57 protein-coding genes and 3 tRNA genes (1 of these 60 running past the window's edge) are annotated in these 55577 nt (G+C 64.0%); 28 read left to right on the top strand and 32 right to left on the bottom strand.

The annotated features are described in order from the left end of the window. Positions 1-109 carry the start of a diguanylate cyclase domain-containing protein gene (locus Q8R61_RS13920; protein ID WP_305538302.1) on the bottom strand. 1097 nt of this gene lie to the left of the window's left edge, so only the first 109 of its 1206 coding nucleotides appear in the window; it begins with the start codon at positions 107-109; the stop codon falls past the left edge of the window. Between the two features lie 10 nt (positions 110-119). Next, a complete protein-coding gene (locus tag Q8R61_RS13915; protein ID WP_305538300.1) occupies positions 120-692 on the bottom strand; it encodes a peroxiredoxin in 573 nt (190 codons plus the stop codon). Between the two features lie 86 nt (positions 693-778). Here Q8R61_RS13915 and Q8R61_RS13910 point away from each other — a divergent pair. The 4 genes from Q8R61_RS13910 to Q8R61_RS13895 all read left to right on the top strand — a co-directional run bounded on the left by Q8R61_RS13910 (position 779) and on the right by Q8R61_RS13895 (position 2111). Then, positions 779-854 (top strand) — tRNA-Arg (locus Q8R61_RS13910). A 252-nt stretch (positions 855-1106) separates the two neighbouring features. Further along, positions 1107-1442, top strand: coding sequence for a YqjD family protein (locus Q8R61_RS13905; protein WP_305538298.1), 336 nt, complete (start codon positions 1107-1109; stop codon positions 1440-1442). A 7-nt stretch (positions 1443-1449) separates the two neighbouring features. Continuing rightward, the gene (locus tag Q8R61_RS13900; RefSeq protein ID WP_305538296.1) at positions 1450-1842 is read left to right on the top strand and encodes a phage holin family protein; all 393 of its coding nucleotides are present in this window, start codon (positions 1450-1452) and stop codon (positions 1840-1842) included. Continuing rightward, complete coding sequence (locus Q8R61_RS13895; RefSeq protein WP_305538294.1) at positions 1839-2111, top strand: YqjK-like family protein; 273 nt, start codon at positions 1839-1841, stop codon at positions 2109-2111. Before Q8R61_RS13900 ends, Q8R61_RS13895 begins: the two co-directional genes overlap by 4 nt. A gap of 133 nt (positions 2112-2244) precedes the next feature. Here the strand turns inward: Q8R61_RS13895 and Q8R61_RS13890 are convergent, their stop codons facing one another. The 3 genes from Q8R61_RS13890 to Q8R61_RS13880 all read right to left on the bottom strand — a co-directional run bounded on the left by Q8R61_RS13890 (position 2245) and on the right by Q8R61_RS13880 (position 3998). Next, complete coding sequence (locus Q8R61_RS13890) at positions 2245-3165, bottom strand: hypothetical protein (RefSeq protein ID WP_305538292.1); 921 nt, start codon at positions 3163-3165, stop codon at positions 2245-2247. Then, on the bottom strand, positions 3159-3395 hold the full coding sequence (locus Q8R61_RS13885; RefSeq protein WP_305538290.1) for a hypothetical protein: 237 nt from the start codon (positions 3393-3395) through the stop codon (positions 3159-3161). Before Q8R61_RS13885 ends, Q8R61_RS13890 begins: the two co-directional genes overlap by 7 nt. A gap of 231 nt (positions 3396-3626) precedes the next feature. Then, positions 3627-3998, bottom strand: coding sequence for a hypothetical protein (locus Q8R61_RS13880; RefSeq protein ID WP_305538288.1), 372 nt, complete (start codon positions 3996-3998; stop codon positions 3627-3629). 246 nt (positions 3999-4244) lie between these two features. Between Q8R61_RS13880 and Q8R61_RS13875 the strand changes: the two genes are divergently transcribed. Both Q8R61_RS13875 and Q8R61_RS13870 read left to right on the top strand, forming a co-directional pair. Further along, positions 4245-4526, top strand: a complete 282-nt coding sequence (locus tag Q8R61_RS13875; RefSeq protein WP_305538286.1) for a hypothetical protein — start codon at positions 4245-4247, stop codon at positions 4524-4526. Positions 4527-4648: 122 nt separating this feature from the next. Further along, entirely contained in the window at positions 4649-5422 is a 774-nt protein-coding gene (locus Q8R61_RS13870; RefSeq protein WP_305538284.1) for a hypothetical protein, read from the top strand. Between the two features lie 222 nt (positions 5423-5644). Here the strand turns inward: Q8R61_RS13870 and Q8R61_RS13865 are convergent, their stop codons facing one another. From Q8R61_RS13865 to Q8R61_RS13850, 4 genes are all read right to left on the bottom strand, one after another. Next, positions 5645-6715 (bottom strand): flavodoxin family protein, encoded by a 1071-nt coding sequence (locus Q8R61_RS13865; RefSeq protein ID WP_305538282.1) that lies wholly within the window; start codon positions 6713-6715, stop codon positions 5645-5647. Between the two features lie 68 nt (positions 6716-6783). Continuing rightward, on the bottom strand, positions 6784-7425 hold the full coding sequence (gene folE / locus Q8R61_RS13860; protein WP_305538280.1) for a GTP cyclohydrolase I FolE: 642 nt from the start codon (positions 7423-7425) through the stop codon (positions 6784-6786). Positions 7426-7475: 50 nt separating this feature from the next. Beyond that, complete coding sequence (locus tag Q8R61_RS13855; RefSeq protein WP_305538278.1) at positions 7476-7907, bottom strand: PRC-barrel domain-containing protein; 432 nt, start codon at positions 7905-7907, stop codon at positions 7476-7478. A 31-nt stretch (positions 7908-7938) separates the two neighbouring features. After that, complete coding sequence (locus Q8R61_RS13850) at positions 7939-8130, bottom strand: CsbD family protein (protein ID WP_305538276.1); 192 nt, start codon at positions 8128-8130, stop codon at positions 7939-7941. Between the two features lie 457 nt (positions 8131-8587). Between Q8R61_RS13850 and Q8R61_RS13845 the strand changes: the two genes are divergently transcribed. From Q8R61_RS13845 to Q8R61_RS13835, 3 genes are all read left to right on the top strand, one after another. Continuing rightward, on the top strand, positions 8588-8956 hold the full coding sequence (locus Q8R61_RS13845) for a TusE/DsrC/DsvC family sulfur relay protein (RefSeq protein WP_305538274.1): 369 nt from the start codon (positions 8588-8590) through the stop codon (positions 8954-8956). 154 nt (positions 8957-9110) lie between these two features. Next, positions 9111-10049, top strand: coding sequence for a DnaJ C-terminal domain-containing protein (locus tag Q8R61_RS13840; protein ID WP_305538272.1), 939 nt, complete (start codon positions 9111-9113; stop codon positions 10047-10049). A 6-nt stretch (positions 10050-10055) separates the two neighbouring features. After that, positions 10056-10373, top strand: a complete 318-nt coding sequence (locus Q8R61_RS13835; RefSeq protein WP_305538270.1) for a chaperone modulator CbpM — start codon at positions 10056-10058, stop codon at positions 10371-10373. Between the two features lie 120 nt (positions 10374-10493). Here the strand turns inward: Q8R61_RS13835 and Q8R61_RS13830 are convergent, their stop codons facing one another. From Q8R61_RS13830 to Q8R61_RS13775, 12 genes are all read right to left on the bottom strand, one after another. After that, entirely contained in the window at positions 10494-11000 is a 507-nt protein-coding gene (locus tag Q8R61_RS13830; RefSeq protein WP_305538268.1) for an SRPBCC family protein, read from the bottom strand. A 589-nt stretch (positions 11001-11589) separates the two neighbouring features. Further along, positions 11590-13110: an NAD(P)H-dependent oxidoreductase gene (locus tag Q8R61_RS13825; RefSeq protein WP_305538266.1), complete on the bottom strand. Its 1521-nt coding sequence runs from the start codon at positions 13108-13110 to the stop codon at positions 11590-11592. A gap of 101 nt (positions 13111-13211) precedes the next feature. Then, positions 13212-14057 carry a hypothetical protein gene (locus tag Q8R61_RS13820; protein ID WP_305538264.1) on the bottom strand — a complete coding sequence of 282 codons (846 nt, stop codon included), beginning with the start codon at positions 14055-14057 and terminating at the stop codon, positions 13212-13214. Between the two features lie 132 nt (positions 14058-14189). Then, positions 14190-15932: a bifunctional diguanylate cyclase/phosphodiesterase gene (locus tag Q8R61_RS13815; RefSeq protein ID WP_305538262.1), complete on the bottom strand. Its 1743-nt coding sequence runs from the start codon at positions 15930-15932 to the stop codon at positions 14190-14192. 28 nt (positions 15933-15960) lie between these two features. After that, positions 15961-17415, bottom strand: a complete 1455-nt coding sequence (locus Q8R61_RS13810) for an ATPase domain-containing protein (RefSeq protein ID WP_305538260.1) — start codon at positions 17413-17415, stop codon at positions 15961-15963. Next, positions 17412-17831 carry a hypothetical protein gene (locus Q8R61_RS13805; RefSeq protein WP_305538258.1) on the bottom strand — a complete coding sequence of 140 codons (420 nt, stop codon included), beginning with the start codon at positions 17829-17831 and terminating at the stop codon, positions 17412-17414. Before Q8R61_RS13805 ends, Q8R61_RS13810 begins: the two co-directional genes overlap by 4 nt. 244 nt (positions 17832-18075) lie before the next feature. Next, a complete protein-coding gene (locus Q8R61_RS13800) occupies positions 18076-26601 on the bottom strand; it encodes a glycoside hydrolase family 94 protein (RefSeq protein ID WP_305538256.1) in 8526 nt (2841 codons plus the stop codon). Between the two features lie 259 nt (positions 26602-26860). Further along, positions 26861-27076 (bottom strand): hypothetical protein, encoded by a 216-nt coding sequence (locus Q8R61_RS13795; protein ID WP_305538254.1) that lies wholly within the window; start codon positions 27074-27076, stop codon positions 26861-26863. A gap of 195 nt (positions 27077-27271) precedes the next feature. Further along, on the bottom strand, positions 27272-27487 hold the full coding sequence (locus Q8R61_RS13790) for a glycine zipper 2TM domain-containing protein (protein WP_305538252.1): 216 nt from the start codon (positions 27485-27487) through the stop codon (positions 27272-27274). 221 nt (positions 27488-27708) lie between these two features. Further along, positions 27709-28461, bottom strand: coding sequence for a Crp/Fnr family transcriptional regulator (locus Q8R61_RS13785; RefSeq protein WP_305538250.1), 753 nt, complete (start codon positions 28459-28461; stop codon positions 27709-27711). 22 nt (positions 28462-28483) lie between these two features. After that, entirely contained in the window at positions 28484-29308 is an 825-nt protein-coding gene (locus tag Q8R61_RS13780; RefSeq protein ID WP_305538248.1) for a response regulator, read from the bottom strand. After that, positions 29305-31005, bottom strand: a complete 1701-nt coding sequence (locus Q8R61_RS13775; RefSeq protein ID WP_305538246.1) for an ATP-binding protein — start codon at positions 31003-31005, stop codon at positions 29305-29307. The genes Q8R61_RS13780 and Q8R61_RS13775 overlap by 4 nt, the downstream gene beginning before the upstream one ends. A 287-nt stretch (positions 31006-31292) precedes the next feature. On the opposite strand from Q8R61_RS13775, the gene Q8R61_RS13770 reads away from it, so the two are divergent. From Q8R61_RS13770 to Q8R61_RS13760, 3 genes are all read left to right on the top strand, one after another. After that, positions 31293-32027 carry a Crp/Fnr family transcriptional regulator gene (locus Q8R61_RS13770; RefSeq protein WP_305538244.1) on the top strand — a complete coding sequence of 245 codons (735 nt, stop codon included), beginning with the start codon at positions 31293-31295 and terminating at the stop codon, positions 32025-32027. A 132-nt stretch (positions 32028-32159) separates the two neighbouring features. Next, entirely contained in the window at positions 32160-32870 is a 711-nt protein-coding gene (locus tag Q8R61_RS13765) for a Crp/Fnr family transcriptional regulator (protein ID WP_305538242.1), read from the top strand. Positions 32871-32930: 60 nt separating this feature from the next. Continuing rightward, positions 32931-33068: a lmo0937 family membrane protein gene (locus tag Q8R61_RS13760; protein WP_305538240.1), complete on the top strand. Its 138-nt coding sequence runs from the start codon at positions 32931-32933 to the stop codon at positions 33066-33068. A 139-nt stretch (positions 33069-33207) separates the two neighbouring features. On the opposite strand, the gene Q8R61_RS13755 is transcribed toward Q8R61_RS13760, so the two are convergent. From Q8R61_RS13755 to Q8R61_RS13725, 7 genes are all read right to left on the bottom strand, one after another. Beyond that, a tRNA-Glu gene (locus tag Q8R61_RS13755) sits at positions 33208-33283 on the bottom strand. A gap of 47 nt (positions 33284-33330) precedes the next feature. Continuing rightward, entirely contained in the window at positions 33331-33519 is a 189-nt protein-coding gene (locus tag Q8R61_RS13750; RefSeq protein ID WP_305538238.1) for a hypothetical protein, read from the bottom strand. Between the two features lie 16 nt (positions 33520-33535). Beyond that, a tRNA-Ala gene (locus Q8R61_RS13745) sits at positions 33536-33611 on the bottom strand. A 54-nt stretch (positions 33612-33665) separates the two neighbouring features. Continuing rightward, positions 33666-35051, bottom strand: coding sequence for an FAD-binding oxidoreductase (locus Q8R61_RS13740; protein ID WP_305538236.1), 1386 nt, complete (start codon positions 35049-35051; stop codon positions 33666-33668). Positions 35052-35073: 22 nt separating this feature from the next. Next, positions 35074-35496, bottom strand: coding sequence for an SseB family protein (locus Q8R61_RS13735; RefSeq protein WP_305538234.1), 423 nt, complete (start codon positions 35494-35496; stop codon positions 35074-35076). Between the two features lie 129 nt (positions 35497-35625). Further along, positions 35626-36069, bottom strand: coding sequence for a DUF6231 family protein (locus tag Q8R61_RS13730; protein WP_305538232.1), 444 nt, complete (start codon positions 36067-36069; stop codon positions 35626-35628). A gap of 250 nt (positions 36070-36319) precedes the next feature. Then, positions 36320-36757: an RDD family protein gene (locus tag Q8R61_RS13725; protein ID WP_305538230.1), complete on the bottom strand. Its 438-nt coding sequence runs from the start codon at positions 36755-36757 to the stop codon at positions 36320-36322. Between the two features lie 76 nt (positions 36758-36833). Here Q8R61_RS13725 and Q8R61_RS13720 point away from each other — a divergent pair, with 76 nt between their 5' ends. The 9 genes from Q8R61_RS13720 (at position 36834) to Q8R61_RS13680 (ending at position 44672) form a co-directional block, all read left to right on the top strand. After that, positions 36834-37238 (top strand): DUF2173 family protein, encoded by a 405-nt coding sequence (locus Q8R61_RS13720; RefSeq protein WP_305538228.1) that lies wholly within the window; start codon positions 36834-36836, stop codon positions 37236-37238. A gap of 28 nt (positions 37239-37266) precedes the next feature. Then, entirely contained in the window at positions 37267-37605 is a 339-nt protein-coding gene (locus Q8R61_RS13715) for a DUF2173 family protein (RefSeq protein WP_305538226.1), read from the top strand. A gap of 10 nt (positions 37606-37615) precedes the next feature. After that, positions 37616-37951 (top strand): DUF2173 family protein, encoded by a 336-nt coding sequence (locus Q8R61_RS13710; RefSeq protein WP_305538224.1) that lies wholly within the window; start codon positions 37616-37618, stop codon positions 37949-37951. Between the two features lie 190 nt (positions 37952-38141). Further along, complete coding sequence (locus Q8R61_RS13705) at positions 38142-39854, top strand: acetolactate synthase 3 catalytic subunit (RefSeq protein WP_305538222.1); 1713 nt, start codon at positions 38142-38144, stop codon at positions 39852-39854. Continuing rightward, the gene (gene ilvN / locus Q8R61_RS13700) at positions 39851-40342 is read left to right on the top strand and encodes an acetolactate synthase small subunit (protein ID WP_305538220.1); all 492 of its coding nucleotides are present in this window, start codon (positions 39851-39853) and stop codon (positions 40340-40342) included. The genes Q8R61_RS13705 and ilvN overlap by 4 nt, the downstream gene beginning before the upstream one ends. A gap of 20 nt (positions 40343-40362) precedes the next feature. Further along, entirely contained in the window at positions 40363-41379 is a 1017-nt protein-coding gene (ilvC, locus tag Q8R61_RS13695) for a ketol-acid reductoisomerase (protein WP_305538218.1), read from the top strand. Between the two features lie 96 nt (positions 41380-41475). After that, positions 41476-42105 carry a phosphatidylserine decarboxylase gene (locus Q8R61_RS13690; protein ID WP_305538216.1) on the top strand — a complete coding sequence of 210 codons (630 nt, stop codon included), beginning with the start codon at positions 41476-41478 and terminating at the stop codon, positions 42103-42105. A gap of 25 nt (positions 42106-42130) precedes the next feature. Continuing rightward, a complete protein-coding gene (pssA, locus tag Q8R61_RS13685) occupies positions 42131-42925 on the top strand; it encodes a CDP-diacylglycerol--serine O-phosphatidyltransferase (protein WP_305538215.1) in 795 nt (264 codons plus the stop codon). A gap of 211 nt (positions 42926-43136) precedes the next feature. Then, the gene (locus Q8R61_RS13680) at positions 43137-44672 is read left to right on the top strand and encodes a 2-isopropylmalate synthase (protein WP_305538213.1); all 1536 of its coding nucleotides are present in this window, start codon (positions 43137-43139) and stop codon (positions 44670-44672) included. 131 nt (positions 44673-44803) lie between these two features. Here Q8R61_RS13680 and Q8R61_RS13675 read toward each other — a convergent pair whose 3' ends face one another. Genes Q8R61_RS13675 through purU form a run of 4 tightly spaced genes read right to left on the bottom strand, consistent with a single transcriptional unit; the run spans position 44804 to position 48168 of the window. Next, a complete protein-coding gene (locus Q8R61_RS13675) occupies positions 44804-45151 on the bottom strand; it encodes a DUF2069 domain-containing protein (RefSeq protein ID WP_305538211.1) in 348 nt (115 codons plus the stop codon). Continuing rightward, entirely contained in the window at positions 45148-45741 is a 594-nt protein-coding gene (gene wrbA, locus Q8R61_RS13670) for an NAD(P)H:quinone oxidoreductase (protein WP_305538209.1), read from the bottom strand. The genes Q8R61_RS13675 and wrbA overlap by 4 nt, the downstream gene beginning before the upstream one ends. Then, complete coding sequence (locus Q8R61_RS13665; RefSeq protein ID WP_305538207.1) at positions 45738-47309, bottom strand: hypothetical protein; 1572 nt, start codon at positions 47307-47309, stop codon at positions 45738-45740. Before Q8R61_RS13665 ends, wrbA begins: the two co-directional genes overlap by 4 nt. A gap of 4 nt (positions 47310-47313) precedes the next feature. Beyond that, positions 47314-48168, bottom strand: a complete 855-nt coding sequence (gene purU / locus Q8R61_RS13660) for a formyltetrahydrofolate deformylase (RefSeq protein ID WP_305538205.1) — start codon at positions 48166-48168, stop codon at positions 47314-47316. Positions 48169-48242: 74 nt separating this feature from the next. On the opposite strand from purU, the gene Q8R61_RS13655 reads away from it, so the two are divergent. From Q8R61_RS13655 to Q8R61_RS13625, 7 genes are all read left to right on the top strand, one after another. Next, positions 48243-48497 (top strand): hypothetical protein, encoded by a 255-nt coding sequence (locus tag Q8R61_RS13655; protein WP_305538204.1) that lies wholly within the window; start codon positions 48243-48245, stop codon positions 48495-48497. Between the two features lie 172 nt (positions 48498-48669). Beyond that, positions 48670-51564 (top strand): ribonucleoside-diphosphate reductase subunit alpha, encoded by a 2895-nt coding sequence (locus tag Q8R61_RS13650; protein WP_305538202.1) that lies wholly within the window; start codon positions 48670-48672, stop codon positions 51562-51564. 547 nt (positions 51565-52111) lie between these two features. Then, a complete protein-coding gene (locus Q8R61_RS13645; RefSeq protein ID WP_305538200.1) occupies positions 52112-53257 on the top strand; it encodes a ribonucleotide-diphosphate reductase subunit beta in 1146 nt (381 codons plus the stop codon). 134 nt (positions 53258-53391) lie between these two features. Then, on the top strand, positions 53392-54030 hold the full coding sequence (locus tag Q8R61_RS13640; protein WP_305538198.1) for a DUF6680 family protein: 639 nt from the start codon (positions 53392-53394) through the stop codon (positions 54028-54030). 294 nt (positions 54031-54324) lie between these two features. Next, positions 54325-54540 carry a hypothetical protein gene (locus Q8R61_RS13635; RefSeq protein WP_305538196.1) on the top strand — a complete coding sequence of 72 codons (216 nt, stop codon included), beginning with the start codon at positions 54325-54327 and terminating at the stop codon, positions 54538-54540. After that, positions 54537-55130 carry a hypothetical protein gene (locus Q8R61_RS13630; RefSeq protein WP_305538194.1) on the top strand — a complete coding sequence of 198 codons (594 nt, stop codon included), beginning with the start codon at positions 54537-54539 and terminating at the stop codon, positions 55128-55130. The genes Q8R61_RS13635 and Q8R61_RS13630 overlap by 4 nt, the downstream gene beginning before the upstream one ends. 120 nt (positions 55131-55250) lie before the next feature. Further along, a partial coding sequence (locus Q8R61_RS13625) for a hypothetical protein (RefSeq protein WP_305538192.1) occupies positions 55251-55577 on the top strand: 327 nt, incomplete at its 3' end.

The following is a 55577-nucleotide window of genomic DNA, read 5'->3' as shown; positions in this document are numbered from 1 at the left end:
GCGTACCCAGTTCATGCAGTTGATACAGGCTGTTGATCAGCAGGCCGCAGATCAGGGCGATCAGCGTGGTGAAGGCGATTCGGGTATTGAGCGCGAGTCCCCGCAGCATGGCGTGTCGGCTATTCGGGCGCGGGCGGCGCGGATCGTCCCGCGCCGGCGCTTTGCAGGGCCGCCAGGGTGCGCGTCACCTCGGCAACGTGATGCGCAGGCCGGACCCGGTCGAAGCGGGCGGCAATGCGCCCGTCCGGCGCGATGATGAAGGTGCGGCGGCGGGCGAAGCGCACGATGCCCAGATTGAGCAGGCTGTCGTAGGCGGCTGCCGTTTTTCCGTCGGGATCGGACAGCAGCGGAAACGGCAACTGGTATTTGCGGGCAAAGTCGGCGTGCGAGGCGCTGCTGTCGATGCTGACGCCCAGCACAGCTGCCGTGTGCGCATTCAGGATGCCAATGTCGTCGCGAAAGCGGCAGGCCTCCACGGTGCAGCCCGGCGTGTCGTCGCGGGGATAGAAATACAGCACCAGCCAGCGTCCCGCATAATCGGCCAGCTGATGGCGCCGGCCATCCTGGTCCTGCAGCGCAAAGTCCGGCGCGGCGCTGCCTACCGCCCGCCGGAGCCCCGGCCGCAGCATCCACAGGACCGCACTTGCCACCACCAGCAGCGCGGCCACGCCCACCAGTATTGTTTTGGTCATAAGTTCTCCTAACTCCATCATAGTCAGGTTCTGACACAATCGGCACGGTCGGCAATGCGCGCGTGATTCGGTAGAATGCCCGCCACGCCCCGGTAGCTCAGTGGATAGAGCAACCCCCTCCTAAGGGGTAGGTCGGACGTTCGATTCGTCTTCGGGGCGCCACACCATCAAGAACCCTGCGGATAATCGCGCACTGTGCGCTGGCGCACCGACCGGCTGCGCATTCCGCCCTAGTCTGGCCAGCCTGAACAGACGCAGTCATGCGGCGATCCTTTGCAAGGGCCTTAGGAAAGTCTAAGGTTGTAGTGCGAGTGTTCTGCCATGAAGTGAATAATCAGGATGCCTTGAGCCGGTTCACGCGAGCAATCGGGCGTGGGCTTTTTTGAACTTGATACACCAAGAGGAATACTTTCCATGAATGCGAATAACACGTCTGCCCATGCAGAATCCGTCAATGTGACGAAAGAACAGCTGATCAATGATTTCAAGGTGGTGGTTTCCGATGCGGAAGCCCTGCTGAGGGCGACGGCAGGCCAGGGTGGCGAGGCGCTGGCTGCAGCGCGTGCCAAGGCCGAAGCGTCCCTTGCCACCGCCAAAGTGCGCATGAGCGAAGCCCAGGCCGCGATGCTGGCCAAGACCAAGGCTGCTGCCAAGGCAACCGACGAATATGTGCACGTGCATCCGTGGCAGGCTGTCGGCGCTGCGGCCAGCATTGGCCTGATCATCGGTGTGCTGATCGGACGTCGCTAGGCCGAAGATGGCAGACGAATCGCACGCGGCAGCGGGCGGCCTGTTCGACTCCCTGAAAACGCTGTCGGGGAGTCTGGTTAGCCTTGTTCAAACCCGCCTTGAGCTGCTGTCCACCGATATCGCCGAAGAACGGCTGCATCTGACCCGACTGCTGGTGCTGGGCCTGCTCGCCCTGTTCTGTTTTGGCGTGGGCGTGGTGCTGCTGGCGATGCTGATTGTCGTGATCTTTTGGGACACGCATCGGCTCGCGGCGCTGGGCGGGCTGACTGGGTTTTTTCTGGCAGCCGGCGCAGGTCTGGTGGCGTTCGCCCTGCACAAGGCCCGCACCCGGCCGCGGCTGTTTGAGGCGAGCCTCGCCGAGTTGTCCAAAGACCGCCAGCACCTCAACGCCGAGCCATGAACGGAAAACTCGCCCAACTGGCCGACCGTCGCCGCCAACTTGTGGCGCAGGCCGCTTTCCAGCGAGCCGCGCTGGTGCAGGACATGGTGCCCTGGCGTGCGCGGCTGGCGCTGGTCGACCAGGGCGTGGCCGCGATCCGGTATCTCAGACGCCGTCCGTTCCTGATCCTGGGCGTCGCGCTGCTGTTTGCGGCGGTGCGTCCCCGGGGCGCGGGCAAATGGCTGCGACGCGGCTGGCTGGCGTGGCAGATCGGGCGCAGGCTGCGCTGACAGGTGGGATTAAGGGCGCCCGCCGGTCAGGGGCGTTAGTCAGCACGGCAAATTAAGCGGCAGGCCTTGCCGCCTGCATTGATCCCATTTATCCCAAGACGCGCTGAGCGAGTGGTCGCTCGGTGCGGCAGCGCTATTGCACCGCCTGCTGACGCTGATACTCGCTGCGTTTCATGTCGATATAGGCGGTTCGATCGAGTTCGCGCAACTGGCGGGGGTATTGCTCGGTGGCGGAAAACCAGGTGTGCAGGCGTTGCTGCAGCTGCTGGGCCGAGGGCGTTCCATAGGTTGCGAGATAGGCATCGATCGCCAGGTAGTAGCGCATGGCATTGCGTTCGATCGCGCCACGCATGCCGCCGATATGCTCGGGCGCACCGCCGGGCTGCCGGCCGGTACGGGTGAATCCCACCTTGCCGCTGCCCAGCGTGGCGAGATAGGTCTTCATCGCGATGCGTCCCGCGGTGCCGTAATCATATGAATAGGTGAGGCGCAGAAAAGTGCGTCCGTTTTCAACCGGCACCGCCTGCAACTGGATGTGGTAGTCGTGGGTGCTGAGCGGCCCCTGCGGCGCATGCAGCCGGAGCTCCAGATAATTCGACGTGGCGGTTACGACGCGATAGGAAAACTCAATGGGATAGGCGTCCTTGATCGGCTGCGGCGTCTTCTTGCCGATGCTGACGGCGAGCACGGTGCCGTCGGCATCGGTGGTGGCGCGGCAATGCTTGGTGTTGATGTGCAGGATCAGCACGTCGCACCAGTGCGCCGGATCGTTGAGCGCCGCCTGGACTGTGAAAAACGGGTAGTCGATGCGGGCGTGAATGTCGCCCTTCACCTCATTGTCCGATTCCGACGAATCGAGGGTCAGCGCACGCCGGAACGGATTGTTGTGGAGGCGCTCGCCGAGCGCGGCATAGTGGGCGTGCAGTGCGGCGGCGGCAGATGCATCCGGTCCGGCGGCCAGCGCCGTTTCCGCGCCGATCAGCATCGTGGCGGCCAGCCACAGCGTGCGCAGCAGCCGAGTGAGGATCGTGTTACCGATCGCGGTGTTCACCATGGCCCCTGCACCAGCAGGGGATGCCGTTTCACCCGCATCCGGCCTTCCCAGCCACAGTCTTCGGCGATGCAGCGAAAGCGCCCGACTGTGACGAACATGCTCAGCAGCAAGTCGGCCAGCCGCCGCGGAATGCGGACGGCGGTGCCCTTGCAGCGGGGGCAGATGCAGCCGGGGCTGGTATAGCTCACAACCGGGGGACGGTTGCTGCCGTTGTGGGGGGCGGAATTCATGAGGACTCGACCCCTGTTGGGGCTGAACAGTTCAAAACGGGTATTCGGTCCATCTCAATCTCCTTTCATGATCGATGCCGCTCTGGCTGCAGCGGAAAGCAGCTGGAGACGGCCAGACGGGTTCATGGAAAGCACGTGCCAGGTTGTCCAGGCTGGCTTTCCCGTCGCTACAGTCTGCAAGGCGGGAGACAAGGGCGCGCCCCGGCAGGGTTCCCCGGGCGCACGCAGGTGTCAGACCCGCGGGGTCCACATGCTGGACCAGTTGTCGGCACTGATCGCACCTTCCACCACCTGGCAGGTATTCGATGCAGCGAGAAAATGCAGGCAGCCGTCGCATTGCTGCTCACCTTTCGGCTGCCGCTGGTGCGTCACGCTTTCCTGCGACACTTTTGCGGACAGCCGCGTCGCCTCGGCGTCTGCGGCAGCAGGGCCTGAGCCGCCGCCGGCATCGGCTGCGTCGATGCCAGCCTGCGAATCGCATCCCATCAATGCAGCCGGCAGCAACAGGCTACAGCCCGCCAGCAGCACGCCGCGCAGCAGTGTTCTGCGCGAAGCCGCGACGCCTTCGGCCGGGTTGCGGTCTTCGTCGATGTTCGCGTTCATTTCAAGCGTCCTGAATCCAATCTGATCGGAGCTCAAGCCTAAACGCTCGCCGGGACGGAGTCTGTGCGGTGCCGAACCCATACGGCTGCGCCGGCTTGGTCCGCAAAGGGGGTCCACAAAAATATTCGGATATCTCCTACACAAGTCTTGAGCAAGTCCTACAGCGCTTTTGAACCAGAAGTCTAGTCTTGTCACTGTCCGTGCCACCTGGCATGTGCGACGAAACCCAACTCAAGGAGATTGACCATGAAAGTTACCCATATCGTTGTTTCAACCGTTGCAGCCCTGTCGATGGCAAGCGTTCTGGGCATTGCCTACGCGCAGTCCACCTATAGCGATCCGCAGACCGGGACCACGAACCAGGGCACGATGAATCAGCAGGATGCCACCGGTACCACCACCCCGGGCTCCAGCACCACGCCCCAGGGCTCCACCAACATGGACTCCAGCACCAACATGGACTCCACCAGCACGACGCGTTCGCAACCCATGTACAACGAGCGCGTGGCACGTGCAGACCGCAACTAATAGCGGTGCCTGGATGGGCAGTCTCCGCTGTTCAAGTGCGCCGGCTCCACTGAGAGCCGGGACCGCGCTTGAGCGGGTGGCGGTGCCCGGCCTGGCCGGGTTGCTTGCGGGCAGGCTGCATCATGCCCGTTGAATCCCCCAAATTACATGATGGGCGCGTGCGCAAGCATGCGGCCATCCGCAAAACGCTGACGATCGGCGCGGTCAGCCTGGTCGCCGTGCTGACGCTGGGCATGGTGTCCGGCGGCATCCCGATCCTGTCAGCGATATCGTCCCTGCCTTCGTCGCCAACTGCAGTCCGCCTGGCGGACTTTGGCGACGCGTCGCCCTCGCCGGAGGCCCGCCACGTGGCCGACTGGGTCGCCGATTCGCGCGACAACGCGAATGCCGAGTTCATCATCGTCGACAAGCGCGATGCACGCGTCTATGTGTTCGACGCCGACGCGCGCCTGCGCGGTTCGAGCCCGGTATTGCTCGGCGCCGCGTTGGGCGATGAGTCGGTGCCCGGCATTGGCACGCGGCCGATCGCGGAGGTGCGCCCCGAAGAGCGGACGACCCCCGCCGGCCGCTTCGTTGCCGAACGCGGCCGCAATCTGAATGGCGAGGACGTGGTCTGGGTCGACTACGACGCGGCGGTATCGATGCATCGCGTACGTGCCACCAAGCCCGTCGAACAGCGGCTGGAGCGGCTCGCCACGCCGACCGTCGACGACAACCGGATTTCGTATGGCTGCATCAACGTGCCAGTCGCGTTTTACGAAGCCTATGTGAGCCCCACGGTGGCCACGCAGCGGGCCATTGTGTACGTGCTGCCCGAGGTCAAGCCCGTGCAGCAGGTGTTCAATTCATATGACGTCGTCGCGCCGCGCCGGCTGGCATCCCTGAAGCTGAAGTGAAGTGCGCCGCCCCCGTGATCGTCACCCGGGATCTGTATCACGATTTGTTAAATGAAAGGAGCATAACGATGGGGAAATACTTCATAGCCTGGTTGCTGGGCGTACCGGTCTTCCTGCTGGTGATCATCTACTTCATCTTCTGATCGTGCCGGTTTCCGGTGAGCGGGTGACCGCGAAGCCGGTCGTGATTGCGCTTGCACGCGCTAACGCGGCATGACAAATTTATTTGGGTCTCGGCCGCGGCAAACGCGGCTGCACCGCCTGTAAGCGGCCGGCTCGCAATTCGTCCACCGCCTTTGCCACCGCACGCGCCACATTGCGCGTTTCTTCCTGCACGGCTTCGTCCCGATCGAGACTCTCGTGACTGGTCGCATACGGCGCGTAGTAGCCGATATAGCGGTCCAGTCGCGCCTGCGCGCCGGCGTCGATGAAGCCCATCCAATCGAGCCAGTCCGACAGGGCGCGGCGCGATTCCTCGATCCCGGCGACGTCGCCGTGGACGATCAGCCCGTAGACGCGCCCCGCCAGATGCTGCGGATAGTCCCAGCCCGCCATCTCGAGTGCTTTTGCCTTGTCGGGGTTCTTGCCCGAAGTCGAAGTGGGATCGGGGTTGCCGCCGTCGGCGCAGACCAGCCGATCGATCATCAGCTTCAGCGGGCCGGGGCTCTGATACCAGTACACCGGCGTGACGATGATCACCGCATGGGCAGCGGCCCAGCGCTCGTAGATCTCGGCCATCCAGTCGTTGGTCTGGTTGAGCGCGTGGTTGGGGTAACAGCTGCACGGCCAGTTGCACAGGGGCATGGCGGTCGACACGCAGCCCTTACAGGGGTGGATCGTGCGGCCGTACTCCGAGACGAGCAGGCTGAGATCGAGCACATCGGTCTGCAGGTCGGCCTGCGCCAGGGTGTCGCGCGCGATTTCCAGCAGCCGGAAGGTTTTGGACATCTCGCCCGGGCAGCTGCCATCGTTGCGCGCCGAGCCGCACACCAGCAACACCCGTGACGGGCTCGCCGGATCGGCCCAGCGCCGTTGTGCCGCGTCGATGCGCTGTTTCGTGGCCAGCCACTCGGACGACAGGTCGTAGTCCGGATTGGCATACCCGGGCCCCGCCTTCTGGGTGAAGGGCGACTTGCGATATTCGGTGTGGGCTTGCCAGGCAATCTCTTCGAGGCGGGCAATGGACGCGTCTTCGGCACGGAACGCGGGGTCGGCGAAGGCGGCCCGAAACCGGGTGCCGAACTCGGCACGCGAGACGGGGGCAGGGGACTGGCCTTTGCGAACCTTGATCATGATGACGTCCGTGGGCTACCGGGTCGATCCGCCCGGTGGGACGGCGGCCCGCTCAGGAATTGCGCCATTTATGAATTGTTCAATGGCCCCACGCCGCTGCGACCGATCATCGCCAGAAACTCGCGGCGGGTGGAGGGATCGTCGCGGAACGCGCCGAGCATGCGGCTGGTGACCATGGCCGAGCCCGGCTTGTGCACGCCGCGCGTGGTCATGCACTGGTGCGAGCCCTCGATCACCACGGCGACGCCTTTCGGCTGCAGCACGTCGTTCAGTGTGTCGGCAATCTGCACCGTCATGCGCTCCTGGATCTGCAGCCGCTTGGCATAGAGGTCGACCAGCCGGGCCAGCTTGGAAATGCCCACCACCCGGCGGCCCGGCAGGTAGGCCACATGCGCCTTGCCGATGATGGGCACCATGTGGTGCTCGCAATGGCTTTCGAAGCGGATGTCGGTCATCACGACCATCTCGTCGTAGCCATCCACCTCGCCGAAGGTGCGCGACAGGAGCTGCACCGGATCCTCGAGATAGCCGGCGAAGAACTCCTCGTAGGCCCGCACGACGCGCGACGGCGTGTCGAGCAGGCCTTCCCGATCCGGGTCGTCACCCGCCCAGCGGATCAGCGTGCGCACTGCGTTCTCGGCCTCGCCGCGGTCGGGGCGGTCCGGAAGCGTGGGTGCAGCGGGGGGGCGTGTGGCCTTTTTCTTGCTCATCTGGACGTGCCTTTCGTATGGATATGCCTTCACCAGAACGCGCGCGCTGCTTATAGGGTGATGTCCTTTCCCGAGCGGGCGTCCGGCAAAACGCCGTAAAACGTGTCGATGTCTTTCATCCAGCCGGCATCGCCCATGTCAGGCCAATGTCGCTTGTCGAAAGCCGGCGAATTCCTCAGGCGCTCTTCAGTGATGTCGAGCACGAAGCACGCGTTTTCCGCATCAAGCGTCAATGCGCGCCAAGGGATCGCAAACAGCTTTTCACCCACCCCCAGGAAACCTCCGGAGGACATGACGGCATAGCAGATCCTGCCGCTGTGGAGGTCCAGCATGAATTCTTTGAGTATCCCCAGCCGGTCTTCTCTACGATTGTAGACCTCGTCCCCGAGAAAAGCTTTTGCGCCGAATAGCGTGGGGGGGTGGCGCCCCTTGCTGGGGCTGTCCGTCTGAATGCGGTCGGTTTCGTGAGTGGGCATATTCATTTCATGTTTCCTGTCGGGGGGGCCGCGCGGCTCAGCGGGTCGTCCGTTCGGATGACTTTTTGAGATTGGCCTTGACGTCGCCATACAGGCCCTGGCCTTTTCCACCGGCGCGTTCAAGCTTGCCTTTCAATTCCATGGACTTGTCGCCGATCACCTTGCCGGTGATTTCCTTGGCCTTGCCCTGTACTTCCTTGACGCGTCCTTTTGCCTGGTCCTTGTTCATGATGTGCTCCTTGGAGTGGTGGGGCGTGGCGTCAGGCACAACGCGCACTGCGCGGCGCTCGCCACAGATCTATTGATAGCCCGATTTCGCGGCAAGTTCTGTACGCCAGCGTACGTGACGGCATCACCGCGTCTGTCAGACCCGCGTGATGCCGGCTTTCAGGTCGATGTTTTCCGGGTTCAGCAGCGGTCACCCAGCATCCGCGCGAGACCTTCCGCGCCCTGCTGCATCAGGCGTCCGTGGTTGCGGATAAACAGGGTATGGGCAGATGGCGCGACCCGATTCATTCACTCGATGCGCCTGATTGTCAGCAAGCGACATTCCGCCACGGTGTCTTCCAATGTGGACTAAAGTGAATCAGCGGCGGCCGCGAAAGCAGACCGGTGATGAGGGCTGCCACAGAGAGTCACTCCTTGCCCTACTGTCAGAAACCTGATTGAACGATAGGAGCACGATCATGAACGATGCAACTCAGGATTTTGTACGTCCTGGCTTCGAAACCCAGCCCATTCCGGGTTTCCCCCATGCCCCCTCCGACTGGTCTCTCGAACAGGCCGAGGAAGTCGCCCAAACGGAAGGGCTGGAACTGACTGAGGCGCACTGGGAGGTCGTGCGTGCCTTGCAGGAACTGTGTACACAGAATGCGGAACCTGCTCTGAACGCGCGCGACCTGCACGATGCGCTCGATGAGCATTTTCATGCCGAAGGCGGCATCAAGTATCTCTACCAGTTGTTCCCCGAGGGCCCCCTGGCCCAAGGTTGTCTGCTTGCCGGCGTGGAACCGCCCGCAGGAACCCGGGATCAGGGCATGGGCAGCGCGGTCTGAGTTCCAAGGTGCAGCGGAACGATGAGGGAAGCCCGCTCGTAGCGGGTTCCGATGGGCGGCGAGAAAGCGTTTACCTATTCTCGGTGCGGGCCCTTGGCTCAAAACAGCAGGTCATTGCTGTCGCTCACTTAATCTGACCTACACAGCGGCCGTCATGAAATTCAAGGATTACTATGAAATTTTTGGGGTGCCGCGCGATGCGACCCAGGACGACATCAAGCGCGCTTACCGCAAGCTGGCCCGTAAATATCACCCGGATGTCAGCAAGGATGCCAATGCCGATGTGCGTTTCAAGGAACTGGGGGAGGCCTATGCCGTCCTGAAGGATCCCGAGAAACGCGCGGCCTACGATCAGGTTGGCAGCCAGTGGAAGGCCGGACAGGATTTCCAGCCGCCGCCTGACTGGGATGCCGGATTTGAATTCAGCGGGCGCGACTTCGGATCAGGCAATGGCCCGACTCACAGCGACTTCTTCGAAGCGCTGTTTGGACGCCAGGCTCGAGGCAGACAACGGCCCGGCATGCATGCCCGCGGCGAGGACCACCATGCCAAGGTGTTGATCGATCTGGAAGACGCTTACCAGGGCGCCCAGCGCAGCATCTCACTGCGGATGCCGGTGCCGGATGAGCACGGGCGCATCGCGCTGCGGGAGCGCAAGCTCGACGTTCGCATCCCCAAGGGCATTCGTGCGGGCCAGCATTTGCGCCTGGCCGGGCAGGGCGATCCGGGCGTGGGCGAAGGGCCGCCCGGCGATTTGTTTCTGGAGATTGAATTCAAGCCGCACGCGCAATTCCGCGTCGTCGGCCCGGATGTCTATCTGGATTTGCCGCTGGCGCCTTGGGAGGCCGCGCTCGGTTGTTCGCTGACCGTGCCGACGCCCGAAGGATCGGTGCAACTCACGATTCCGGCGGGATCGGCGGCGGGCCGGCAACTGCGGCTGAAGGGCAAAGGCATTCCGGGCAAGGCGCCCGGCGATCTATACGCTGTGCTGAAAATCGTCTTGCCACCGGCCGTCAGCGAAAAGGCGCAGGCGGCCTACCGCGCAATGGCCGAAGCCTTTGATTTCAATGCGCGCGCGCCAATGAAAGGCTGATCCGTTATGAGCACAACAGACATTCAATCCTTCCATGGCCTGATCGTCGAAGAGGATATCCCGCTGACACTGGAAGACTTGTGTCAGGCGTGTTGCGCCTCCCGGGAGCACGTGGTCGCCTGGGTCGTGGAGGGGGTGCTCGAGCCGCTCGGTGAAACACCGCAGGACTGGCGTTTCACCGGTGCGTCCCTGCATCGCGCACGACTGGCCGTGTGGCTCACCCGCGATCTGGAAATCAATCCGCCCGGCGTGGCGCTGGCGCTGGATTTGTTGGATGAAATCGCAGCGCTGCAAGCGCATCAGCAACGCCTAGGACCGCGCTGAACGATAACCTGCTCAGGTGTTGCTCAACGGCCCCGCGTGGTCATGCACGGGTGCGAGCCCTCGATCACGACTGCGACGCCTTTCAACGTGCGCACTGCGTTCTCGGCATCACCGCGTCTGTCAGACGTTCGTGACGCCGGCTTTCAGGTCAATGTTTTCCTGGCTCAGCAGCGGCGCACCCAGCATCCGCGCGAGGCCTTCCGCCCCCTGCTGCATCAGGTGTCCGTGGTTGCGGATAAACAGGGGGCGGGCAAATGGTGCGACCAGGTTCATCCACCAGCGGGTGCTGTGCACATGCCATTCGTAGCGCACTGTGCTGACTGCGCCCGCGTGCGCAAAACGCCAGCGGCCGACACCTTCGAGATCGCCCTGGACCGTGCCTTCGATGGCCACCTGCGCTTCGATGCGGGTGGCGCGCACCTCGAACACCATTCGGTAAGGCAGCCGCCCCTGCCAGACGTAGCGCAGCACGCTGTTGATACCGTCGGCGTCGCCGGCCGCAAGCTTTTCCACTTTCATCACGCCCGGCCACCAGTCGGTCCAGCCGGGCGTGTTGTGGATGGCGGCATAGACCGAATCCAGCGGCGCCTGGATGCGCCAGATCGTCAGCAAGTGATAGTGCGCCACGAGATCTCCAATGCAGAACGGAAGTGAAACGGCCGCAGCCAGGCCAAGCGGGGAGCGGACCGCAACAGCTGAAAGCCGGCGATCGGATTCAATGTGCGCTGCCGTACAGAAGTCTGCCGTTTGCTGCGGAATAATGCAGGCAAGGATACGGCAATGTCGTCGAATCGCGCGACGATGATTCACGGTATTTGAACGGCTTCACGCCGACGCCGCGCCCCGGGTCCGGGGCTGCCGCTCGCCGCCGGAAGGCAGGCAGCACAAGGGGATGCGGAGTGATCCGTCAACCCGGCAAGCGGTAGTCGGACACATTGACGTTATGGGCGCTTACAGCGGCGCTGGATGGCACAGGGTACTGTTAGGGGGTGGGCAGAGAAGCGCACATCCCGTTCGGGTCCGTTTTTAAACGCACGGATTTTTATCTCACATAAGGGGCATCTCATGAACAACATCGTCTACATCGTCGGCGCCATCGTCATCATCATCGCAATCCTGTCGTTCTTTGGATTGCGCTAAAGCCCGAGCAGGTTGACGCGGCAGCCCCGCAGGCGGCTGCGTCGATCTTCTGCGCTGATGACGGCGGATCAAACGCTTACCCGGCCAGCCTGAGCAGCGGAAACAGCCCGAACCACAGGACGTATGTCAGCGAGGCCGCCATCAATCCGTCGATGCGGCCCGGCGGTTTGCCTGATTCCATGCGCTTGCGCAACAGCCACGCCAGCCAGATCGCGTGGGGTATGACCACGTAGGCGATGCCCGCGAACGCGCCCCCCGCCATGTTCAGCACCTGCGCCATCAGCGTGGCCCCGGCTGCCAGCACGGTAAACACCAGGCAAAGCCACAGCGCGCCGCGTTGCCCCAGGCGCACCGCCAGGGTGCGTTTGCCGACGGCTGCGTCGGCTTCCAGATCCGGGATGCCAGACAGGGTGATCGACGGCACGATCGCCAGCAGCAGCGGCAGGCCCAGCAGCCACGGAAGCGGGTCATTCCAGGCGCCACCCAGAAACACGTAGCCGCACAGGATGACGACGATGCTGTGGGTGAGCGCCACGTCCAGCTCCCCCAGGCCTCGATAGCACAGTTTCAGCGGCGGCGCGGTGTAGCCCAGGGCCAGGATCGCCATCACGCCCAGCACCGACAGCACCGCGGACGTGCCGGCCGGCGTCAGGGTCAGCAGCCATGCCGCGCTGGCGACGGCGCCTGCCAGCGTCACGGCGATGCCGATCTGCAGTTCGTGCCGACTGAGCAGGCCTTCCACCAGCACGCGCGAGCCGCCGGTGAAAGGACTGAAGAAGCGGTTGTTGCGGTCGCTCGGAAAATCCACCACTTCGTTGATCAGCACGGTGGCCACCTCCCCCAGAAACAGGCAGAGGTAGCCGATCCAGAACAGCGGATTGCCGAACACGCCGTCCGCGGGAAACGCGGCCAGCGCGCCCACGGTGTAGGCCAGCCAGGTCATGGGATAAAACTGCAGCCGCATGGCCTTGAGCCAGGCGGCGGCCTTGTGTCGAAGCTGTTCCCACCGCGTGATGCGGCCCTGTTCGAGCGCGCGTCCCTGACGGCGGGCCTGCTCGATCCATTGCTGCCGTTGCTGCAGGGTGGAGTCCTTGACCGAACCGCAGACCAGCGAACGCACGGGCCGGACGCCGCAGAAGCCTAGTGTTGCCCGCGCCATCGCATTGCGGCCGGGTTGCCGGTAGACCAGGCGGTGGATCAGCGGCGGCGTGTCCATGGTGGTGATCAGTTGTGCGGATCGGCCGCCGAGCAGACCCTGGTAGCCAGTGCCGCCCTCGCAGGTAATGAACGCGAAATGGGGCGTCAGCACACGGTCGAGAAAGCCCTTCAGCAGCGCGGGCAGGGTGCCCCACCAGGTCGGGTAGACGAACACCAGATGCTCGGCCCACAGGATCAGTTCGCGGGCGGCGCGGATGTCCGCTTCAAAATCCTGCTGATTGGGCGACGGGGTGTGGACGTCGGGATCGAAATCGAGCGTCGCCAGATCGAGGCGGCGAACGTCGGTGCCTGCCGCCCGCGCTCCCGCGCCGTAGGCGTCCGCCAGTGCCCCGCACAGGCTGTCGGTGCGCGGATGTCCGAGAATGATGAGTACGTTCATGAGCGGCCCTCCGAAGGCGTTCAAGCGTATCGGCCGCCTTGTTCGGCTATCCGGCGTTCACGTCACCACGCCGTGGGCGAGCAGGAAGGCGACGCGTTGCGTCAACGTTCCCCGTCGTTCCGCTGGGCCGGGTCGCGGCTGTGCGGTGGCGGCGCGGTCCTGTCCTGCGTTCGGCCATCCCGTGCCTGGGGCTCGCGCGGGTCCAGCCAGGGCTGGGGGCCCTGCCGGGTATCGCGCGGGTTCACGCCGTTATCGGGTCGCACGGATGCGGCGGGCCGTTGAACGTTGTCGCGTTGCTGGGTTTGCGTGCGCGTACCGTTGGTGGCGTCCTGCCTGTTCTGCTGGGTGGGGACGCGTTGTGACGGCCGGACCTGTTCGCGCTGCTGGTAGCGCTGCTGCACCACGGGATCGCGCGGCTGGTAGGGGTAGCGCTGTTGCTGAATGAGGTACTGCTGCTCGATCTGGCGCGGGTAGCGGTCGCCCGAATACAGCCTTTGGTAAGCGGGCAGCGGCGCCGGCGGTGGGGCGGCGCGGCGGTCCCAGGTGTCCCAGCCGCTTCGCTTCTGTTGCCACTCACGGCCCCAGTGATTGCTCCAGCGCGGCGGCGCATCCGGACGCCAGCCGCGAAAGTAGGCCGGCGGCTGGCGGTAGTAGCGTACCGGAACGCGCAGGATATACACCGGCACGGCATAGGGCTCCACATACCACCAGGGACCGTTGTACCAGGAACTCGCGTACCAGTTGTCCGCCTGATACACCCAGTACATGCCGTCATAGAAGAAGTAGTTCGCCTGCACTTGCGGCGCGTAGTAGACCGGATAGCCGGGGACGACGACGAGCCGCGGGTAGGCCGGCACGCCGATGCTGATGCTGACCTGGACCGCGGCAGTCGCCAGCGGGGACAGCGACAGCCCCAGCACAAGGATGAGGGTGCGAATGTTCGGCATGGTGTGACCTCCAGTTTGAGGGCGGCAACCGGCGTCGCGCAGAATGCGACCCCATTGCCTGACCATTCATCCTAGCGCTGCCGTGCCGGTCGATCTGTGCGCTGCGACACACAGGCCCGCCTCAGCCCCGCGTCACTGCGGTGGCCTATCCCCGGCGGTGGGCTGAAATGCGTGGACGGTACCGGTCTGCAGCAGGGCGGCGAGTGCGTCGGCCGCCAGCGGACGGGCGAAGTAATCGCCCTGGGCCTCGTCGCACTGCCGGTCGCGAAGAAACCGAGCCTGCTCGACGGTCTCCACGCCCTCCGCGCTGACGCGCAGCCCGAGGGACCGGGCGAGGCTGATCGCTGCGCAGACGATGGCGGCATCGTCCGCATTGCCAATCATCCTGCTGACGAACGAGGGGTCGATCTTCAGGGTATCGATCCGATACGTCCTTAGAGAACGCAGGCTGGAATAGCCGATGCCGAAGTCGTCGACCGCGAGCTTGACGCCCAGGTCGGCGAGCGCATGCAGTACGGGTTCGGTGGACGCGACGTCGCGCATCAGAACGCCCTCGGTCAGATCGAGTTCCAGTGTGCGCGGTTCCAGATGCGCTTCCTCGAGGGCCGCGCGTACGTTATCGAGATAATCCGCCGCAAGGAACTCGGCCGTGGAGACATTGATGGAGAGCGTGACAGGCGGCAAGCCAGCCTGCAGCCAGGCCTGGGCCTGCCTGCAGGCTTCGCGCAGCACCCAGCGGCCGATCGGCAGGATCAGGCCGCACGCTTCGGCTGTCGGCACGAACTGCGCGGACGCCAGCAGCCCGCGTTGCGGATGCTGCCAGCGGATCAGCGCCTCGACGCCCGTTGTCGTGCCGCGCTGAAGATCGATTTTCGGCTGGTAGTGCAGCACGAATTCCTGCCGTTCCAGCGCGAGGCGCAGACTGGCTTCAATGGATTGCCGCTCGATTGCCTGGGCATTCATGCGCGGCTCGAAGAATTTGTAACTGTTGCTCCCACCGGCCTTGGCATCGTACATCGCGGTGTCTGCGCACTTGATCAGGGTTTCCGCATCCCGGCCGTCGTCGGGGTAGATGCTGATGCCGATACTCGCGCCGATATGCAGCTCGTGTTCGGCGAGATGGTGAGGCGGCGCCAGTGCCGCGAGCACTTTTTGCGCCGACAGCGCCGCGTCTGCAGCGTGTTCGATATAGGGCAGCAGCAGGACGAATTCGTCGCCGCCCTGCCGGCTGACGGTATCGGAGTGGCGCACACTTCCCACCAGGCGCTGGGCCACCGATTGCAGCAGCTGGTCGCCCACCAGATGTCCGAGGGAATCGTTGATGGGCTTGAACTGATCCAGGTCGATGAACATCACTGCCAGCTGCCTGTCCTGGCGGCGGGCCAGCTCGATGGCCTGACCCAGCCGGTCCTGCAGCAGTGCCCGGTTCGGCAGGCCGGTGAGCGTGTCGTAATGGACCAGATGCTCGAGCGTATCTTTGGCGGCCTGGATTTCCTCGGCCATCACGCTCGCTTCGATGGTCGCGATGACCAGGTGTTCGTTCGCCTGCCGCAGCTTGGAAATGTGATCATCGGACGCGGTCTGCGCGTCGCCCGAGCCAAGGTCCTGCTCGCGCGATGTGGCGGATGCTTCGCGTGCATGTGCCGCGTCCTCGCGCAGATGGACCGCGTCTTCACGCAGGTTGGCGGCATCTTCACGCACATCCGCGGCATCTTCACGCAAGTTGGCGGCATCTTCACGCAAGTCCGCCGATTTCTCCCGACTTAGAACAGCGTCCTCGGCGGCGAGGCGGGTTTGATCCCTGCGCGTGTCCGTTTGACCGGGGGTGTCGGATTCACCTGTATCAGACGCGCCGTCCTTGTCCTGGCTGTTCATTGCCCCCTCCCTTACGCGGCTGTCCACGCTAGGAACCGATCCTGGGATGACCGGTCATGATGCCGTCGTATTCGGACAAGGACTCGCCAATCACGATGCCCTCGTCGTTGATGTCGAACAGCCGGATGTCTTTGCTGTGGTCGCTGCCGCGCACCTTGACGACCGAGAAGACGCGCCTGAGCTGGCCCGCGAGTTCGACATAGCGCTGCACCAGGATGGCATCGGCGAGAAACGCGCTGCCAAACGGACTGAAACGCAAATCGGTGTAGCGGTCTTCCAGTTCCGAGGTCATCAGGATGGTCACGCCCATGCTGGTCAGTTCGGCCACCATCCGGTACAGCGAACCGCGAAAATCCTCGCTGAACTCGGGCGCCAGTGCCAGCTCGAAACCCGACAGCGAATCGATGACGACGCGCTTGGCCTGCATCCTATGGATCATCTCGATCAGGTCATGCAGGGTTTCATCGATCGACAAATCCAGCGAACGCGTGTCGATCACCCCCACCTGCCCGGCACTCACCAGCGCATGTAACTTGTTGTTCAGCAGCTGGCTCGGACTTTTTTCGAACGCCGCGATCACGCCAGTCTCGCCGCAGCGTGCCCCTTCGGCGAGAAATGCCGTCGACAGGATGGTTTTCCCGGAACCCGAGGGGCCGACTGCGAGCAGCGAATAACCGGCCGGCAAACCGCCCCCCAGCATCTCGTCCAGGCCCGCGACCCCCATGGAAACCCGTTCCGTGCCGCCCGCGGGAGCCGGTCCGACTGCCTCGTGCGGCTGGACGATCGCCCGTGGAAAAACCTGGACGCCGGCCTCACTGATACGGAAGGTATGCAAACCGGGCGCCTGGGCCTGGCCACGCATCTTGACCACCTGCATCTTGCGCACCATGGAATTGCGATGCAGGTTTTGCGACAGCCACAGGATGCCGTCCGCCACGGTGAAGACCGGACTCGATTCGGATTCGGGCGCCAGGTATTCACCGATCAGGAAGGTGGTGGCCTGCCAGCTGGTCATCTGCATGCCGAGCTGCTGCACAAAGTGCTGCAGATCGAACACATTCCCGTCTTGGGGACGGCCCGACTGCACGACGGATCGAAACGAGTCGACGAACACCAGTCTGGGTTCAAAGTCTTTCACCTCGGCGGCGATGCGCGCCAGGACGCGGTCGAAATCGCCCTCCAGCAGCTCGGTCGCCAGGTTGACGAAGCGAATCGACTGATTGATCTTGTCGTGATCGAAAAACGCAAATTGCTGCTGGTAGCGCAGCATTTTCAGGGTGGGCTCGCCGAGCACGGTGAAGAACAGCGCCCGGTATTCCGGGGTGGCCAGCGAGAACATCATCTGGTGCGCGAGCGTCGTTTTCCCGCTTCCCGGCGTGCCCGCAATCAGGTTGAACGAGAACTCCGGCAGACCGCCGCCCAGCAGGTTGTCCAGGCCGGGCACTCCCGAAGGCAGGCGACGTATCGTGACCTTGCTACTCATTTTTTCAGCTCCTCGCCGTTCTTGTCCGCTGCGGCATCGCCCCAGGCCGAACGTAAAATTCCGGTCGTCAGCGCCTCGCCAATCAGCGAGGCCATGATGTCGGTGAAAGTGACCAGCAGCAGGCGATTGGCTTCGCTGGCGTGCGTCGGCGTCTGGGCCGCCAGACTGGTTTTCAATGACGTGAACCGGTGATCAGCCTGCGCTGACGACGCGCCGGCCGCAAGCCAGGGAAAGGTTGACTGGGTGAGAAATACGCTTCGTTCGTAGAGTGAATCGAATCCGCCTGCACCGACGATCGAACTGACCTCGGTCGCCAGCTTCTCCCACAGCACACTCACGGTATCCGCCCCCTCGGGGTGCTGCGCCATGAGGCGGTCAATGATCTGGTGCCGCTGCGGGTCAGGGGTTTCCATCATAAGAAAAATATAAATAACCGACTGACATGATGACCTCGTCTCTGCACCGTGGGTCGCCTGGATAGGCGGAGAAACGTTTTCCGGCACCCACTGTACATCCCTTTGCCGCCGACGAGTAAGCCGGACATTTAGATCTGATTAATTGTCCCTCGCCAGCCTCATAGGGTCTGTGCGTTCACGCACATAGGCGCAGAGGCAGACGCCATGCGGGCTTCAGTCCGCCGCCTGCAGCCGGGCGGACCCTTCAGCCCAGGATCACCTCGGCGTGGTGTTCCCGGCGGTCGTCGATCAGCGGGATGCGCGCGTCGTGCTGTTCGACACCATCTACCGTCACGCGGGTCGCCTGCCCCGCGGGCTCGCCGTCGCGACGGATCCTGATGTGGTAGACGGTGTCGCGATAGCGGTAATGGACTTTGTAGGCATCCCAGTCGGCCGGGATGCACGGTGAGATGCGCAGATGGTCGACTTCGAGCTGCAGGCCAAGCAGGGTTTCCACGGTCAGCCGGTACATCCAGCCCGCCGCGCCGGTGTACCAGGTCCAGCCACCGCGGCCGGTGTGCGGCGCCACCGCATAGATGTCCGCGCACATGACGTAGGGCTCGACCTTGTAGCGTTGCATCGTCTCCGGCGTGTCGCCGTGCAGGATCGGATTGAGCATGGCGAAGAATTCCCAGGCGCGTTCGGTGTCACCCATCATGGCAAACGCCATCGTGGTCCAGATCGCGGCATGGGTGTACTGGCCGCCGTTCTCGCGCACGCCGGGGATGTAGCCCTTGATGTAGCCGGGCTCCAGCGCGGATTTGTCGAAGGGCGGGTCGAGCAGCTGGATGATCTGCTTGTCGCGCCGCACCAGGCGCTGGTCGACCGCCGCCATCGCCTGCTGCGCGCGCCGGGGGTCGCCGCCTTTCGAGATGACCGACCAGCTCTGGCTGATCGAGTCGATCTGGCATTCATCGTTGCTGGCCGAGCCCAGCGGGGTGCCGTCGTCGAACCAGGCGCGCCGATACCAGTTGCCGTCCCAGGCCTGGGCCTCGATGTTGCTGCGCAGCCGGGCCGCCTGCGCGCTGCACAGCTCGGCAAACTCCTGATCATTGCGGTCGCGCGCCAGGCCGGAAAACAGCTCGAGGTTTTCGAGCAGGAACCACGCCAGCCACACGCTTTCGCCGCGGCCGTCCTTGCCAACCAGGTTCATGCCGTCGTTCCAGTCGCCGCAGCCCATCAGCGGCAACTGGTGGGCGCCGAAGCGCAGGCCGTGCTTCAGCGCACGCACGCAGTGCTCGTACAGGCTGGCCGCTTCGGGCGAGCGTTGCGGCTGGTCGTAGTAGGCCTCTTCTTCCGCATACAGCTCGCGGCCTTCCAGGAAATGGATGGACTCGTCGAGCACCCCGGTGTCGCCGGTCGTACGCACATAGCGGCAGGTGGCGTAGGGCAGCCACAGATAGTCGTCGGAAAAATGGGTGCGTACGCCCTGGCCGTTGGGCGGATGCCACCAGTGCTGGACGTCGCCCTTGAGGAACTGGCGCCCGGCATGCAGGATCAGTTGATCGCGTGCCAGCGACGGCGTCGCGTGGATCAGCGCCATGGTGTCCTGCAGCTGGTCGCGGAAGCCGTAGGCGCCGCCGGACTGGTAATAGCCGCTGCGTCCCCACAGCCGGCACGACAGGGTTTGATAGATCAGCCAGCCGTTGGCCAGCACGTTGAGCGCGGGGTCGGGCGTGTCCACGTTGACCGCGCCGAGGGTGCGGTTCCAGTGTTCCCACACCGCTTCCAGCGCCTGCCGTGCGCCCGCACGGCGGCCGAAGCGCTGGATGAAATGCCGCGCCTCGTCGGCGTGGGCGGCCGCGCCGAAGACGAACACAATCTCACGGTCCTGACCGGGGGCCAGCTCGATCCGGGTCTGGATCGCGGCGCACGGATCAAGGCCGGCGCCGGTCCGGCCCGACAGGCGCTTGCGGCGCATCGCCGCCGGACGCGCCAGCGAGCCGTTGCGGCCGATGAACTCGGTGCGGTTGCCGCTCACCGAACGCTCGCGTTCGCTGACATGGGCAAACACCACGCGGCCGGCGTACTCGCGGCCATAGGCATTGCGGGCGAACACCGCACCGCTCGGCGGATCGGTTTCGGTGACGATGTGCATCTGGTTGGCGTGCCGCCATTCGCCGAGCACCAGCTCCCAGTAGCCGGTGAGCGACAGGCTGCGCGTGCGCTGCGAGGTGTTGCGCAGCTTGACCACGACGAACTTCACCGGCGCGTCCATGGCGACGTAGGTATAAAGCTCGGATGAGATGCCGGCTTCGTAATGCTCGAACACGCTGTAGCCGAAACCGTGCCGGCACACATAACCGGATTTGCCGCGCGCGGGCAGCGGTGTCGGCGACCAGAACGCGCCGGTTTCCTCGTCGCGGATGTAGAACGCCTCGCCGCTGGCATCGGAGAGCGCATCGTTGTGCCAGGTGGTGAGGCGGAACTCGTGCGCGTTTTCCGCCCAGGTGTAGGCGCTGCCGCTTTCGCTTACCACCGTGCCGATGTGCGGGCTGGCGATGACGTTGACCCAGGGCAGCGGCGTGTTCTCGCCGGGTTCGAGGGTGATGACGTATTCGTGGCCATCGGGCGTGAAGCCGCCCAGCCCGTTGCTGAAAATGCGCTCGCGTTGCGGCAGCGGATAGACCGGCTCGGCAAGTGCCTGCAGCGTGGGTTCGAGGCGGTCCGATGCCCGTTCGCTCGACACGCGGCGATCCACCTGCTCGATCAGGGTTTCGGCGGTGTCGCTGAACACGATGCGGGCCACGGTCTGCAGCAGCACGCGTTCGTCTTCGGTCAGTTCTTCGGCGCGGCGCACGAAGACGCCGCCCGGCTTGTCGATCATGTGCGCTTCGGGACCGCCGTTGATCAGGCCCATGATCAGGTCATGCAGCACCGCGCGGTAGCCGGAGAAATCCTCGTTGACGATCACCAGGTCGGAGGCCAGCCCCTTCATGCGCCAGTAGGCGTGCGCCTGCAACACCTGCTTGACCAGGTCGATGCGGTTGAGGTCGCCGATGTGCAGCAGCACGATCGGCAGGTCGCCCGAGATGGCGAAACGCCACAGCCCGGACTGCCCCAGCTGGTTGCGCGCGATGACGCCGGACGGTGCGCGGCGCATGGCATTGCCGAAGACGACGGAGTTGGCCATGCGGCCGAACAGTTGCGCATCGGCTTCGGTGGCGTTGAGGTGGCGCAGCACCTCCTGGCTCTGGAACCAGGCCATCTCGAACGCGCGCTCGACGAAATGGCGGTCGCAGTATTTTTCCACCAGCGCCAGCGCGGCTTCGCGCGTGTCGGCCATCCCGGAAATGATCTGCACGCTCGCCGATTCGTCGGGCGCCAGGGTCAGGGTGCGGCGGATCGCCACGATGGGATCGAGCACCGAACCGTCTGTGTTCGAGAGCGGCGGGCTGTCGCGGCTCTCGAGCACCTTCGGGTTGGCCGCGCTGCGGCCGCGGCCGATGAAGCGGGCGCGGTCGGTCTCGAAGCTCGGCGCGTCGCTCTTGGCACCCGGTGCGGCCAGCAGGTGGAACATCCAGGGCACCTGTTCGCCCGGCGTGCGCGGACGCCGGGTGCAAAGGATCGCCTGACGCTCGGGCAGGATTTCGGTCTGCACGAACAGGTTGCTGAAGGCGCGGTGCGCGAGGTCGGCATTCAATGGCGCCAGCACCACTTCAGCGTAGCTCGTCACCTCGATGCGGCGGCTGCGTGACGACTGGTTGGTGAGGGTGACGCGACGGATCTCGACATCGTCCTCGGGCGACACGCTGATCTCGGTGTGCGCCTCGATCGCATGGTCGCGCCGCCGGTATTCGGCACGCGCCTGCACGAAGATCGCTTCGTAGTGGTCGGCGCGCTGGAGTGTGGGTTGATGCGCGGTCGACCAGTACTTGCCGCTGGCGCGGTCGCGCAGATAGATGAAGGTGCCCCAGCCGTCGGTGGTGGCGTCCTCGCGCCAGCGCGTGATGGCGAGGTCGCGCCAGCGGCTGGTGCTGCCGCCGGCGTGGGTCGCCATCACATGGTAGCGGCCGTTCGACAGCAGATGCACTTCGGGCAGCTGGGTGCTGGGCTCGGTGAACACGCGCATGATCGAGCCGACGTCCGCGCTGGGTGGGCGCGCGGCGGCGCTGACTTCGGCCGCGTGCGGGTGCAGCGTGGCACCTTTCTTCGGCACCCGTTCCTGCAGCAGCAGTTCGGTCGCCCGTGCCAGCGGGTCGGACATGAAGCGGCGCTGCATCGGCTGGCCGAGCAGGACATGCGCATACGCCAAGAGGCTCATGCCCTGGTGGTGCACCATGAACGACCGCACGATGGCATGCGGCTTGCCGCGCGGCACCCGGGTGGGCGTGTAGTCGATCGCCTCGTAGAAGCCATAGGCGCCGAGAAAGCCCAGATCGGCCAGCGTCTTCAGGTTGCGGCAGGCTTCGCGCGGCATCACCATCAGCGCCAGCGCGCTGGCGTAGGGCGCGATCACCAGATCGTCACCCAGCCCGCGCTTGAAGCCGAGGCCCGGCACGCCGAATGCCCGGTACTGGTAGACCTGGTTGACGTCGGTGGCGTTGTAGCCGGACTCGGAAATGCCCCAGGGCACCGCGCGTTGCCGGCCGTATTCGATCTGGCGCGCCACCGCCGCCTTGGAGGTCTGCTCCAGCAGGGTGTTGGGATAGCTCGGCATGATCAGCTGCGGCATCAGGTACTCGAACATCGAGCCGCTCCACGAGATCAGGCTGACCTCGCCGCCGTGGCTGGTGAGCAGGCGACCGAGCGCAAACCAGTGCTTCTGCGGCAGCTGTCCCTGCGCAATGAGCAGGAAGCTCGCCAGCCGCGCTTCCGACGCCAGCAGGTCGTAGCAGGATGGATCGCGGCGCCGCTCGCCGACGTCGTAGCCGATCGTCAACAGGCCGCATGCGGCATCGTAGAGAAATTCGAAATCCATTGCCGCCAGCGCGCGGCAGCGCAGGATCAGCGCATCGATGCGCTCGATCTGCGCCTGTGCGGGGGTGCCGGCGCCGGCCAGTTCGAACCGGGTCGGCATCGCGCTGCCCTTCCAGGCGCCCGGCACCAGCGTGGCCAGCTCGTCGCGCAGCGCACGCACCTGCAGATCGAAGGCGCGCGCCCAGTAATACAGTTCGTCTTCGATGCCGGTTTCGGTCGGCACCGCTTCGGCCAGCGTGCCGCCGACGCGCTGGATTTTCTCGAGTACGCGGGTGGCGGCTTCCGGCGTCTGCGGCGGTCCGTCCTGCAGCAGACCGTGGAGGCTGTCCTGCAGCAGGGCGATTTTTTTCGCCAGCTCGGGCGCGGGGGCGCTGGGCAGTTGTTCGGCCAGCACCGTCAGCGTGTCCTGCAGTCCCTGCAGGGCGAGCGCCGCCAGCACCGGCTGGGTCTTGAGTTCGGCCAGTCCCGCCTGCAGGGTGAGCAGGCTGCCGGCCAGGTTGCCGCTGTCCACCGACGACACGTACTGCGGGTGCAGCGGCTGCAGGGTGCGGGTGTCGTACCAGTTGTAGAAATGGCCGCGGTAGCGTTCCAGCTTCTCCATCGAGGCCAGCGTGTTGTCGATGCGCTGCAGGCATTCGCCTACCGTGAGATAGCCGAAATCGACCGCCGCCAGGTCGGCCAGCAGCGACATGCCGATGTTGGTGGGCGAGGTGCGCGAGGCGATCGCCGGCGCCGGTTTTTGCTGGAAGTTGTCGGGCGGCAGCCAGTTGTCCGCGGGGCCGACGAAGTCGGCAAAGTAGCGCCAGGTGCGACGGGCCGCGCTGCGCAGGAAGGCCTCCTGGTCTGCGCTCAGGCCGGGGACGGGCGCAGCCAGCGGGCGGCTGATCCACCAGCCGGCAACGGGCGACAGCAGCCACAACAGGAGCAACGGCGCTGCGGCGAGCCACGCGGGTGCGGACAGTGGCAGCGTGGCGGCCAGCGCCACCGCGAGCACCAGCGCGAGCAGCGGCGCGGTCCACATTTCGCGGAAAAAATCGCCCAGCGATTGCCGTGCGTTGCGGCGCGCGTAGGCGGGCAGCTGCCACAGCAACAGGCCGCGCCGCGTGAACAGCATGCGCACGCCCGAGCGCAGGATTGCGCCGAGGGCGATCCGCGTGTCGTAGGGCAGGAAGGCGAGGTTCAGCAGTGCGAGCATCAGCGGGCGGCCGGCGGATTTTGCGGTCAGATTCAGGTGCACCAGCCAGTCGCGTTCATCCGGCTTGCGCACCAGCTCGATCAGGCTGGACAGCACAGAAGGCAGAAACACCACCGTCACCACCAGCAGGGTCCACAGCCACGCGGGCCCCGGGCCCAGCAGCCAGCCGCCGGCCAGCAGGATCAGCAGCGCAGGCGCCACCAGGCTGCGGCGCAGGTTGTCGAACAGTTTCCACCACGACAGTGCCGACAGTGGATTGGCCTGCCGCTTCGTCTTCGCACCCAGGGACGGCCCCGGGACCCACGGCAGCAGCCAGCCGGCCAGCTGCCAGTCGCCGCGTATCCAGCGGTGGCGGCGGCTGGCTTCGCTTGATACGCTGGCCGGATGTTCCTCGATCAGTTCGACGTCGGTCACCAGGGCCGAACGGGCATAGCCGCTTTCCAGCAGGTCGTGGCTGAGGATCAGGTTATCCGGAAAGCGGCCGTCGACCGCCTGGCGAAACGCGTCGACGTCGTAGATGCCCTTGCCGACGAAGGAGCCTTCGCCGAACACGTCCTGGTAGACGTCCGACACTTCGCGCGTGTAGGGATCGAGCCCCGAGTCGCCCGCGAACAGCCGGGTAAAGCGCGACTGCCCGGCGCTGGTCAGGCTGATCGAGGCGCGCGGCTGCAGGATCGCGTAGCCTTCGACGATGCGGCCTTTGGCGGCGTCAAAGACCGGCCGGTTGAGCGGATGCGCGAGGTTGCCGACCAGCGTGTGCGCCGCGTCGCGCGGCAATTGTGTGTCGGTGTCCAGCGTGATGACGTACTGGATGGATTCGAGTAGCGACGGATCGCCGACGATGTCGGAGAACGCTGTTTGCGCCTCGCCCCTCAACCGGGCATTGAACTGCTCCAGCTTGCCGCGCTTGCGCTCGTAGCCCATCCAGACGCGTTCGAAGGGATTCCACAGCCGCGGCCGGTGAAACAGATAGAAGATGCAGGGGCGGTCGTCGCGGTAGGTTTCGTTGAGCGCCTCGACTGCGGTGCGCGCATGCTCGAGCAGCGCGGCGTCGCCCGGCAGTGTTTCCTCGGGCGCATCGGCAAAATCCGTCAGCAGCGCAAAGAAGAGGTTGGGATCGCGGTTGCCGAGATAGCGGATCTCCATCGCTTCGAGCAGGGTGTCGACGTCCTCGGGCCGGATCATCAAGGTGGGGACGATCACCATGGTGCGGTGGCGGTCCGGGATGCCATGCGAAAAATCCAGACGCGGCAGCGCGCGCGGCGGCATCACCAGCGTGACCAGCAGATTCACCAGCGGGGCGGCCAGCGCGGACGCGGCAATCAGCAGCGGCAGTGCCAGCAGCCACCCGCGCGGGTCGTGCAGGTCGACGCCACCGAGCGCGGACAGCACGACGGCGACGACGCCTGCGGTGAGCAGCGCGATGGGGCCGAGATAGCCGAACAGGCGCAGATGCCGACCGGCGCGGCTGATGCGGGATTTCAACGGCAGCCGGCAAGCGACTGCACGTTCCAGCTGCGGGCGGCCGTGATCGATCAGGTAATAGCCGACATGCGCGCTGCGCGCCTCCGGTCCGTGTTGGGCGGCCGCGGTCTGCGCGAGGGTGATGGCTTCGCGCGCCACCGCCCATTCGCTCACGGTGCTGCGGCGCGCCACGTCCTCGACCACGTGGCGGTAGCGGTCGCGGGTGGCGAAATCCTGCTGGGCGTAGTTGTCCAGCGGGTCTTCGCGCAGGGTCTGCTCGACGACGCTGAGCGATTCGACGAACTGCTTCCAGTCCATCGCGCCGATAAAACGCAGGCTGCCGATGCTGTTGGCGATGGAAATCTGGTTGGCCGCGGCAACGCGCCCAGCCGTCTCCGACAACTCGGTTGCGGTCACGCCCTGTTCGAGCAGCTTCTGTTCGACCCAGGTCTGGACGAAGGCCATGGCGGCCCCCTGCGCCTGCAGCCGGTCGTAGAACTCTTCGACGAACGGGGCGGTCAGCGGCACGTCGGCATGGGCGAAGGCGGCCAGCAGGTGGATCAGCTGCTTGGGATCGGTTTCGGCCGCGGCGAGCATGCGGTCCGCCCAGGTGATGGCGGCATCTCGCTCCTCGCGTCGCTGCGCAATGCGCACGCCGACGCGGCGCAGGTTTTCCAGCAGCGCCAGCTGCAGCATGATGGGGAAGGCCCACAATTCGCCCAGCTTCAGCGGTTCGATGGTCTGGTAGGCGGCGATGAACTGGGTGGCGTTGTCGCTGTCGACGCGGCCGTCCATGTGGGAGATCAGTTCGAGCGCCAGGTCGTAGATGCGCGGGAAACCGGCCAGGGGGCCCTCGGCCAGTCGCGGCAGCTGCCGGCTGTAGCCGCGTGGCAGATGTCGCCGCGCCAGCCCGATCTGCTGTTCGATCAGGTAGAAGTTGTCGAGCAGCCAGGCTTCGGCCGGCACGATGCGCTGCCCCGGCAGGGCCGCGGCGGTCACGACGTCGTAGGCGGCGAGCAGGACGCGCTCGTTGTCCGCCAGCCGTGGCAGCAGGCGATCGGGGCCGGTGTGGGTGTCGATCCGGTGCTTGCCTGCCAGCGTGACGGCGTGGCGCTTCAACTGCTCGATGCTGAACAGTTCCGAGCGCAGCAATTCGGTGTCGCGGTCGCGACGCAGGGCATTCCGCCTGCCTGAGGGAAACCCGAACGTTTTGATTTTGATGACCTGCTCCTTGTTCGTATGACGTGTTCGTGTGTCGGGTCAGCGCGGCACGGACCGAGGCACCGACCTGCGGGAAAGCGTTCCCCGCAGGCCACTTCGCGGGAGGATCACCGCGGCGTCTGGCCGGGCCGCAAACGCATCACGACCGGCATTCCGCACCAGGCGGATGCCGGTCGTGAGCATTCGCAGCCTATTTGTTGCGTGCAAACAGCAGGAATGCACCCACCGCGATCGCCCCCACACCGGCCCAGATGGGGATGTTGACGGTCTTCTTGTCCTTGACCGACAGTTCGATCGGCCCCAGCTTGGCTTCGTGCGTGTCCTGGGTATAGGTGAACCCGCCATACAACAGGGCGAGGCCGCCCGCCACCATCAGCGCGATACCCAACATTTTGATTGCATTCATTTTTGTTTTCTCCAGTTGATTAAAAGTGCATGCGGCACGCGTCCGGGACGCGCGCCGGGCCGGCGGCTCGCCTTGATCGGGCTGCGCTTATCAGCATAGAACGGATTGCGAACGGATACTGGCACCGGCAATCCAGATGCGTGCGACGCCTGCCTGTCTGTGCAGGCGTCCCGGCGCGTACCGGGACGGCCTGCATCACTTGCCGACTTCGTGGCCGATGACGCCGCCGACGGCTGCGCCGCCCACGGTGCCGATTGCGCTGCCGCCAGTGAGGACGGCGCCGCCGACGGCACCGACACCGGCACCGACGGCCGTGCTCTTGTCTTGCGACGACATGCCGGCGCAACCGCCCAGGCCCAGCATCAGGGAGGCGGCCGCAGTACCGATTGCAAATTTCTGTAGGGTTTTCATGAGCGTTCCTTGGATGAGGTGAACCTGGGTGGGGCGGAACCTCGATCCCGCCGGGCAGGCACCTGTCTTCACCAGGCGCGCACCGCCGGGGGCCGTGCGCATGGCCACGGTGCAGGGAGTGCACGCGTGCTGGTTAAGATGCGACAAGGATAGGGAATGCGCGCGTCGCCGTCTGTCTGCTATCGAACATAGGTCGCACGCGCGCCCCGCGCGTCATGCCGTCATTCCGACACGGCGTGTGTCGGGGTGTCGCTGTCCTGCCGGTAACGCACGTCGCACAGCAGGCGATCGAGTTCCGCCTTCACCACGCCGTAGCACTCGCAGACGCGGGTTTCGAGTCCCTTGCGATCGAGCACCGCGATGTGGCCGCGGCGGTAGCTGATCACGCCCGCATCCTGCAGCCTGCCGGCCGCTTCGGTGATGCCTTCGCGGCGCACGCCGAGCATGTTGGCGATCAACTCCTGCGTCATGACCAACTGGTTCGACGGCAGGCGGTCCAGCGTCAGCAGCAGCCAGCGGCACAACTGCTGTTCCACCGAGTGGTGGCGCGTGCAGACCGTGGTCTGCGCCATCTGCGTCATCAGTGCCTGGGTGTAGCGCAGCAGCAGGCGCTGGAACAGGCCGGCGCGGTTGAATTCCTGCAGCAGCGTGGCGGCCGGCATCCGGTAGGCCACGCCGGCGGTCTGCACCACGGCCGAGCTGGACGTGGTGTCGCCGCCCATGAACAGCGAGACGCCGACGACGCCTTCGTTGCCCACGCCGGCCGACTCGGACGAGGCGCCGGATGCCATGACGTAGTGCAGCGAGACGATGGCGCTGGTCGGAAAGTAGGCGTACCGCAGCTGGCTGCCGGGTTCGTAGAGCATGTCGCCGAGCGCGAGCTCGACCCGTTCCAGGTGGGCAAGCAGGGGCTCGAATTCCTCAGCAGGCAGGGCAGCAAGCAGGTGGTTCTGGCTAGGGTGCGATGTCGTCATGGGGTGCGGGATAAAGCGGGGGTTATTTGCGGGTGATGATTTCAACGCCGATGCCACGGTAGCCGATGAAGCGGCAGGCCTGGGTGAACATGGGTTCGCCGCTGACCCTGAAGCGCTGGTGCGAGCCATCGGCATTGACGCGGCTGTATACGAAATCGAGGAAGGGCTGGCGCGCGGCAATGGTGGCCTGCAGCACGGCCCGCTCTTGCGGATCCCAGCCTGCAACCTGGTCGCCGCCGTTATTCTCGCCGAGCGTGCCCACCCGGATGCCGAGCATTTCCAGCACCGGCCCCGAGACCTTGGTGAAATTCATGTTCTCGTCCTGTTCCCAGTACCAGTCCGAGGCCAGTTCTGTCAGGCTGCGGTAGCGGGCTTCACTTTCGCGCAACTCGGCGGTGCGCTCCAGCACCGTCTGCTCCAGCACCTGGTTGTAGTCGTCGAGTTTTTTGTACAGCAATCGCACCTCCAGCATGTTGTGGATGCGCACCTTGGCTTCGACCAGATCGAACGGCTTGCTGATGAAGTCCTTGGCGCCGGCCTGCAGCGCGCGCAGCTTGTGTCCTGGCTGCGCCGTGATCACGAGCACCGGCAGATAGCTTTCCGCATCGTTGGTCTTGAGCCCCTCCATCACCTGGAAACCATCCAGGCCGGGCATCTGCAGGTCGAGCAGGATGAGGTCGTAGGGATCCCTGCGGTGCAGCGCGAATACCTCGTGCGGATCCATGGTCGAGCTCACCTGGGTGTAGCCCGCCGCGCTCAGCATTTGCGCGAGCAGCATGACGTTGGATTCCTGGTCGTCGACGATCAGGATGCGGGCATTGAGGAGGTCCGGTTCGCTGATTCTCATGTCTGCCCCTTTTCAGCCGCCTGGGTTTGCGCGTAGCGCAGTGCCACGTCCAGTGCCTCGAGGAAGGCGTTGACCTTGATCGGCTTGGTCAGGTAATTGAAGAAGCCCGCGGCGAGGGCATGCTCGATGTCGCTGGCGAGCGCATTGGCGCTGATCGCAATGATCGGGATATGCGCGGTCAGAGGATCGTTGCGCAGCACGTGCATCGCTTCGAGGCCGCTGATGCCGAGCAGGTTGATGTCCATCAGGATCACTTCCGGCTGGTAGGCGCGCGCAAACTCGATGCCGAGCTGGCCGTCTGCCGCCGAGAGCAGCCGCAGGTCGGCTCGGCGCGCAATGATCTGTTCGACCAGATCGAGGTTGGCCGGGTTGTCCTCGACATAGAGAATCGTGCGCAGCGGCGTGCCGTCCGGCAGACGCGGCTGCTTCAGGGCAGGGTCGGTGGCAGCGAGCACCGCCCGATCCGGGGCCGCGCTCAGCCCCAGTTCCACCCAGAACACGCTGCCGATGCCGACGCTGCTGTCGACACCGAGGACGCCGCCCATCAGCTCGACCAGCCGCTTGGTCACCACCAGGCCGATGCCGGTGCCTTCCTCAGCGCCGGCTTCCTTGCCGAGCCGGTTGAACGGCTGGAACAGTTGGGCAAGCTGCTCGGGCGCGAGCCCGGCGCCGGTGTCGCGCACGCTGATGCGCAACGCGTCCGGCGGCGCCGGCAGCAGCTCGACGACCACGCTGCCGCCGGGCGTGTTGTATTTGATGGCATTGAACAGCAGGTTGATCAGCACCTGCTTGATCCGGGTGCGGTCCGCCTTGACGAAGCAGGGCGTGTCGAAGCGCGGGAACCGCATGCCGATGCCGCGCTTCTGGGCCTGGGGCTCGATCATGGCCCGGCATTCGAGCATCACCTCGGCCAGCGAAACGGGTTCCTGCGACAGCGTCACCTTGCCCGATTCGATCAGCGCGAGGTCGAGAATCTCGTTGATCAGTTCCAGCAGATACCAGCCCGCCTTCAGCACCTGATCGAGGCTGCGCTGCTGGGCGAGCGTCGGCTGCGGCGAGCCGGATTCCATCAGCTGGGCAAAGCCGAGAATCGCATTGAGCGGCGTGCGCAGCTCATGGCTCATGCCGGAAAGAAAATCGGTTTTGGCGCGGTTGGCGGTTTCCGCCGCGGCCAGCGCCTCGTTCAGCTTGGCCTCGACCTGCTTGCGCACGGAGTTGTCGGCGCAGATCAGCAAATAGCCGATGAGTTCGCCTGCGGCGTCGCGCAAGGCCGTGATCGATACCTTGGCGGCAAAGCGGCTGCCGTCCCGGCGGATGATGGTCGTCTCGTAAACGTCCTCGATCCCGCGTGAAGCCTTGAAGGCCAGGGCCTCGAAGCCGGGCGCAATCGGCGTGGCGAGTTCGCTGCTCAGCGCCTGCGCGCGCGCCATCACGTCCTGCGGATCGTGCATCTCGCTCGGGCTGCGCTGGTTTACGACTTCGGCGGCGTGGTAGCCGAGCAGGCGCTCGGCGCCGATATTGAACAGCTGGATGATGCCCTGGTCGTCGGTGGCGATGATGGCGAAATTGGCGCTGGTCAGGATCGCGTTCTGCAAGGTGCCCGTTTTGAGCAGGGCTTGCTGACGCTGCGTTTCGACGCCGCCGGCCGCCGGGCCGGCGGCGTCGGCAAGAAAGGAGGCGTTGACTGTTTCGGACATGGCGGCGTTCCGTGAAAAGCGTGCGGCGGTGCGGAGCAAGGCCGGGTCTGCGGATGCCGGCAAGGCCGGATGGCATGGCCGTACAGGGGCTGGCGCGGCGCGTGCCCGGCTGGAGTCCGGATCATCGCGTTATTGCGCCCGGCAATCTGTGCGCTGGCACACATAGCCGCGATTCGGAACGGCATCCATCCGGGACAGCAGGCGGACGGTCGTGTATTGTTGCGCTGAAATAATCGATGGGTGCAGCGCATCAGGTGCCAACTGCGACCCGAGTGTCAGGAGTGCCTATGTCAGATCTGTTTCATCCCCACCAGAATCGTTTGCTCGCTGCGTTGCCGGAGGAGGAATATGTGCGCTTGCTTCCCAATCTGGAACGGGTCCCGATGCCGCTCGGGCAGGTGCTCTACGAATCCGGCGAGCAGATGCGCTACGTCTATTTCCCCGTCGATGCGATCGTATCCATGCTCTATGTGATGGAGGATGGGGCCTCCGCAGAAATCGCCGTTGTCGGCAACGAGGGCGTGGTGGGCGTATCCCTGTTCATGGGCGGCGAAACCACACCGAGCCGGGCGGTGGTGCAAAGCTCTGGCCATGCCTACCGGCTCAAGGGACAGTTGCTGAAGGAAATATTCCACCGTGCTGGCGGGCGTCGTGCCGGGGTATTCCATGACCTGCTGTTGCGCTACACCCAGGCGCTGCTGACGCAGATGGCGCAGACGGCGGTGTGCAATCGCCATCATTCGCTGGACCAGCAGTTCTGCCGCTGGCTGCTGCTCAGCCTCGACCGCCTGCCCACCAATGAACTGGTCATGACGCAGGAACTGATCGCCAACATGCTCGGGGTGCGCCGCGAAAGCGTGACCGAAGCCGCCGGCAACGTGCAGCGCGCCGGCCTGATCGAGTACCACCGGGGCCGCATCATCGTCCGCGACCGGGCGGGCCTGGAGGCACGGGTGTGCGAGTGCTATGCCGTGGTCAAGCGGGAGTTCGACCGCCTGCTGCCTCAGCGCGGCACTTCGTAAGCCCCGATCCGGGGCTGTGCCCAGCCAGTTTGGTGCGCTACCGCCCAGACAGGCCCGGTAACACACGCCACACTGAATCGATCATCCCCGAGCAGTCCTGCCACGGGCCGAAGCGACTTCAGGAGTGTCTACGTGCCGCGCACCCAGCCCGACCCCGCTGCCAACCGCCTGCTCGACGCCTTGCCGCGCAAGGATCGCCAGCGTTTTCTGGCGGCATGCGAAGCGGTCGAACTGGTGTTCGCCGACGTCCTCGCCAAACCCGGCGAACGGATCCGCCATGTATATTTTCCTACCGACAGCTTCATTTCCATGGTGTCGACGATCGACCAATCCAACAACCTGGAAGTCGGCATGGTCGGCGACGAGGGCATGCTCGGCTTGCCGCTTGTGCTGGGGGTCGACGTGTCGTCGCTGCACGCCGTGGTCCAGGGCGCGGGGTCCTCGCTGCGAATGGACGCTGCGCAGTTTCGTCGGGAGCTCGAATCGAGCGCCGCGCTGCAGCGGATTCTCAAGCGCTATCTCCATGTGGTGATGGCCCAGCTCGCGCAAACGGCAGCGTGTACCCGATTCCATATGCTGGAGGCGCGACTCGCCCGCTGGCTTCTGATGACGCAGGATCGGGCTCATGCGGATGCATTTCATATCACTCATGAATTCCTCGCCTACATGCTCGGCGTACGCCGCGTCGGCGTCACCAAGGCGGCCAGCGCGCTGCAGGCGCGCGAACTGATCCGTTATCACCGCGGTGACATCACGGTGCTCGATCGGGCGGGCCTGGAAATCGCCTCCTGTGGGTGCTACAAAGAAGACAAGGCAAGCTATGCAAGGGTGATGCAAGGGTAATGGGCTGGCCGAAGGGCGCCCTGCGCGGCGCTTGTCCACATTCAGGGAGACGTGGCACACATGCTTGAGACCATCGTAATCATACTGATCGTCCTGTGGCTACTGGGTCTGGTGACCTCGTACACCATGGGCGGGCTGATCCACATCCTGCTGGTCATCGCGATCGTGGTGATCCTGCTTCGAATCATCCGCCGCTGACGACAGGCCGTCCCGGATTTGAGGGCGTGTCCGTCTCCGCACGCGCGGAAATGGCAAAGCCACAGCCCGGCACGAGGCGGCTGACAAAGGCAATCAATGGATGGTGTACAAACGACGTCAAGCAGGATGCTTGCGTATTTGGCGTCCCCACGGGGATTCGAACCCCGGTACCTACCGTGAAAGGGTAGTGTCCTAGGCCTCTAGACGATGGGGACCCGGACGACGGTGTGAACCGCCTACGTTACTGCTGCGACTCGCGTCGCTACTGCTTATTGTTGGAAAGCTGGGTCAAGGTCACGCCGAGCAGCAATCCGACGAAACCCAATGGTACCAGCGAGATCCAGACTTCGGGGTTCTCACCGCCATTCAACATTTTCCAAAATCCAACGATCAGTCCGACGACACTCAGTATCAGCCCCAGCAATGTGGTGATGACGCCAAGCTTGTGCATCGCACTTCCTGTTAGTTGGTGGAGGTAAGCGGGATCGAACCGCTGACCTCTTGCATGCCATGCAAGCGCTCTCCCAGCTGAGCTATACCCCCAACGAAGCCGCGCATTCTATAGATGCCTTGCGTGCTTGTAAAGCCTCTGTGGCGTCATTGATCCGGAAAAAGCTTGTCGGGGTTCAACAGGCCGTGCGGATCGAATTGCCGTTTGATGCCGCGCATCAGCGCAAGCGTGGCGGAATCGATTTCCTGCGGCACGAATCGGCGCTTTTCGGTACCGATGCCGTGCTCCCCGGACAGCGTACCGCCCAGCGCCAGCACGCGCTGCATGATGGCATCGAGTGCCAGATGGGCGCGATCCATTTCGTCGGCGTCGTCGGGGTGCACCATCAGGTTGACGTGCAGGTTGCCGTTGCCGGCGTGGCCGAACGACACCACGGCCAGCCGGTGCGTGTCGGCGGTGTGGTCGATGAAGTCTACGAAGTCGGCGAGTTGGGACACCGGCACCACCACGTCCTCGTTGATCTTGAGCGGGGCGATCTGCTTGACCGCATGCGACAGCGATTTGCGCGCGGTCCACAGCTGCACGATGGCTTCGCGCGTGAAGCCGCTCTTCATTTCGAGCAGGCCGTTGCCGGCGAGCGCGGCTTCCAGCCCGGCGATCTGGCGCGGCAGGTCCGCGGCGGCGCCGTCGGCTTCGACCATCAGCAGCGCCCGCGTGCCGGGCGCCAGGTCGTCCGCGGCGCCGGTCGGGCGGATCGCGTCGATGGCACGGTGGTCCATGAATTCGAGCGCGCACGGCACCACGGCCTGATGCATGACGCGGCTGACCGCGTCGAGCGCGCTGCGGTTGTCGGCGAAGCACAGGCGCAGCGTGGCGACCGCTTCGGGCGCGGGCAGGAGTTTCAGTGTGGCTTCGGTGATCAGCGCGAGCGTGCCTTCGGAGCCGACCAGCAGGCGGGTGAGGTCGTAGCCGGTGACACCCTTGGTGGTGCGGCAGCCGGTGCGGATCTCCTGGCCGTCGCCGGTGACCGCGCGCAGCCCCAGCACGTAGTCGCGAGTGACGCCGTATTTCACCGCGCGCGGGCCGGCAGCATTCATCGCGAGGTTGCCACCGATGCGGCAATACGCGTTGCTGCCGGGGTCGGGCGGGTAGAACAGGCCGGCGCTGCGCGCAATGCGGTCGATTTCCTCGGTGACCACGCCGGGCTCGACGACGATCAGGCGGTTGGCGGGATCGAATTCGAGCACGCGGCGCATGCACTCGAAGCTGACCACCACGCTGCCGGGCGCGGGCAGCGCACCGCCGACGTTGCCGGAGCCGGCGCCGCGCGGCGTCAGCGCAATGCGGTGTTCGAATGCGATGTGCGCGAGCGCGGCGACGTCGTCGTGCGAGGTGGGAAACAGCACCGCGTCGGGCTCGACATGGCGTGGGGTTTCGTCGCTGCCATACAGCGTGCGGGTGGCCGCATCGTCGAACACGTGATCGGCGCCGAGGGCGGAACGGAAAGCGGCAAGCGCGCGATCGGACAGCATGGCAAACGGGGGAAAGCGGGGGTCAGGCCGAGTGCTCGGGCGGCAGCTGGGCACGCAGCTGGGCGATCATCTCGGCGTCGAAGTCCATGCCGATGTCCCAGCCCGGATTCAGCGCGATCGGCACGCCGCCGCCGATGCGGCGCAGCAGCCAGGAAAATTCGGTCAGCAGACCGCCGGAAAAATCGGGGTAATGCTCGGCGAACGGCTTCGCGCGCTCGGGGCTGGTGAACAGCACCAGCACGCGCTCGCCGTCCTCGTCCTCGATGATCAGCGGGTCGGCCTGGGTGCTGCGCTGGAAGCCCTGGATCGGGTTTTTTTCGTCGCGTACCGGCATGAACAGCTGCTGGTCGATCAGCTGCATCACAAAAGTTTCGGGTTCGAGCGTGCCGGCATGGACAGCAGCCAGCTGCTCTTCAAGCGCGTTATGGGGAATGAAATTCGTCATGGGCGTCGGGCGGGGCGGGTCAAGGGCCAGTGTAACGCAAGCGACGGCGCTTGCGCGCGCGAGCGCAGGGGCAGTCCTTTAGGGCATACGACTCCACACGCACTTCAGTGCGTAGTGGATCGGAGTCCTTTAGGGCTCCCAGCGCTCGGGATTGGCCCAGAAGCGGGAATTGAGCCAGTCCGGCACGCTCTTGTAGGTTTCGATGTCGTACTCATGGATGCGCATGCCCGCAGTCGCATCGGTGGCGCACAGCGTGAAGCCGAGCGCGCGAAACATCGCCTCGTCCAGCGCGCAGCCGGCGGGCACGGCCAGCAGGATATGCGGCGCAACGTACAGGCGCGTCCGGCCGATTAGTTGGCGCGCTGCGTTGGCGTCGAGGCCGTCCAGCGCGTCGATGCCCAGCGCCAGCGCGCACGGCAAGGGCGGCTGCGGCGTCGGCGACACCTGCGGTGTGGCGGGCAGCACGTCGCCGGCCAGTTGCCGCGCCGCCGCGTCGAGCGCACACACACTGGCGGGCCGGATCTCGCGCAGGCGGGCCTCCAGCTGCGCGCGCCAGTTAGGGCCTGTTAACACTAATTTCACGCCCGCGACGAGGTCGATTCGGGATGCAGGCCGCGAAGCGAGACGCGCCGCAGTGTCGTTCACTGCAAGCGGCTTGCGACAAAGGGATGCGCCCGAATCGGCCCGTCCCTTCGGGTTGTCGCGAGAAAGCGCGTCTGCGGCGTTGCGCCACTTGGCAAGGGATGGCCCTTGCCTGCGCGGCACGCCTTGCATCCATCGCTTTCTCGCGGCAACGCGGACGTGAAATTAGCATTAACACGCCCTATGCCTTGCGCGGCACGCGCACCAGCCGAGTGCGGGCGAGGCGGTCGTGCAGGAACTGGCGGTCGCGATCGAACAGCGCCCACCAGAACCCGGCGCCGGCCAGCATCAGGCCGACCAGCGCGAGCACAAAGCGCAGCGCGGCCTGTTTGAGCGAGATCGTGCCGCCGGCCAGGTTGACCAGGCGGATGCGCCAGGTCTTCATCGCCAGCGTCTGCCCGCTGCGCAGCCAGAATGTGCTGAAGTAGGCGAACAGCACGCCCAGCAGATACAGCTGAAAGGCCAGATGCCGCCAGCCGGTCTCGGCATTGCCTACCAGATAGAGAAAAGGCAGCGCGGCGATGAAGATCACCGCGGTGACGAGCAGCGCCTCGTAAATCATGGCGGCAATGCGTGCCAGGAAGGGGGCCGGGACGGGGGCTATTGCGTTGTCTTGCATGCTGGTTCTATATTCTGTCTGGCGCGACACTTTGCCACGGGTGCCGCAAGCATAAGCACAATTTAAAGGGGACTCGATGCATATCGTAAAGCAACTCATGGTGATTCCCGGCGTGGTCGCAGCCGGCGAGTATGCCTATCGCGGCGACCGCTTCTCGTACGAGGGCGCGCTGACCGACGAGTTTGCGCGCATGGCCTCGATCCTGTGCCGGGCCAATACGCTGTCGGTCAACATGCAGGCCGAGATATTCGACTCCTTTGCCGAAAACATCGGCTGTCGCCCGGTGCAGGGCTGGATCGCGCACGGTGACCAGATCACCATCTGCGCGGTGGGCAATTATTTTGCCTTCATCGAAAACCGCGACGAACTGCTGAACGACGTCATGACCATCATGCGGGCCAAGGTCGGCGACGTGCACGACGACCTGCTGGTCAACCTGTATGCCAAGCTGGGTGGCGATACCCGGGAAGCCTTGTACTGAAGACCGATACCAATAGGGAGAAAGCCGAATGAATCTGGAAAAAATGATGGATTTGCCGGGTGCGCTGGCCGCGTTCACCTACACCGACAAGGGCGAGCTGCAGTCGCACGTGCTGCGCGAGGGCACCGAGCTGACGCCGCAGGTGCTGGACCTGCTGGCGCACTCCTGCGTGGCCAATCTGGCGATTGCAGCGATGGAGGCGCGTGGTTGGGAAGCGCTCACGGGGCAGAGCGGCTTTCAGCCGCTGAAGGGCTTTTCGGTGGTCGGTCTGGAATGGTCGGTGATCGTCGACGGCAACTGCGGCGTGGTCGTCAAGAACCGGGACGCCGACTACGAAGCCTCGTTCAAAGCCGTGCAGTCAGCCTGAGGGTGCGCGTATGTCGCTGAGAAAAATTCTGGTGCTCGACGGCGTGACGGCGGTATGCCGTTTTCGCGACGATGGCGTGGTGATGGAGGCCGAGGGCATGCTGTCGCGCGATCAGATGGAACGCATGGCGAAGTTCGCCCAATGGTATCGCCGCATGGTGTCGGGCAATACCGACGTGCTGTCGCTGTTTTCGCAGATGCGCGGCTGGTCGCCGTCGCAGGGCTGGGTCGTGCAGGGTGCCGCGATGACAGTCTGCAGCGTGGGCAACATGGTCTGCATGATCGACAACGCGCAGGGCTCGCTCAACGAGATCATGCGTGCGCTGGGCGAAACCGCGCACGAATAGACAGGTTCAGCCGTTTCATCCTGAAAAACCCTCCGTGCGCGGAGGGTTTTTCATGCCCCAAACAGCCGTTTTGCAGGCAGAACGGGCAAAAAGTGCAGCGGACAGGCGTATTGGGCGGGTTTTCTTGACCGAAACGGGGCAAACCGATTACTCTCGCCGGTCCACCAACGAATTGATTTATTGCCAGATTATGGATGCCACGGGCGCCGAGATCGTTGTACGTTGTCTGGCTGAAGAGGGCGTCGAGTTCGTGTTCGGCTATCCCGGCGGGGCCGTGCTCAACATCTACGACGAAATCTTCAAGCAGAACAAATTCAAGCATGTGCTGGTGCGCCATGAACAGGCCGCCGTTCACGCGGCCGACGCCTATGCGCGGGCCACCGGCCGCGTCGGCGTGGCCCTGGTGACCTCGGGCCCCGGCGTCACCAACGCGGTGACCGGCATTGCCACCGCCTACATGGATTCGATTCCCATCGTCGTCGTCACCGGCCAGGTGCCGACGCCGGCGATCGGCCTGGATGCGTTCCAGGAAGTCGACACCGTCGGCATCACGCGTCCCTGCGTCAAGCACAACTTCCTGGTCAAGGACGTGAAGGATCTGGCGGCAACGATGAAGAAGGCCTTCATCATCGCTGCCACCGGCCGTCCGGGTCCGGTCGTGGTCGACGTGCCCAAGGACGTGACCGCGCACATCACCGATTTCGTCTATCCGGACACGGTGGAGATGCGTTCCTACAACCCGGTGGTCAAGGGCCACAGCGGGCAGATGAAGCGTGCGGTGCAGATGCTGCTCGAAGCGCGGCGCCCAATGATCTATGCCGGCGGCGGCGTGGTGCTGGGCGATGCCTCGGCGCAGTTGCTGGAACTGGCGCGCCTGCTGGGCTTCCCCGTCACCAACACCCTGATGGGCCTGGGCGGGCATCCCGCTACCGACAAGCAGAACCTCGGCATGCTCGGCATGCACGGCACCTACGAAGCCAACATGGCGATGCAGCACTGTGACGTGCTGCTGGCCGTCGGGGCGCGCTTCGACGACCGCGTGATCGGCAACCCAGCACACTTTGCGCGCGAGCAGCGCCGCATCATCCATATCGATGTCGACCCCTCGTCGATTTCCAAGCGCGTCAAAGTCGACGTGCCCATCGTCGGTGATGTCAAGAACGTGCTGAACGACATGCTGGCCCTGCTGAAGCAGGCCAAGGAAAAGCCCGATGCGCCCGCGCTGAATGCGTGGTGGACGCAGGTCGAATTGTGGCGCTCCAAGAACTGCCTCAAGTACAACCAGAACGGCGCCATCATCAAGCCGCAGTATGTGGTCGAAAAGCTGTGGGAAGTGACCCAGGGCGATGCCTACATCACCTCCGACGTCGGTCAACACCAGATGTGGGCGGCGCAGTATTACAAGTTCGACAAGCCGCGCCGCTGGATCAACTCCGGCGGCCTCGGCACCATGGGTGTCGGCCTGCCGTATGCGATGGGCGTGCAGCTCGCGTTCCCCGACGCGCAGGTCGCCTGCATCACCGGCGAGTCCTCGATCCAGATGTGCATCCAGGAACTGTCGACCTGCAAGCAGTACCGCATTCCGGTCAAGGTCGTCACGCTCAACAACCGCTACATGGGCATGGTGCGGCAGTGGCAGGAATTCTTCTATGGCAGCCGCTACGCCGAGTCCTATATGGAATCGCTGCCTGACTTCGTCAAGTTGGCCGAGGCCTACGGTCACATCGGCATGCGCATCGACAAGCCGGAAGACGTCGAGGGCGCGCTGAAGGAAGCCTTCTCGCCGGCGCTGAAGGAGCGTCTGGTGTTCATGGACTTCCAGACCGACCAGACTGAAAACGTCTTCCCGATGGTGGAAGGCGGCAAGGGCCTGTCCGAAATGATCCTGGCGGAGGAGCTATGAGACACATCATTTCCCTCCTGATGGAAAACGAAGCCGGCGCGCTGTCGCGCGTCGCCGGACTGTTCTCGGCGCGCGCCTACAACATCGAGTCGCTCACCGTGGCGCCGACCGAAGACGCCACGCTGTCGCGCATGACCATCGTCACCACCGGCTCGGAAGAAATTATCGAGCAGATCACCAAGCAGCTGAACAAGCTGGTCGACGTGATCAAGGTGATGGACCTGACCGAAGGCAGCCACATCGAGCGCGAGCTGATGCTGGTCAAGGTCAAGGCGGTCGGCATGGGACGCGAGGAAATGAAGCGCACCGCCGACATTTTCCGCGGCCGCATCATCGACGTCACCGAAGCGACCTACACCATTGAAATGACCGGCACCGGCTCCAAGCTGGATGCCTTTCTGGAAGCGATCGATTCCGCCTTCATCATCGAAACCGTGCGCACCGGCGCGTCTGGCATCGGACGCGGCGAGCGCAGTCTCAAAGTCTGATTTTTACTCTAGGAAATAGCATGAAAGTTTATTACGACAAGGACGCCGACCTTTCCCTCATCAAGAAGCGCAAGGTCGCCATCATCGGCTACGGCTCGCAGGGTCATGCCCACGCCAACAACCTGAAGGATTCCGGCGTGAAAGTCACCGTCGGTCTGCGCAAGGGCGGCGCTTCGTGGGACAAGGCCAAGAAGGCCAAGCTCGACGTCAAGGAAATTGCCGACGCAGTCAAGGCTGCCGATTTCGTCATGATCCTGATCCCCGACGAACTGATGGCGGGCACGTACTACAACGACATCGAGCCGAACCTGAAGAAGGGCGCCACGCTCGCCTTCGCCCACGGCTTCAACGTGCACTACAACCAGATCACCCCGCGCGCCGACCTCGACGTCGTGATGGTCGCCCCCAAGGGCCCCGGCCACCTGGTGCGTTCCACCTACACCCAGGGCGGCGGCGTGCCCTCGCTGATCGCGGTCTACCAGGACAAGTCCGGCAAGGCGCGTGATCTCGCGCTCTCGTACGCGGCGGCCAACGGCGGCACCAAGGGCGGCGTGATCGAAACTTCCTTCCGCGAAGAAACCGAAACCGACCTGTTCGGCGAGCAGGCCGTGCTGTGCGGTGGCTGTGTCGACCTGGTGAAGGCCGGCTTCGAGACCCTGACCGAAGCGGGCTACGCGCCCGAGATGGCCTACTTCGAGTGCCTGCACGAGCTGAAGCTGATCGTTGACCTGATGTACGAAGGCGGCATCGCCAACATGAACTACTCGATCTCCAACAACGCGGAATACGGCGAATACGTGACCGGCCCCAAGGTCATCAATGCGCAGTCCAAGACCGCGATGAAGGAGTGCCTCGACAACATCCAGAACGGCAACTACGCCAAGCAGTTCATCCTCGAAGGCCGCACCAACTACCCCGAGATGACCGCCCGCCGCCGTCTGAATGCCGAGCATCAAATCGAAATCGTCGGCGCCAAGCTGCGCGCGATGATGCCGTGGATCAGCAAGAACAAGCTGGTCGATCAATCTAAAAACTAAGGGACTAGGGGCTAGGATTCAGGATTCAGGGGGTTTTGTGCGGCTACGCCGCGCCTCTTGTTTTCCCTGAATCCTGATCCCTGAATCCTGACCCCTATGAACAAACATCCCCCTATCGCCCGCGAGGGCTGGCTGGTATTGCTGGCCGCATTTGCTGCCGCGCTCATTGCGACCTGGCTGGTCGGCTGGTGGTCGGTTCCGTTCTGGATCTGGGCGGTGTTCGCGCTGCAGTTCTTCCGTGATCCGGCGCGCGTGCCGCCGGCCGACGCCGACGCGGTGATCGCACCGGCCGACGGCCGCATTGTCGTGGTGGAAAAGGTTCGCGACGAATATCTGAATCGCGAGGCGCTGAAGATCAGCGTTTTCATGAACGTGTTCAACGTGCACTCGAACAAGAGCCCGGTCGACGGCGAGATCAAGGGCCTCTGGTACACGCCGGGCAGCTTCGTCAATGCAGACCTCGACAAGGCCTCCACCGAAAACGAGCGCAACGCGCTTCACATCGCCACCGCGCGCGGCGACGTCACCTGCGTTCAGATCGCCGGCCTGATCGCGCGCCGCATCCTGTGCTACGTCAAGCCGGGCGACACGCTGACGCGCGGCCAGCGCTACGGCTTCATCCGCTTCGGCTCGCGGGTCGATGTCTACCTGCCGGCCACGGCGCGCGCCGAAGTCTCGATTGGGCAGAAGGTCACCGGGGGGCGTACCATACTCGCTCGCTGGTAATCCTAATCCGAGGCTGTGCCTGCCCATGCTTGATTTCGAACGCCGCAAAGCCGAACTGAAACGCCCGCGAATGCGTGACCGCGGCATCTACCTGCTGCCCAACCTGTTCACCACCGGCGCGCTGTTTGCCGGCTTCTACGCCATCGTACAGGCGATGAATGGCCGCTACGAGTATGCCGCGGTGGCGATCTTCATCGCGATGGTGCTCGATGGGCTCGACGGTCGGGTGGCCCGCATGACGCACACCCAGAGCGCCTTCGGCGCCGAGTACGACAGCCTGTCCGACATGGTGTCGTTCGGCGTTGCCCCCGCGCTGGTGATCTATGAATTCGCGCTGCAGGACATGGGCAAGTTCGGCTGGATCGCCGCCTTCGTCTATTGCGCTGGCGCCGCACTCCGGCTGGCGCGCTTCAACACCCAACTCGACACCGTCACCGACAAGCGCTTCTTCCAGGGCCTGCCCAGCCCGGCGGCGGCGGCGCTGATCGCCGGCTTCATCTGGGTCATGGTCGAGTACGGCCTCACCGGTGACGATGCGCGCTGGCTGGCGGCGGCGATCGCGCTGTTCGGCGGCCTGTCCATGGTCAGCAACTTCCGCTTCTACAGCGGCAAGGAAATCAACCTCAGGAAGAGCGTGCCCTTCTTCGTCATCCTGCTGATCGTGCTGGCCTTCATCCTGGTCTCGACCAGCCCGCCCGAAGTGCTGTTCGGCGCGTTCGTGCTGTATGGCCTGTCGGGCTATGCCGACGCGCTGTGGCAGCTGCTGCAGCGCAGGAAGCAGGCCGCTGCGACGGCCCCCTTGCCGGACCGCGAAAAATAGATACAATTTAGACCATGTCTACTTGGCCGCAACCGTCCTGCCTTCTCTGTCTGTCGAACGTTCTGTTCGGCAGCCTGCTGCTGCGCGTCACGCGCACACATTAAATTCCCCTCCCTGCAGTACCCGCGCCGCCAGCTTCACGCGGCAACCCCGATATAATGCGTCGGCCCGAATCGACTGAACCCCGGCCCGACCCACCATGGAGCCTGCCATGAACGACCGTTTGTTTATTTTCGACACCACCTTGCGTGACGGCGAGCAAAGCCCCGGCGCCTCGATGACCAAGGAAGAGAAGCTCCGCATCGCGCGCCAGCTGGAAAAGCTCGGCGTCGACGTCATCGAAGCCGGATTTGCCGTCGCCAGTCCGGGCGACGCCGAAGCGATCCGCGCCATTGCCGAAACCATCAAGAACTCCACCATCTGCTCGCTGGCGCGCGCCAACGAGCGCGACATCCATGCCGCCGGCGGCGCCATCAAGCCGGCCAAGTCGGGGCGCATCCACACCTTCATCGCCACCAGCCCGATCCACATGGAAAAGAAGCTGCGCATGCAGCCCGACCAGGTGGTCGAGGCCGCGGTCAAGGCAGTCAAGCTCGCGCTCGAATACACCGACGACGTCGAGTTCTCGGCCGAGGATGCGGTGCGCTCCGAGATGGATTTCCTGGTGCGCGTGTTCGACGAGGTGATCAAGGCCGGCGCCAAAACCATCAACGTGCCCGACACCGTCGGCTACAGCATTCCGGCGCTGTGGGGCGAGCGCATGAAGCAGCTGATCGAGCGCGTGCCCGGCTCGGACAAGGTGATCTGGTCGACCCACTGCCACAACGACCTTGGCATGGCGGTCGCCAACTCGCTCGCCGCGGTGATGAACGGCGCGCGCCAGGTCGAGTGCACCATCAACGGGCTGGGCGAGCGCGCCGGCAACGCCTCGCTGGAAGAAATCGTGATGGCGGTGCGCACCCGCCGTGACGTGTTCAACTGCGACACCCGCATCGACGCGACGCAGATTGTGCCGGCGTCCAAGCTCGTCTCCACCATCACCGGCTACCCGGTGCAGCCCAACAAGGCCATCGTCGGGGCCAATGCCTTTGCGCATGAATCCGGCATCCACCAGGACGGCGTCCTCAAGCACCGCGAGACCTACGAAATCATGCGGGCCGAGGACGTCGGCTGGAACGCCAATCGGCTGACGCTCGGCAAGCTCTCGGGCCGCAACGCGTTCAAGACCAAGCTCGCCGAACTCGGCATCGTGCTCGACAGCGAGGAAGCGCTCAACACCGCCTTCGCCCGCTTCAAGGACCTCGCCGACAAGAAGCGCGAAATCTTCGACGAAGACCTGCAGGCGCTGGTCTCCGACGAGGGCTACGCGACCGAGCACGAGCGCTACAAGCTGGTGTCGATGAAAGTGTGCTCCGAGACCGGCGAAGTGCCGCACGCCAAGCTGGTGTTCACCGACGACGGCGCCGAATGGCATGCCGATGGCAACGGCTCGGGCCCGGTCGACGCCGCCTTCAAGGCGCTCGAATCGGTGGTCAACAGCGGCGCCGACCTGCTGCTGTACTCGGTCAACAACATCACCAGCGGCACCGACGCGCAGGGCGAAGTCACCGTGCGGCTGGCGCAGGACGGGCGCGTGGTCAACGGCCAGGGCGCCGACACCGACATCGTCGTGGCCTCGGCCAAGGCCTACCTGCACGCGCTGAACAAGCTGCACAGCAAGCGCGAGCGGGCGCATCCGCAGGTGTAGTAGCGTGATGCAGCAATGGAAAAACGCCCCGTCTGGGGCGTTTTTCATGGGCGTCCGGAAAGCGCGTCGACTCTGTGTCCCGGCCTACGGAGGCGGTCGCCGTTCGCGTTGTGAGTCATCGTTGGCCCGGGTCAGCCCGCCCGCCGCGACGGCGCGCTCAGCTTGGCGTAGTAGATCGCGGCGAAGAAGAACACCACCGACAGCAGCACCTCGACACCGGCGAGCCAGGCCGACAGGCCGCTGTCGGACCAGGCGCGCACCACGCCCTCGGTGAAGTAGGCGAGGATCAGCATCGGCGCCCATTGATAGGTATAGCGGCGGCCCTTGAGGATGCCCATCAGCGGCAACAGCAAGGGCAGCGTCTTGAATACCAGCGAAGAGCCGCCCGGGCGGATCGGCGCCAGCCACAGCTCCCACGCCAGGCACAGAAAAATCAGCGCGATCAGGCTCGCGCTCGCAGTAAGTTGCAGCGCCTTCATGCCGCCAGCTTCACGGCGGTTTCGGCCAGCCGCCTCCCGAGCGCGATGCACAGCGCGCGCTCGTCGTCGGTCAGCGGCTTGTCGTCGGCGGGGCCGGCCCAGTGGCTGGCGCCGTAGGGGGTGCCGCCGCTGGCGGTGTGGTTCACCTCGGCGAGCGTGTAGGGCAGGCCGACGATCAGCATGCCGTGGTGCAATAGCGGCAGCATCATGCTGGTCAGCGTGGTTTCCTGGCCGCCGTGCAGGCTGGCGGTGGAGGTGAACACCGCGGCGGGCTTGCCGACCAGCGTGCCCTTGGCCCACAGCGCGCCGGTGGTGTCGAGAAAATACTTCAGCGGCGCCGCCATGTTGCCGAAGCGCGTCGGCGAGCCGAGCGCGATGCCGGCGCACTGTTCGAGGTCGGCCAGCTCGACGTAGGGTGCGCCTTCGTCGGGCACAGGCGGCTCGGCCACCTGCGTGCGTGGCGCCACCGGTGGCACGGTGCGCACGCGTGCCGCGGCACCGGCCACCTGGTTGACGCCGCGCGCCACCAGCTGCGCCATCTCGCGCACGCTGCCGCCGGCGCTGTAGTAGAGGACAAGAATTTCGGTCATGGGGTCTCGTCTGCAAAAATGCTGAATTCGATCAGGTCGAAGCTCGGGGTCTGTTCCACCCGGCGACCAAAGGTGAGCGCGTAGTGATGGGGCGCGTGCCAGACGTCGGCATCCAGCCCCGACTGATACAGATGGCGCGGCAGCAGCAGGCGGTCATTCTGCTGCAGCGCCGCAATGCCGGGCACGAACAGCGCAGGTTCGGGCGCGACCTTGCGGCGGCCGCGCATCGGCTGCACCCACACCGGCTGGATCTGCGGCGACAGGCGCTCGACGCCGAGCTCGACCTGGCGCGCATCGCGCATCACGACCCAGCGGATCACCCCCAGCGCCCAGCCCCCCGTGTCGCTGCCGCCCATGGCCAGCGGGTCGCCCACCTTCAGGTTCAGCGGGGCATCGGGCGTGCCGCTCAGGGCCAGCCCGGCGGCGCTGTCGTTGCTGACGGTCCAGTGGGTGGCGTTGACCATGACCGGCATCGCCTGCGTGGTGCCGACATCGCCGATCGACATGCTGTCGCTATCGCCGGGCGGGGTGCTGTCCTGCGGCAGCGACTGCTCCAGCAGGCGATGGATCGCGCTGACGCCGGCCACCATCTGAAGATTGCTGCCCGACGTGGCAAAGCGCCGGAACGCGCGCTGCACGCCGCTGCTCCACAGCTTGAGCAGGCGCTGGAACAGCCGTCGGGTGAGGTCGACATTGATGTCGGACGGCAGGCCGATGCGGTGCGGCGATTCGCCGGCGCGCAGGCGCGCGGCGCTGTCGTGCAGATGGCGGCACAGCGCATCGGTGTCGAGCCAGCGTTGCGGCGGTTGCTCCGGCGGCAGATGGCTGGGTGGCACGTCGCCCGCGACTGGGATCGCAAAGCCGTGGTGGCCGGGCACCGGTGCCGGCACCAGCGTGGCCAGCGCGGCAAAGCGGTCCAGATACTGGCGCATCAGCAGCAATTCGGCGTTGCTCAGGCGCAACGGGTCGGCCCGCGCAATCAGCAGCGCCTGGCGGTAGGGCAGGCTGGGTGCCGGCGTGTCGTCGCTTGCGGTATCAGCCAGGTCCGCTTCCTGTACATGGGTCTGAACCTGGTGCAGGTCCTGCCACAGGCCGGCGGGCGGCGGCGTATGGGTCAGCGCGCAGGCCATCTGCAGGTCGCGCAGCGCGGCCTGCAGGTGGCTCGCGGCCTCAGCCACGTGCCGCGCGGTGGCGCGGCCGAAGCGGCGCTGCGTCAGTCCCAGCAGCACCTGCTTGTAGCCGAGACTGTGCTCGATGTGCAGTTCGCGCAGCAGCGCGCCGGCCTGGCGCAGTTGCGCGTGCGGCGGCACGCCGGCTTCAACCAGCCGGGCTTCCAGACCCGCGGCGACGCGCTGCACCGCCGGCCGGTACAGCGCCAGCAGCGTGGCGCGATCGTCCTCGGCCAGCGGGTGGCGATTGAGCGTAAACAGCGCCATCACCAGTTGTTGCGCCACGTCGGCCGGGCTGGCAAAAGGCAGCCGGTCGAGCCACTGCACCACCGCTTTCGGGCGCGTTTCCACCGTCTGCTTCAGCACCGAATCGGTGTCGGGAAGGTTGAAGGAGAGCATGGGGTCAGTCGAACACGACGGTCTTGTTGGCGTACACCAGCACGCGGTTGTCGAGGTGCCATTTCACGGCGCGCGACAGCACCACCTTTTCCAAGTCGGCGCCCTTGGTGATCAGATCGTCGAGGCTGTCGCGGTGCGAAATGCGCGCCACGTCCTGCTCGATGATCGGGCCGTCGTCCAGCGTTTCGGTCACGTAGTGCGCAGTCGCGCCGATCAGCTTGACGCCGCGCTCGAACGCCCGGTGATACGGCTTGGCGCCGTGAAACGCCGGCAGGAAGGAATGGTGGATATTGATGATGCGGTTGGGAAAGTGGCGGATGAAGTCAGCCGACAACACCTGCATGTAGCGCGCCAGCACGATGAAGTCGATTTTCTGGTCGCGCAGGATCGCCATCTGGATCTGCTCGGCCTCGTGCTTGCCATCCTTGTGCACCACCAGGTGCTGGTAGGGCACCCGGTAGGCGTCGGCCAGCCAGCGCGTGTCTTCGTGATTGCTGAGAATAATCGGCAGCTCGCAGTGCAGCTCGCCGCTCTGGTAGCGGTACAGCAGGTCGGCCAGGCAATGGTCGAACTTGGAGACGAACACGGCCAGACGTGGCTTGCGGCTCGACTCGGCCAGCCGCCAGGTCATCCCGAAGCGCTCGGCGATCGGGCCGAAGGCGGTGGCGAACTCGGCCAGGTCGAGGCTGAACTCCGCCAGTTCCCATTCCACCCGCATCAAGAACAGCTTCAGCTCGGCATCCTGATGCTGGTCGGCATGCAGGATGTTGGCGTTGTGCTGCAGCAGGAAATCGGCGATGGCGGCAACCAGCCCCTTCTGGTCGGGGCAGGAAATCAGCAATACGGCGGTATGACGCATGGTATTCCCGGCAATCTCGGGGCGGTTTTTTTCACCATCATAACCAAAACCCCTGCATTCCCGCAGGCAAATCCATGCCTTGTCAGCGGTTCGACAGCTGCGCGCGCAAGGATTCAGCAGTCTTTGCGCAGCGCCTCCCCGATTCGGCGCGGCGGATTCATCAAACGCTAACGCATTCATCGGGCTGGCCGGGCGTTTCTCGTCGCCAGGGCGCATTCTGCCTTTCAGCTGTGCAAATTTTAGGCATGCCGCCCGGCAAAAACTTTGATTTGCCATGGGATTTTCCGGGCCCCGAAAAAACCCTGCATCCGGATGCAATTCCGGGTTGACATGCCGGGCCGGACACCTAGAATTTGTACCTGCCCTCCGTCAGCACCACAATATGTTGTGAATAGAACTGTGCACGGGGGCTGGGAAAGCTGTGCATAAGTCGGGATAAGTTGTGAATCAACGACCGCGCAGCGCCTGGTTTTATGTCATCGCCACCAAGGAGCCCCCTCGATGCTGAACGTCGCCACCGAATCCGCTGCACCCCCGCCCATTCCCCCGCTTGAAACCGCCGAACCGACCCTGACCGACTCGCGCTACGCCGACTACAAGATCATCCGCCGCAACGGCTCGGTGGTCGGCTTTGCGCCCAGCAAGATCGCGATTGCCGTCACCAAGGCCTTCATCGCGGTGCAGGGCGGGCAGGCGGCAGCGTCGGCGCGCATCCGCGAACTGGTCGAGTCGATCACCGGCCAGGTGACCGCGGCGCTGATGCGGCGCACCCCCAACGGCGGCACCTTCCACATCGAGGACATCCAGGACCAGGTCGAACTGGCGCTGATGCGCTCGGGCGAGCATGAAGTCGCCCGCGCCTACGTGCTCTACCGCGAAAAGCGCACCCAGGAGCGCGCCGCGCAAAAGGCCGCCGGCGTGCCCGAAGCCCAGCTGCACGTGATCGAGGACGGCGTCAAAAAGCCGCTCGACACCGCGCGTCTGGCCGGCCTCTTGGCCGACGCCTGCACCGGCCTCGGCGACAACGTCAAGGCCGAGCCGATCATGCACACCGTGCTGCGCGACCTCTACGACGGCGTGCCGATGGCCGAAGTCGAAAAGGCGCTGGTGCTGGCCGCCCGCTCGATGATCGAGCAGGACCCCGGCTATTCCTTCGTCTCCGCACGCCTGCTGCTGAACTCCATCCGCCACGAAGTGCTGGGCGAAGCGGTGATGCAGGCGCAGATGGGCGAACGCTACGCCGAGTATTTCCCGCAATTCATCAAGAAGGGCATCGCCGCCGAACTGCTGGACGAGAAGCTCGCCCAGTTCGACCTGGCGCGCCTGGCCAAAGAGCTCGACGCCGGCCGTGACTACCAGTTCGGCTACCTCGGCCTGCAGACGCTGTACGACCGCTATTTCCTGCACATTGAAGAGTCGCGCATCGAACTGCCGCAGGCCTTCTTCCTGCGCGTGGCGATGGGCCTCGCGATCAACGAAGTCGATCGCGAGTCGCGCGCGATCGAGTTCTACCAGGTGCTGTCCTCGTTCGACTTCATGAGCTCGACCCCGACGCTGTTCAACGCCGGCACCCGTCATTCGCAATTGTCGTCGTGCTACCTGACCACCGTCACCGACGACCTCGACGGCATCTACCAGGCGATCAAGGAAAACGCGATGCTGCAGAAGTATGCCGGCGGCCTCGGCAACGACTGGACCCCGGTACGCGCGATGGGCGCCCGCATCAAGGGCACCAACGGCAAATCGCAGGGCGTCGTGCCCTTCCTCAAAGTCGTCAACGACACCGCGGTCGCGGTCAACCAGGGCGGCAAGCGCAAGGGCGCGGTCTGTGCCTACCTTGAAACCTGGCACCTCGACATCGAGGAATTCCTCGACCTGCGCAAGAACACCGGCGACGACCGCCGCCGCACCCACGACATGAACACCGCGAACTGGATTCCGGACCTGTTCATGCAGCGCGTGATGGAAGCCGGCGACTGGACGCTGTTCTCCCCCAACGACGTGCCCGACCTGCACGACCTGTACGGCCGCGCCTTCGCCGAAGCCTATTGCGAATACGAGCGCAAGGCCGACCGCGGCGAGATCAAGGTGTTCCGCCGCATTCCCGCGCTGCAGATGTGGCGCAAGATGCTGTCGATGCTGTTCGAAACCGGCCATCCCTGGATCACGTTCAAGGACCCGTGCAACATCCGCAGCCCGCAGCAGCACGTCGGCGTCGTCCACAGCTCCAACCTGTGCACCGAGATCACGCTCAATACCAACGAGCAGGAAGTCGCGGTCTGCAACCTCGGTTCGGTCAACCTCGTCAATCACCTGAAAGACGGCGCGCTGGATCTGGAGAAGCTGAAGGCCACGATCCACACCGCGATGCGCATGCTCGACAACGTCGTGGACGTCAACTACTACGCCGTCGGCAAGGCGCGCAATTCCAACCTCAAGCACCGTCCGGTGGGCCTCGGCATCATGGGCTTCCAGGATGCGCTGCAGGAACTGCGCGTGGCCTACGCGTCGAACGCGGCGGTGGATTTTGCCGACCGCTCGATGGAAGCCGTCGCCTACTACGCCTTCTGGGCGTCGACCGAACTGGCGCAGGAACGCGGCCGCTATTCCAGCTACGAAGGCAGCCTGTGGAGCCGCGGCATCCTGCCGCAGGATTCGCTGAAACTGCTGGCCGAAGAGCGCGGCGGCTACCTGGAAGTCGACATGAGCAGCACGCTCGACTGGAGCAGCCTGCGCGAGCGCATCAGCCAGTACGGCATGCGCAACTCCAACTGCCTGGCGATCGCGCCGACCGCGACGATTGCCAACATCGTCGGCGTCTCCGCGTCGATCGAGCCGACGTATCAGAACATCTACGTCAAATCCAACCTGTCGGGCGAATTCACCGTCGCCAACAAATACCTGGTCAACGACCTGAAGAAGCTGGGCCTGTGGGACGAGGTCATGGTCGCCGACATCAAGTACTTCGACGGCAGCCTGGCCAAGATCGACCGCATCCCGGCCGACATCCGCACGCTGTACGCCACCGCGTTCGAGATGGAAACCAGCTGGCTGGTCGAATGCGCGAGCCGTCGCCAGAAGTGGATCGACCAGGCGCAGAGCCTGAACATCTACATGGCCGGCGCCTCCGGCAAGAAGCTCGACGAGACCTACAAGCTGGCGTGGATTCGCGGCCTGAAGACCACGTATTACCTGCGCACGCTGGGGGCGACGTCGGCGGAGAAATCCACTGGAAAGGGCGGCGAGCTGAATGCTGTTTCTTCCAGCGGCGGCGCCGGGGCGATGGGCAGCCACGCGTCCGGGCCCAAGCACCTGCCGGAGCCGGAGATTGTCGGCCAGGCATGCACGATGCGGCCAGGGGATCCGGGGTTTGAGGAATGCGAGGCCTGCCAGTAAAGGGGCATACCGTCATTCCGGCGGTGCGTGGTTGTTACAGCTTTAGCTGTTTACAACCACGGCCTACCCCTTGCGGGTGAACGCCGGAATCCAGCGAATTTAACTGGACCCCGGCGTGCGCCGGGGTGACGAAAGAGGTTGTAGGAGGAGGGGCACTAAAGAAGAGGCAAACCTAGTCAATGGATGCCGTCGTGATGTGCGACGGTCCGTTGGCCGGGGGTAGCCCGGCGGCTAGTCACTTTCTCTTGCACGGCCAAGAGAAAGTAACCAAAGAGAAAGCCGCCCTGCTGCGCCACCCCTTCGGGGCGGGCCTCGACTGAACCGAGCCATCGGGGCGGCTGCGCAACTCGCCCTGGCGAGGCGCACAAAACGCGCCTCACTGCGGAGCTCAGACAGTGCTCGCCTTCATCCCCGCTGACTCGATCCAGTCGAGGTGGCGCAGAAGGGGACCAATAAGGAACGTCGGGTGGGCTTTCAGCCCGCTCAATAGATTAAAAGCAGTGTGGGCCCAGGCCCACTTTGGGAAAACCAAAGGAGATTTAGAACGATGCTGAATTTTGAAGAAGACTTCACCCCCGCCGTACAGCCCGCCATCGACGTGCCGGCTTTCCTGCGCAAGGAATCCACCGCACCGGCGGCCCACGTGGCCGACGCCCCGGCGGTAGCGCCGCAGACCCGCCGCGTGCAGGCTTCCGACAAGCGCGTGATCAACGGCGCGACGGATGTGAACCAGCTCGTCCCCTTCAAATACAAATGGGCGTGGGAAAAATACCTCGCCGGCTGCGCCAACCACTGGATGCCGCAGGAAGTAAACATGAGCCGCGACATTGCGCAGTGGAAAGACCCCACCGCGCTCACCGAAGACGAGCGCCGCCTGGTCAAGCGCAACCTCGGCTTCTTCGTCACCGCCGATTCGCTCGCCGCCAACAACATCGTGCTTGGCACTTATCGCCACATCACCGCGCCCGAGTGCCGCCAGTACCTGCTGCGCCAGGCGTTCGAAGAGGCCATCCACACCCACGCCTACCAGTACATCGTCGAAAGCCTGGGTCTGGACGAAGGCGAAATCTTCAACGCCTATCACGAAGTCGCCAGCATCCGCGACAAGGATGACTTCCTCATCCCCTTCATCGACACGCTGACCAACCCCGAATTCAAGACCGGCACCCCCGAGGCCGACCAGGCCCTGCTGAAGTCGCTGATCGTCTTCGCCTGCATCATGGAAGGCATCTTCTTCTACGTCGGCTTCGTGCAGATCCTCGCGCTGGGCCGCCAGAACAAGATGACCGGCGCCGCCGAGCAGTACCAGTACATCCTGCGCGACGAGTCCATGCACTGCAACTTCGGCATCGATCTCATCAACACCATCAAGCTGGAAAACCCCCACCTGTGGACCAGCGAGTTCAAGGCCGAAATCCGTGACCTGATCCAGAAGGGCGTCGAACTCGAATACCGCTACGCCGAAGACACCATGCCGCGCGGCGTGCTGGGCCTGAACTCGGCCCAGTTCAAGGAATACCTGCGCTTCATCGCCAACCGCCGCTGCCAGCAGATCGGCCTCGACGAAATGTTCCCCGGCGTCACCAACCCCTTCCCCTGGATGGCCGAGATGATCGATTTGAAGAAGGAGAAGAACTTCTTCGAGACGCGCGTCACGGAGTATCAGACGGGCGGGGCGTTGAGCTGGGATTGACCGGCTGGGATGACAAAAAGGCGCAGGAGACTGCGCCTTTTTTGTTGGCGTGGAGTGTTGATGCCAGATCCGATTCGGAAATCCATCGGCCCCATGGGCCAAGTGAATAATCGTTGGGCTTCGAAGGAGGAATAATGAATGACTGGTCAGTAGTTCTGGCTACGCTGCTTGGGCCGGTGCTTGCTGTGCAAGCTCAGAAGGCCGTTGAGCGCGCGCGTGAACGTGGGTCACGGAAGTCCTGGGTTTTCCATCAGCTGATGGCTACCCGTGCCGCGCGCGTTTCGTCTGAGCATGTCCAAGCATTAAATATGATTGACCTCGCCTTCTATGGTCAGAAAATTTTTGGCATTCACCGGCGCAGCAAATCTGAACAGTCCGTGATTGACACATGGCGCGAATACCACGACCACCTGAATACAAAGGTCGACGATGATGCACTGCGGATCTGGCACATTAATGGCGACGAACTTTTCATTAATATGCTTTTCGCTATGGCAGACGATGTGGGTTATAAGTTCGATCGCGTGCAGTTGAAAAAAGGTTCATATTCGCCAATCGCACACGGTGAACTAGAAGATCAACAAAGGGCACTTCGCAAACTGGCAATTGACGTACTTGCTGGTGATACCTCACTAAAGATGGAAGTAACTAGTTTCCCCATCCACGATGAAGCCCTTAAGGCACAGCTAGAGCTTCAATCAAAACTGTCCTCTGCCTTAGACGGCAGTGGCGCGCTTACAGTCGCTATCAAAGATGACAGTAAAGTTGAGTGACCTGAAGGAATTACCATAGAGTAACAAAAGGGGACCACGGTTTTCCTTAGACAAAAACAGGGGGGAGTGTAATGACTGGTGTGATTAGTGAGTGGATCGGGACATTGATCGTCATAGCAATTTTTACCATTTTTCCAGCGTATCTGCTCTGGAATGAATACAACATGGCAGTAGCCTTGGCTTTTTCCTCTATCTCGGCAACATCGCTGTCAATTTTCTGGAATACGAACAAAAAATAATCAAAGGGGCCAGGGTTAGCTCAATCTGACCTCATTTCAATTGCGCCCTTGACTGATGACACTACGCACGACCGTTTTCATCGCCACATCGCTCGACGGCTACATTGCCCGCGCGGACGGTGCGATCGACTGGCTGGAGCAAGCCAACCGGCACGTGCCCGCCGGGGAGGACTGCGGTTACGCGGCGCACATGGAATGGGGGCAAATGGGGTCAGACACCTTTTCCTCCCCGTTGTGCGCGAACAATTCGAATCCCCTTGGAGCAGAATGAAAAAAATTATTTTCGTTATCGGATTTGGATTGCTGCCAGTTATAGCGGCAAGTATTTTTGTCTACGTCGAAAGTTTCAGATATCACGGTCCTTCGTCGGAATACTGGACCGTTGCCCCTTGGTACATCATTGCGGCGATGCCAGTATCGCTGATGACATTTTCCATCGCGACAATAACGTTACTTGTTTACGGTGGGGTACCCGGTGGCCGTTCGCGAAAACGAGCAATAGCTTCAGCTTCATTTGCGCTGATGGTTCTGGTTGCCGTCGGGGCGGCAGGACTCTATTGGATGAACCAGAAAGAGCAGAAGCAAGACCTCAAGGACGAGCAGTTTCTCGCTCAGGAGTTTGTGAGGAAGAATCCGGCCGTGATTCAAGCTGTCGGCGAGAAGTTCGAGGTTTACCCGGCCGTAGTGGTCGGGCCAGTGCCTATTCGCTATGAGTTCTCCGTGAGATCCGGCGCCACGGTATATGCCATTGTTGATGTTTCCAGGGAGTCGGGGCGCCCGGAATTCAGCTTGGCCTGCATGACTCCAGTTTCTATTGGATACCGGGATTCATCGAAGCATCCCTGTGCGCACACAGAATAAGCACTGCAATTGCAATAACAAAAAAATGGGGTCAGCACCTTAATTGTCTGCAAGCCGCCCAGCTCGAGCGGTTGCACTGCATAAATGGGGTCAGACACCTTATTCATTCGGAATGTGATGATGAAAACCTTCGCCTTGGATTTTCTACGAATCGTTGTGTTCGCCCTGGCCATGCTGACCGGGGTGCATAATGCCAGCGCAGGCCAGTCAGATACGTGGTCACGGACTATTAAGCTCAGGATTGCCGCCGACATGGATTCAAGACAGCGGCCAGACTGGGAAAGCGAAATCAGAAGCTCGATCAATAGGGTTTCTGCAATTTGGGTGCGGGCATTCGGCATACGCTGGGAAGTCGTGGATGTCGTGCCCTGGGATGCGCCTGCCGAGAGCAAATTTCTGAGCACAGGCGAGCTGTTCGGGCACCTGAAAGCCAATATTGCGCTTTCG

This window comes from Thiobacillus sp., assembly GCF_030696885.1.
GTDB lineage: Bacteria > Pseudomonadota > Gammaproteobacteria > Burkholderiales > Thiobacillaceae > Thiobacillus.
This window is presented reverse-complemented; position numbering and strand designations above follow the sequence as displayed.

Coding starts and splice junctions, on each gene's coding strand:
- Q8R61_RS13915 (WP_305538300.1), bottom strand. CDS start 692: ATGACCAAAACAATACTGGTGGGCGTGGCCGCGCTGCTGGTGGTGGCA.
- Q8R61_RS13905 (WP_305538298.1), top strand. CDS start 1,107: ATGAATGCGAATAACACGTCTGCCCATGCAGAATCCGTCAATGTGACG.
- Q8R61_RS13900 (WP_305538296.1), top strand. CDS start 1,450: ATGGCAGACGAATCGCACGCGGCAGCGGGCGGCCTGTTCGACTCCCTG.
- Q8R61_RS13895 (WP_305538294.1), top strand. CDS start 1,839: ATGAACGGAAAACTCGCCCAACTGGCCGACCGTCGCCGCCAACTTGTG.
- Q8R61_RS13890 (WP_305538292.1), bottom strand. CDS start 3,165: ATGGTGAACACCGCGATCGGTAACACGATCCTCACTCGGCTGCTGCGC.
- Q8R61_RS13885 (WP_305538290.1), bottom strand. CDS start 3,395: ATGAATTCCGCCCCCCACAACGGCAGCAACCGTCCCCCGGTTGTGAGC.
- Q8R61_RS13880 (WP_305538288.1), bottom strand. CDS start 3,998: ATGAACGCGAACATCGACGAAGACCGCAACCCGGCCGAAGGCGTCGCG.
- Q8R61_RS13875 (WP_305538286.1), top strand. CDS start 4,245: ATGAAAGTTACCCATATCGTTGTTTCAACCGTTGCAGCCCTGTCGATG.
- Q8R61_RS13870 (WP_305538284.1), top strand. CDS start 4,649: ATGCCCGTTGAATCCCCCAAATTACATGATGGGCGCGTGCGCAAGCAT.
- Q8R61_RS13865 (WP_305538282.1), bottom strand. CDS start 6,715: ATGATCAAGGTTCGCAAAGGCCAGTCCCCTGCCCCCGTCTCGCGTGCC.
- folE (WP_305538280.1), bottom strand. CDS start 7,425: ATGAGCAAGAAAAAGGCCACACGCCCCCCCGCTGCACCCACGCTTCCG.
- Q8R61_RS13855 (WP_305538278.1), bottom strand. CDS start 7,907: ATGAATATGCCCACTCACGAAACCGACCGCATTCAGACGGACAGCCCC.
- Q8R61_RS13850 (WP_305538276.1), bottom strand. CDS start 8,130: ATGAACAAGGACCAGGCAAAAGGACGCGTCAAGGAAGTACAGGGCAAG.
- Q8R61_RS13845 (WP_305538274.1), top strand. CDS start 8,588: ATGAACGATGCAACTCAGGATTTTGTACGTCCTGGCTTCGAAACCCAG.
- Q8R61_RS13840 (WP_305538272.1), top strand. CDS start 9,111: ATGAAATTCAAGGATTACTATGAAATTTTTGGGGTGCCGCGCGATGCG.
- Q8R61_RS13835 (WP_305538270.1), top strand. CDS start 10,056: ATGAGCACAACAGACATTCAATCCTTCCATGGCCTGATCGTCGAAGAG.
- Q8R61_RS13825 (WP_305538266.1), bottom strand. CDS start 13,110: ATGAACGTACTCATCATTCTCGGACATCCGCGCACCGACAGCCTGTGC.
- Q8R61_RS13820 (WP_305538264.1), bottom strand. CDS start 14,057: ATGCCGAACATTCGCACCCTCATCCTTGTGCTGGGGCTGTCGCTGTCC.
- Q8R61_RS13815 (WP_305538262.1), bottom strand. CDS start 15,932: ATGAACAGCCAGGACAAGGACGGCGCGTCTGATACAGGTGAATCCGAC.
- Q8R61_RS13810 (WP_305538260.1), bottom strand. CDS start 17,415: ATGAGTAGCAAGGTCACGATACGTCGCCTGCCTTCGGGAGTGCCCGGC.
- Q8R61_RS13805 (WP_305538258.1), bottom strand. CDS start 17,831: ATGATGGAAACCCCTGACCCGCAGCGGCACCAGATCATTGACCGCCTC.
- Q8R61_RS13795 (WP_305538254.1), bottom strand. CDS start 27,076: ATGAATGCAATCAAAATGTTGGGTATCGCGCTGATGGTGGCGGGCGGC.
- Q8R61_RS13790 (WP_305538252.1), bottom strand. CDS start 27,487: ATGAAAACCCTACAGAAATTTGCAATCGGTACTGCGGCCGCCTCCCTG.
- Q8R61_RS13785 (WP_305538250.1), bottom strand. CDS start 28,461: ATGACGACATCGCACCCTAGCCAGAACCACCTGCTTGCTGCCCTGCCT.
- Q8R61_RS13780 (WP_305538248.1), bottom strand. CDS start 29,308: ATGAGAATCAGCGAACCGGACCTCCTCAATGCCCGCATCCTGATCGTC.
- Q8R61_RS13775 (WP_305538246.1), bottom strand. CDS start 31,005: ATGTCCGAAACAGTCAACGCCTCCTTTCTTGCCGACGCCGCCGGCCCG.
- Q8R61_RS13770 (WP_305538244.1), top strand. CDS start 31,293: ATGTCAGATCTGTTTCATCCCCACCAGAATCGTTTGCTCGCTGCGTTG.
- Q8R61_RS13760 (WP_305538240.1), top strand. CDS start 32,931: ATGCTTGAGACCATCGTAATCATACTGATCGTCCTGTGGCTACTGGGT.
- Q8R61_RS13750 (WP_305538238.1), bottom strand. CDS start 33,519: ATGCACAAGCTTGGCGTCATCACCACATTGCTGGGGCTGATACTGAGT.
- Q8R61_RS13740 (WP_305538236.1), bottom strand. CDS start 35,051: ATGCTGTCCGATCGCGCGCTTGCCGCTTTCCGTTCCGCCCTCGGCGCC.
- Q8R61_RS13735 (WP_305538234.1), bottom strand. CDS start 35,496: ATGACGAATTTCATTCCCCATAACGCGCTTGAAGAGCAGCTGGCTGCT.
- Q8R61_RS13725 (WP_305538230.1), bottom strand. CDS start 36,757: ATGCAAGACAACGCAATAGCCCCCGTCCCGGCCCCCTTCCTGGCACGC.
- Q8R61_RS13720 (WP_305538228.1), top strand. CDS start 36,834: ATGCATATCGTAAAGCAACTCATGGTGATTCCCGGCGTGGTCGCAGCC.
- Q8R61_RS13715 (WP_305538226.1), top strand. CDS start 37,267: ATGAATCTGGAAAAAATGATGGATTTGCCGGGTGCGCTGGCCGCGTTC.
- Q8R61_RS13710 (WP_305538224.1), top strand. CDS start 37,616: ATGTCGCTGAGAAAAATTCTGGTGCTCGACGGCGTGACGGCGGTATGC.
- Q8R61_RS13705 (WP_305538222.1), top strand. CDS start 38,142: ATGGATGCCACGGGCGCCGAGATCGTTGTACGTTGTCTGGCTGAAGAG.
- ilvN (WP_305538220.1), top strand. CDS start 39,851: ATGAGACACATCATTTCCCTCCTGATGGAAAACGAAGCCGGCGCGCTG.
- ilvC (WP_305538218.1), top strand. CDS start 40,363: ATGAAAGTTTATTACGACAAGGACGCCGACCTTTCCCTCATCAAGAAG.
- Q8R61_RS13690 (WP_305538216.1), top strand. CDS start 41,476: ATGAACAAACATCCCCCTATCGCCCGCGAGGGCTGGCTGGTATTGCTG.
- pssA (WP_305538215.1), top strand. CDS start 42,131: ATGCTTGATTTCGAACGCCGCAAAGCCGAACTGAAACGCCCGCGAATG.
- Q8R61_RS13680 (WP_305538213.1), top strand. CDS start 43,137: ATGAACGACCGTTTGTTTATTTTCGACACCACCTTGCGTGACGGCGAG.
- Q8R61_RS13675 (WP_305538211.1), bottom strand. CDS start 45,151: ATGAAGGCGCTGCAACTTACTGCGAGCGCGAGCCTGATCGCGCTGATT.
- wrbA (WP_305538209.1), bottom strand. CDS start 45,741: ATGACCGAAATTCTTGTCCTCTACTACAGCGCCGGCGGCAGCGTGCGC.
- Q8R61_RS13665 (WP_305538207.1), bottom strand. CDS start 47,309: ATGCTCTCCTTCAACCTTCCCGACACCGATTCGGTGCTGAAGCAGACG.
- purU (WP_305538205.1), bottom strand. CDS start 48,168: ATGCGTCATACCGCCGTATTGCTGATTTCCTGCCCCGACCAGAAGGGG.
- Q8R61_RS13655 (WP_305538204.1), top strand. CDS start 48,243: ATGCCTTGTCAGCGGTTCGACAGCTGCGCGCGCAAGGATTCAGCAGTC.
- Q8R61_RS13650 (WP_305538202.1), top strand. CDS start 48,670: ATGCTGAACGTCGCCACCGAATCCGCTGCACCCCCGCCCATTCCCCCG.
- Q8R61_RS13645 (WP_305538200.1), top strand. CDS start 52,112: ATGCTGAATTTTGAAGAAGACTTCACCCCCGCCGTACAGCCCGCCATC.
- Q8R61_RS13640 (WP_305538198.1), top strand. CDS start 53,392: ATGAATGACTGGTCAGTAGTTCTGGCTACGCTGCTTGGGCCGGTGCTT.
- Q8R61_RS13635 (WP_305538196.1), top strand. CDS start 54,325: ATGACACTACGCACGACCGTTTTCATCGCCACATCGCTCGACGGCTAC.
- Q8R61_RS13630 (WP_305538194.1), top strand. CDS start 54,537: ATGAAAAAAATTATTTTCGTTATCGGATTTGGATTGCTGCCAGTTATA.